This is a genomic window from Pedobacter suwonensis, assembly GCF_900111825.1.
Lineage (GTDB): Bacteria > Bacteroidota > Bacteroidia > Sphingobacteriales > Sphingobacteriaceae > Pedobacter > Pedobacter suwonensis.
The window spans coordinates 115344-171199 of sequence record NZ_FOJM01000009.1; the positions used below are offsets into that span (position 1 = coordinate 115344).

Sequence of the window (55856 nt, forward strand, 5' to 3'; positions counted from 1 at the left end):
AGAAAAAGAGAAACAGGAAGCTGAAGTGCAAAAAGAAAGCAAACCAAAACCTGGGGAAAAGAGTTTAGTAGAACAGGTAATGGGTGCTACCATAACCCGACAGATTGGTAAAGAAATTGTCCGTGGTATATTTGGCATGCTTACCGGTAAAAAAACACGTTCAAAAACCGGTGGCGGACTTTTTGGATTTTAAAAAACTTATTACACAACAAATTGCTCAAATAACTAATTTCGCAGGTTGAAACTGATGGTGTAATTAATTATCCCATATTAAGGTTTCCACCCATAAATAAAATAATAAACAATAAATGAAACCCACCCTATTGATATTGGCAGCTGGTATGGCCAGCCGTTATGGAAGCATGAAACAGATTGATGGTTTTGGTCCCAATGGCGAAACGATTATCGATTATTCAATATACGATGCAATAAATGCCGGTTTTGGTAAAATCGTATTCATCATTAAAGAAGAGTTTTTAGATAACTTTAAAGCCATTTTTGACCCCAAACTTGCCGGAAGAATTGAGGTAGATTACGTTTTCCAAAATTTCGATTTAAAACAGTTTGGTATAGAAGAAGAAATTTATAGAGAAAAGCCATGGGGTACTGCGCACGCAATCTTATCAGGCAGGAAAGTAGTTAAAGAGCCATTCTGCGTAATTAACGCTGACGATTATTATGGTTTCGATGCCTTTAAAAAAATGGTTGATTTCTTAACTACAGAAGTAACCGACAGCAACTACTCCATCATCGGTTACCAGATCGGAAAAACTTTATCTGAATTTGGTGCAGTTTCCCGTGGTGTGTGTAAGGTAGATGGGGCGGGAAATCTTGAGGAAATTGTAGAACGTACTAAGGTTTATCCCAAAGATGGCAAGATTTTTTATGAAGAAAATGGAGAAGAATTCCCATTAGCATACGAAACACCGGTTTCAATGAACTTTTGGGGCTTTACACCAGCTGTTTTTAAAATTACAGAAGAAATGTTTAAAGAGTTTGCAGAAGCCAATAAAGACAAACCTAAAGCAGAATTTTTCATTCCGTTAATCGGCGAAACTTTAGTTAAAAACAATACCGCAACCTTTAAAGTAATACCTACTTCGAACAAATGGTTCGGCGTAACTTATAAAGAGGATAAACCTTATGTTCAGGATAGTATTAACCAATTGGTTAATAACGGAACATACCCGGAAAAACTGTGGGATTAAATTCAGATTCCGAAGCTATACAAGCTTAGGTGTATATCTAAAGAAAATGCCTCAGGTTTTAAAAGCCTGAGGCATTTAAATAAAATAACATAGAAACAAGTCCTCCTCGAGAAGCAGATAGCAGTATTTTTTAGACTTAATTCAATTGGTTTTTACATCTTGCGATAATTCCAAATGGATTAAATCAACAACTCATTCTGTCAAGATTGCAAATCTTGCCTAACATGATAGCAATGGCAACCCCGTTAATTTAGCTCGATTCGTCATGCTGAATTTATTTCAGCATCTTTTTAGCATGAAAGACCCTGAAATGAATTCAGGGTGACGACTTTGAATTGAAAATATCTTACAGGGGCCTTTAAAACTGGATTTTCAATCGAATTCAGTTCTATAAGCCATATGAGAACATAGAAGTTAAACAAACGCCATTGATACCAAAAAAGCGTCCCTGAACTTAATCAGGAACGCTTTTATTTTATGCTCCCAAGACTAACGACTCGGGACTTCAGAATCAAGACTATTTCTTATCGTCTTCTTTTACTTCTTCAAAATCAACGTCAGTAACGTTATCGCCACCTTGAGCTTGTCCTTCCGCTTGTGGTTGTTCACCACCCTGAGGCTGCTCGCCAGCTTTGTACATTTCTTCCGATGCCACGTTCCAGGCAGCTTGTAATTCAGCCGAAGCTGCATCAATATCTGCAAAGTTACGTGATGAGTGTGCTGCTTTCAATTTCTCTAAACCAGCTTCAATTGGCGCTTTTTTATCAGCAGATAATTTATCACCAAACTCTTTCAATTGTTTCTCAGTAGAGAAAATTAAAGCATCAGCGCCGTTAATTTTATCAGCCTCTTCTTTTTGCTTCGCATCATCTGCAGCATTAGCTTCAGCTTCTTCTTTCATTTTTTTGATCTCAGCATCAGTTAAACCAGAAGATGCTTCGATGCGGATTTTTTGCTCTTTACCAGTCGCTTTATCTTTTGCACTTACGTGTAAGATACCATTGGCATCAATATCAAATGATACTTCTACCTGAGGCACACCACGAGGTGCTGGTGGAATACCATCTAAAATGAAACGACCAATTGTACGGTTTTGAGCAGCCATCGGACGCTCACCTTGCAAAATGTGGATTTCTACTGAAGGCTGGTTATCAGCTGCAGTGGAGAAAGTTTCCGATTTTTTAGTTGGGATTGTTGTATTAGACTCGATTAATTTAGTCATTACACCACCCATAGTCTCAATACCTAATGATAAAGGAGTAACGTCTAATAACAATACATCTTTAACATCACCAGTTAATACACCACCTTGAATAGCAGCACCGATTGCTACAACCTCATCAGGGTTAACACCTTTACTTGGCTCTTTACCGAAGAAAGCTTTAACCGCTTCCTGAATAGCAGGAATACGTGTAGAACCACCTACCAGGATAATTTCGTCGATATCGCCTGTACTTAAACCAGCATTTTTCAAAGCAGATTTACAAGGGTCAATCGTACGTTTGATTAAGCTATCAGCCAATTGCTCAAACTTAGCACGGGATAAGGTACGTACCAAGTGTTTAGGACCGCTGGCGTCAGCAGTAATATACGGTAAGTTAATTTCAGTAGAAGTTGTGCTAGATAACTCAATTTTAGCTTTTTCAGCAGCTTCTTTTAAACGTTGTAACGCCATTGGATCTTTAGAAAGGTCCATGCTGTTTTCTGATTTAAATTCCTGAGTTAACCAATCGATAATGATATGGTCAAAGTCATCACCACCTAAGTGAGTATCACCATCAGTAGATTTTACCTCGAAAACGCCATCACCCAATTCCAATACAGACACGTCATGAGTACCACCACCACAGTCAAACACCACAATTTTCATGTCTTTGTGTGCTTTATCCAAGCCATAAGCTAAAGCAGCTGCAGTTGGCTCGTTAATGATACGTTTTACAGATAAACCTGCAATCTCACCAGCTTCTTTAGTCGCCTGGCGCTGTGCATCATTAAAATAAGCAGGTACTGTAATTACTGCTTCTGTAACTTCTTGTCCTAAGAAATCTTCAGCAGTTTTTTTCATTTTCTGCAAAATCATTGCAGAAATCTCTTGTGGAGTGTATTTTCTGTCGTCGATTTCAACACGTGGAGTGTTGTTATCACCTTTTACAACTTTATAAGGTACGCGTCCAGCCTCTTTCGCACTTTCGTCGTAGCTGCTACCCATAAAGCGTTTAATTGAATATATCGTTTTTGTTGGGTTGGTTATAGCCTGACGTTTAGCAGGCTCGCCAACTTTACGCTCACCGTTTTCTGCAAAAGCAACAATAGACGGTGTAGTACGTTTACCCTCACTATTTGCGATAACTACAGGCTCATTGCCCTCCATTACGCTCACGCAAGAGTTTGTTGTTCCTAAGTCTATTCCAATAATTTTTCCCATTGTATTTTTATTTTCTCTTTTTAAAGTATTATAATTTCTACTGCTATTAAACAATGCTTGTGCCAATTGGTTTTTGGCAGATAATATGGACAAAAGACTGATAAAATGTAAAAAACGATCCTATTTGATACTGACAGCATGACAGAAAACGATGGAATATGCGGGATGGAAGATGGATTTAAGCGAGGCTAAAGACCAAAGGTGAAGCAGAAAAACTAAAGCTTAAATAGAAGATATTTTAAGTGATTTGAAAATGAGCGTTTGAATCTTGTCGGGAGCACCTGCCCCGCTAACCGCTTTACTTCGTTTCACTCGTGTTCGCTATTATCGGGTTTATTGAACAGCGTTTTTAGGCTTCGGTCATAAAAACACAGCAGAAATAGTAAGTGATCATATAAAAGCCCTCAAAGTTTTATATCTTTAAATTACAATCAATCGGTACACTCATTTAAATCTGTGTAATCACCTAAAATCCTTTTAATCACCAAAAAAATGCAAATAGCAGCTCAAATCGTAATTGGCTTAGTCGCCTTCATCCACGTTTATATTCTTTGGTTAGAAATGTTTGCGTGGACAACCAAAGCACCACAGGTATTTAAAACCATTCCTAAAGACTTATTCGTACCAACAAAAACATTGGCTGCTAATCAGGGCTTATATAATGGCTTTTTAGCAGCGGGTTTAATCTGGTCGTTATGCATAAATGATCATCAATGGAAAATGTACGTAGCTATATTTTTTCTATGCTGCGTAATTATTGCGGGTATTTATGGTGCCGCAACGGCGAGCAAGAAAATTTTGTATGTGCAATCAATCCCGGCATTGGTGGCGCTTATCTTATTACATCTATAATTACGAATTAAATATATCGGTCGGCGTCGTACCGACCGAAAACCAATATAGGTAATTAGATTTAGAAATAAGTTACCGTTGACAAACTCTCCATAGAATGGCTTCATTCGGAATATCATCAGAGCTCTTGCCTGAAAAATCGCGATGACGCTCTAAACCTGTATGCGCTCGTATGTCTTATATGGTAAAAAATATTTTGATTATCTGTTTTTACACAAACATCGTCTGGTACAACTATGAAAAAATTAGTTGAGCTTCTTAAAAACAGGAAAAGAGCCTGTTTTTACTTTGGGAATATGTTTAATCACTTTTTATACATACTCTTTGTGGAAATCTCTTCAGTTCTACATCATTTCACAAACCAAAAATCAAAATGAAGAAATATTTTATCGCAATCGCATTCTTTGGGATCATTCATGTAGCAAAATCTCAGGACACCAAACCTGCCGAAAGTTTTGAAAAAATAATCAGCGACAATAACTTAATGCTAGATCAACCTAAGGGTTTTGTAAAAACAGAACCTATCAAAAATTCAGCTATGCTATATGAATATGCAGTTATTGATACTTCAAAACACATAGAAATCAGATATGCTATACGTTCTTTAACCGAAAGGGTAAAAGAGTACAAAAAATGGTTGGAAACAAAAAAAGAAGGAGAAATTAGGATAAATCCAAATACTATGCTATCAGCTACACTTATGGCAATAGCAATGAACATAGCCGGCGGATCTAATAAACCGCCTTCTATCCAACAGTTTCCGAATCCAGCTGTAAAAAAGGATTTTAATGCCGACGCAGGATTTTTCACTATAGTTACGCCAACCAAAAATTTCGGCAAAGACTACAAATTCTGCATGGTAGTTGCCATACATAAAGAAGACATTGCTGATGCCTATACGTTTATCTTAACCGATGAAATGGAAAATCTTAAAAAATATATCACCCCTAATATTTTTAACGCTTTAAGATTTAAATAATTCCAGCTGCTACGTATACCAAAGATGGCTCGTATTCTTTATGAGCCATTCAATAAAAAATCCGTGTCCTTGCGATTAAACTACAATGCCAGCAAGCGTTCCAAATGATGATAACCAATTCCAAAGTATTCTTTACTCGCTTTAATTTTCCCTAAAACTTCCGCTTTCCGCTCTGCGCTTAGCGCTTTGCCCTTCACCCCAACCACGAGCACATTTTTAGGCGTATGCGCATCAGAAATAAATTCAAATACCTTCGTTTTATAGCCAAAATATTCTAAAATCAGCGCACGTATGCCATCAGTAACCATTTCGGCCTGACGCTCTAAAAAAATACCGTATTTGGTCAAAAAAGAAATATCATTCTTCACTTTGTGTTGTTCAATTTCCCTGCGGATCTGTTTATGGCAACAGGGTGCAGCCACAATCAGGTCGGCATTGGCTTTAATTCCTTTATAGATGGCATCGTCTGTTGCGGTATCACAGGCATGTAATGCAATTAAGAGGTTTACATCCTCTGCATGATAATCTTCAATAGTGCCTTGTACAAAATTCAATTTATTGAAAGCAGATTTTACCGCAACCTGGTTACATAAGTCAACCATATCCTGCCTATACTCTACTCCAATCACGTCGCTTTCTAATTTTAAAACAGAATGTAAATAATCATACAGCGCAAAGGTTAAATAACCCTTACCCGAGCCCATATCAGCAACCTTTTTGATGGCTCCTTCCGGCAGCTCTTTTATCAGCGTGCTTAAAATTTCAATGTAATGGTTAATTTGCCTGAATTTATCCTGTGCATTTTTAAAAACCTTACCTTCTGCATCGGTAATCTTTAGTTCAGCTAAGTATGATTTTGAATCCGGTTTGATCAACCTGGCTTTTTCTTTGTCATGACTGGCAGACGGCACTCCCACACTCGAAGCTTTACCTTTACGTAATACCAATTTTCCATTGTTCAGCTCTTCCAAGATCAGGTCGTTTTCGGTGGTAAACAGGGTAGCTATTTTAAATCCGGTCGTCAGGTAACCCTTAATTAAATCAATAGCCTCATCGATAGCATAGTTTTTTACCACGTCGCGTGTTTTGTAACGATAGGTAACAGCCAATTTATCTTCACGCTTGATGATCACCTTACGGATCAGCAATTGTTTTAAGGCTTCCTCTTCCCCTTTATAGTTCCCTAAAGAAATTTTCACAAAACTTTCTTCTTCTAAGCTGGCTTTTAAAGCGGCAATAAATGAGTTGATATTTGCTAACACTTAAATGGATTTGAGATGCAAAGATAATCAAGTTTATCCGGAGCTGAACACATAATGAACAATGTAACAATAGAGCGACCATATTAAAAAGATGGAAGAGGCAAAATGTAATATGGACTGTTATCTTCAACCATAAAATCGTTAATATTGATTTAAATAAAACGAATCACATAATACGATTTAGGAACAAGCCACAACACCATTATCTATATTGATTCCAAAGTAGCGGAACACTTTTTTTTCAAAAAATTAAACTTTAGATTAGGGTATTTAAATAGCAAATCACAATACATGAGTGACTTTCAGATAAAAAAATCGCCAACCGTGTACGATGCCATTATTGTTGGATCAGGTGCCGGTGGCGGGATGGCGGCCTATGTGCTGGCGCATGCCGGTCAAAAGGTTTTAATGCTCGAGGCTGGTCAAAATTTTGATCCGCGATTAGATTCACATCAATTAAAATGGCCATGGGAATCACCACGTCGTGGTGCAGGAACCGTTCGTCCATTTGGTGATTTTGATGCATCATATGGTGGTTGGGAATTAGAAGGCGAGCCTTATACCCAAAAGAACAAAAGTGAATTCGAATGGTTCCGTTCGCGCATGCTCGGTGGCCGTACCAACCACTGGGGCAGGATTTCTTTACGGATGGGTCCCGACGATTTTAAGCCTAAAGATGGCTTAACTGATGCATGGCCGATAACCTATGCTGATGTAAAACCCTTTTATGATAAAGTTGACCGAATGATCGGTATTTATGGAACAGCAGAAGGCTTAGAAAATGAACCTGACGGCATTTTTATGAAACCGCCTAAACCAAGGTTAAACGAACTTTTTATCAAAAAAGGAGCAGAAAAAGCCGGTGTCAGGGTAATTACCGGTCGCGGGTCTGTATTAACAGAAGCTTTACCCAACAACAATGATCGCGCACCTTGTTTTTACTGTGGGCAGTGTGGCAGAAGCTGTAAAGTTTACGGCGATTTTTCATCCTCATCATGCTTGGTAAACCCAGCGGTGAAAACCGGAAACCTGACCGTGATTACCGATGCAATGGTACGTGAAGTGATTACGGACAAGGATGGTACCGCAAAAGGTGTTTCTTATGTAAACCGTAAGGATTTACAGGAATATCAGGTAAACGGCAAACTGGTTATTTTAGGTGCCAGCGCCTGTGAGTCAGCCCGTATATTATTAAATTCCAAGTCAACTTCACACCCAAATGGCCTGGCCAACAGCAGTGGTGTAGTGGGCAAATACCTGCACGATTCTACAGGGGCGAGTGTTTCGGGCTTTTTGCCGCAGTTAATGGATCGGAAACGTTATAATGAAGATGGTGTAGGGAGTGTACACATTTATTCGCCATGGTGGTTGGATAATCGTAAACTTAACTTCCCACGTGGTTATCACATTGAATATTGGGGAGGAATGGGCATGCCTGCATATGGTTTTGGTGGCGGTGTGGCTCAAATGAATGGCATGGTACCTGGCAGAGATGGTAAAATGAAAGAAGCCGGAGGTTACGGAAAATCATTAAAAGATGATTATCGCAGGTTTTATGGCACTGGTGTTGGAATGGCCGGCCGTGGTACCGCAATTGCCAGAGAAAGCAACTACTGCGAAATAGACCCCAATACGGTAGATAAATATGGAATTCCGGTTTTAAGGTTTAACTACAAATGGGATAAAGATGAAATTCTACAGGCAAAACACATGCAGGAAACCTTTCTTTCGATTATGAAAGAAATGGGTGCAGTGGTAACCTCCGAGATCCAGGGTGCAGATACCAATTATGGTTTACTCAATCCCGGAAAAATCATCCACGAGGTAGGTACCATACGCATGGGCGATGATCCTAAAAAATCGGCACTGAACAAATATTGCCAGGCCCATGATTGTAAAAATTTGTTTGTGGTAGATGCCGGACCGTTTGTACAGCAAGGTGATAAAAATGCCACCTGGACCATCTTAGCACTATCTATGCGTACAGCAGAATATATTTTAGCTCAAAAGAAAAAACAGAACATTTAGCCTTATCATATGAACAGACGTGATTCACTAAAAGCACTAGGTTTAACCGCCATTAGTACTACTGTATTGCTTGAGGCTTGTAAACAGCCCGAAGCAAAAACAGACGTTGCTGCACCTGAGGAAAGTACGAAAGAAGCAGGCAGGGAACAATGGGAGTTGGACCGTGATAAAAATCTGAAATCAGAGACTTTTTTCACTAAACATGAAATGGCTACAATCACCGTTCTGGCCGATATCATTATTCCCAAAGATGAAGTTTCGGGCAGCGCTTCTGATGCCAAAGTACCAGAGTTTATCGAATTTATCGTAAAAGATATTCCTGAACATAAAACACCTATGCGTGGCGGCCTGAAATGGCTGGATGTGTACAGCTTTAATAAGTTTCAAAAACCTTTTATTGAAGCCTCTGCAGATCAGCAGATCTCTATTGTTGATGAAATTGCCTACCCTAAAAAAGCCAGGCCAGAAATGCAGGCAGGCGTAGCCTTTTTCAACAGAATGAGAAATTTAACGGCCTCCGGTTTTTACACAACGGAAATGGGCGTAAAAGACATTGGTTATGTAGGCAATGCACCAAACCAATGGGCTGGTGTTCCTGCCGATGTACTCAAACAGTATGGGATGGAGAATGTAAAGATTTGAATTAAAGGAGCGAATAGATCGCTCCTTTTTATTTTGTATGCAGATCTAAATATAATAACTGCTTAAATTTCTTCTTTGAATTAACCGGTAGTTTCAGATTACCGCGTTCAGAAATTACGATAGTATAATTGAAAGTTAGTTTTTGTCCTGAAGCTAACGCGATACTGCCGGTAGTAAAATCCGAAAGCATCGAACTCCCTTTAACATTAATCTGAAAACCCTCGCTTTTCTCATTTGACCAACCATTTACAAAATTATTATTGTTGCTATTAGGCTGATCATCCAATCTTAAATAAAGTCCGCGCCACTCATTGCCTACCCAAAAGGCTGGTTTTATCTTCGAATAATTACGTAAATTCCATTTTACCGTATCTGGACGTATATTGCTCTTTTGACCTAATCCACCAAGATATTTCGAATTGGCAATATTGAAAGGAATATGAAAATTGATATTATTAAATTTGACCTGAGCGCCCGAAACAAGCACTTTAAACCGAATAACACCATTCGCATAGGCCTTGCCAAAAACATCCTGCTTCAGGCCCTCAGTTATACTTTGCGCCCACCAGGTAACAGAGTCTTTTCCGACAGTTAAGAACCTGAATGCAGTTGGAGAAAATTTAAGTTGTTTTTTCGCATCAATATAATAATGAAAATGAATAGGCTCATAAAGTATTTGATGGAGTTTAGCGGTACTATCAGTCAAATAACCTGCGCCACCTACTTGTTTTAAAAAACCATCTGCATTGATTTCTATTTTATGTCCTCTGAGCAATAAGGCCTGACCAGTAACTGTAATAGAATTATAACTGTTAGAATCCTGCGCATAAAGGGACGATAAACAAGTAAAGAAAATAAGTATTAGGCTGTAAAATAGCTTCATAAGTGTTACTAAAATTTTCACTCAAGATAACAAAAAAAAGTCCTGCTCTTTCGAACAAGACTTTAATATCCTTAAGTTGAATAAAATTATTCTCCTTTTGGTTCTTCAGTAGCAGGAGCTTCTTCAGCAGGAGCAACTTCTTCAGCAGTTTCAGCTTTAGCTTCAGCAGCTTTAGGCGCAGCAGCTTTACTTCTACCACGACGAGTCGTTTTCTTCTCTTCTTTAACTTCTACATCTTTACCGTAAACTGTATTGTAATCTACCAATTCAATTAAAGCCATCTCAGCGTTATCACCTTGACGATTGTTTAATTTAATGATACGAGTATAACCACCTGGACGGTTAGCTACTTTCTCAGCCACTTCGCGGAACAAAATAGTGATTACTTCTTTATCTTGTAGATAAGAGAAAACTGTACGACGTGAGTGAGTAGTGTCATTTTTCGCTTTCGTGATTAATGGCTCAACATAAGTACGTAACGCTTTAGCTTTAGCTAAAGTTGTAGTAATTCTTTTTGCTTTAATTAGTGATGTAGCCATGTTAGCTAACATCGCTTTTCTGTGGCTGTCGGTTCTACCTAAGTGGTTTACTTTTTTACCGTGTCTCATTGTTTTTTGATTAAGTGTATACCGTCTCTGTCTCAGAGGGAATTATACACTGTGAACTAATAGTTAATTCAACGCTTTGCGCTAAGCGCATGGCGCCATGCGTATTACTCTTCGTCTAATTTAAATTTAGACAGGTTCATACCAAATGATAAACCTTTTGATTTTACTAATTCCTGGATCTCAGTTAAAGATTTCTTACCGAAGTTCCTGAATTTCAACATATCAGCAACGTCATAAGAAACTAAATCAGCCAAAGTACGGATATCAGCAGCTTTTAAGCAGTTTAATGCCCTAACTGAAAGATCCATATCTACTAATTCAGTTTTAAGGATTTTACGCATGTGTAAAATTTCCTCGTCAACTTCTTTGGTTTCTTCTTTTGCCTGAGATTCTAATACCAAATTCTCATCTGAGAATAACATAAAGTGTTGGATAAGGATCTTAGCCGCTTCCTTTAATGCTTCTTCCGGATGAATTGAACCGTCAGTAGAGATATCTAAAACCAATTTTTCATAATCCGTTTTTTGCTCAACACGAAAGTTTTCGATCGTGTATTTTACATTTTTCATCGGAGTATAAATCGAATCGATTGCGATTACACCTACAACAGCATCAGCAACTTTATTTTCTTCAGCAGGTACATAACCACGTCCTTTATTGATGGTTAATTCCACCTCCAAAGTAACAGATTTATCCATATTGCAAATAACATGCTCAGGGTTTAAAACTGTAAAGTTGTTAGAGAATTTAGTGATATCACCAGCTTTAAACTGATCTTGACCATTAACGATGATGAAAACTTTTTCAGAATCACCTGAATCACCTGTTTTCTTAAAACGAACTTGTTTTAAGTTTAAGATGATATCAGTTAAATCTTCTACAACACCTTTTATGGTAGAAAACTCGTGAGAAACGCCTGAAAAACGAATAGTAGTAATAGCATAACCTTCTAATGAAGAAAGTAAAATTCTTCTTAAGGCATTACCAATTGTTACACCGAAACCGGGCTCTAAAGGACGAAATTCAAATGTGCCATCGAAATCGGTTGATTTCTGCATGATCACTTTGTCTGGTTTCTGAAATGCTAAAATTGCCATTTATATTTTTTTAAATTCGTTATTGAATATATAGTAACATGAAAAAAGTTAATTACCCTTTTGAGGTAATTAACTAGCTCATTGATTACTTTGAGTACAACTCGATGATTAAGTTTTCCTTGATGTTTTCAGGAATTTCATCACGTTGAGGGTAGGTTAAGAATTTACCAGTTAATTCACTGGCGTTCCACTCTAACCATGCGAACTTGTTAATTGTTCTGCCTGCAACTGAGTTACTAATTGATTCTAAAGATTTAGATTTTTCACGAACAGCAACCACATCACCAGCTTTTAACTGATATGAAGGAATATTTACAACTTCACCATTCACGGTTACGTGTTTATGGCTAACTAACTGGCGTGCACCAGAACGGGTTGTTGAAATACCTAAACGGTAAACTGTATTATCTAAACGTGCTTCTAACAATTGAAGTAAGTTATCACCGGTGATACCTGCACGTGAAGATGCTTTTTTAAACAAGTTACTGAATTGTTTTTCTAATACACCGTAAGTGTATTTTACTTTTTGTTTCTCCATTAACTGGATAGCATATTCAGATTGTTTTCCTCTTCTTTTTGAAACGCCATGTTGGCCAGGAGGATAATTTTTTCTGTCTAACACTTTATCAGGACCGAAAATTGGTTCTCTGAATTTACGTGCGATTTTTGATTTTGGGCCTGTATATCTTGCCATTTTTTTCTGTTTTTAAAGTATCATCCAACCTGTAGCTGGAGATTCTTAGCTTTAAAATTAATTAAACTCTTCTCTTTTTAGGAGGACGACATCCGTTGTGAGGAAGTGGAGTAATATCTTTGATAGATGTTACTTCAAGACCTGCTACCTGTAAAGTTCTGATTGCAGATTCGCGACCTGAACCCGGACCTTTTACAAATACTTCAACTTTACGTAAACCTAAATCAAATGCAACCTTACCGCAATCTGAAGCTGCTTGACCAGCTGCATAAGGCGTGTTCTTTTTAGAACCTTTGAAGCCCATTTTACCTGCAGAAGACCATGAAATAGTCTGTCCGTTGTTGTTTGTTAAGGTAACGATGATGTTGTTAAAAGTAGCATTGATATGCGCCTGACCAACAGGCTCAATTACAACGATACGTTTTTTTGTTACTTTTTTACTTTTAGCCATTTTATCTTTTAGATATGAGATGTGAGAATTGGGATGTGAGATATTAACACAAGCCCGGCACTCGCCACCCTATTTTTTAATCCTGATATTCCAAATTTGAGTGCAGATGAAGTTTATCTCACATCTATTATCTCAAATCTATCAATTATTATTTAGTAGCTTTTTTCTTGTTAGCAACTGTTTTTCTCTTACCCTTACGAGTACGTGAGTTGTTTTTAGTACGCTGACCACGAGAAGGTAAACCTTTTCTGTGACGTAAACCACGGTAACAACCAATATCCATTAAACGTTTGATGTTTAACTGAACTTCTGAGCGTAAAGCACCTTCTACTTTAATCTCATCGTTGATCATTGTACGGATTGCTGATAGCTCATCATCAGACCAGTCTTGTACTTTTTTGTTTAAATCGATACCTGCCGTAGTTAAAATACGTTGAGCAGTTGTTCTACCGATACCATAGATATAGGTTAAACCGATCTCTCCTCTTTTGTTTCTTGGTAAATCAATACCTGAAATCCTTGCCATATTTATTATTGTTTTGCTGTAATTCCGAACGGCGGGCCACCGTTGTACGGTAAATTACACTATTTTCTAATTACCCTTGACGTTGCTTGTATTTAGGATTCTTCTTGTTGATAACGTAAAGTTTTCCTTTACGGCGAATAATCTTGCAATCAGCGCTACGTTTTTTAATTGATGATCTAACTTTCATTTTATTTGTATCTATAAGTAATGCGTCCTTTTGTTAAATCATAAGGAGACATTTCCAATTTAACTTTATCCCCAGGAAGAATTTTGATGTAGTGCATCCGCATCTTTCCTGAAATGTGCGCAATAATCTCATGCCCGTTCTCGAGTTCTACCCGGAACATCGCATTAGATAATGCTTCTCTTATTACTCCGTCTTGTTCAATTGAGGCTTGTTTAGCCATATTTTATTGATTGTTACTTAATTAGCTGCTTCTAAACAGGGTTGCAAAATTAAATAAAAAATTTTAATAATTTATTTTTTTTTATTGTAAAACTTCTTCTATTATAGAAAACGTCGATAAAACATCTGCTTTGCCCTTTTTGATGGCTACTGTGTGTTCAAAATGTGCCGATGGTTTATTGTCTTTACTGGTTACCGTCCATCCATCGTTATGGAATTTAACACCGGCTACGCCTGCATTGATCATGGGTTCTATCGCAATAACCATCCCTTCTTCCAGTTTTGGTCCTGCACCACGTTTCCCATAATTCGGAACCTCTGGTTTCTCATGAAGTTTTACACCTACACCATGCCCTACAAGTTCTCTTACTATACCAAATCCATTGGCTTCTGCGTATTGCTGAACAGCAAAACCGATATCACCGGTACGCATTCCAACAACAGCTTTTTCTATACCCAGTTCCAGGCAGCGTTGAGTAACCGTAAGCAACTTCTGTTTTTCGGTGTCTATCTCCCCTATCGGAAAAGTATAAGCCGAATCACCAAAATAATTGTTTTTAATCACTCCACAATCAACCGAAATAAGATCACCTTCTTGAATTACATATTCGCCCGGGAAACCATGAACAACTTGTTCATTTGGCGAAATACACAATGAGTAAGGAAAACCATTATAGTTTAAAAATGCAGGAATCGCTCCGTGGTCACTAATAAACTCATAGGCTAACTTATCTAACTGGATAGTAGTCATGCCTGCTTTTATTACCTTGGCCACCTCGGCCAGCGTTTTAGAAACAAGCATGGAACTTTCTCTTATTAACTCGATCTCCTCAAGAGACTTGTAATAAATTTTAGACATCCTTTACACTACAGTGCTGCGTTGCTACTTGCAGCAGGAACACCTGTTCTGCCGGTAACTCTACCTGTTTTCATCAGACCATCATAATGGCGCATCAATAAATAACTTTCGATCTGTTGCAATGTATCCAATACAACACCAACTAAAATCAATAAAGAAGTACCACCAAAGAAGTGTGCAAATTCTTGTTTAATACCAAACTTAACCGCAATTGAAGGCAGGATAGCAATAATCGCTAAAAATACCGCACCTGGGAAAGTGATTTTTGATATCACATCATCAATAAAAGTTGATGTTGCAAAGCCAGGTTTAATACCTGGAATAAAACCACCATTTTTCTTCATATCATCGCTCATTTGGGTTGGATTAACCGTAATGGCAGTATAGAAGAAAGTAAATGCGATAATTAAAAATGCGAATGTTAAGCTATAAGCCAACGAAGTGGTATTGCTGAACTGGATTAACCAGGAACCTTGTAACGAGGGAACAAACTGCATTAAAGCACCTGGAATAAACATTAACGCCTGGGCAAAAATGATTGGCATAACACCAGCAGCATTAACCTTTAAAGGAATGTACTGACGAACACCACCAAACTGGCGGTTACCAACAATTTTTTTCGCGTATTGTACAGGTACTTTACGTACACCTTGAACAATTAAAATGGTAAACATCACCACTGCAAATAAGGCAACGATCTCCAAAACCAATGCAACTGGGCCTCCACCTTCACTGGCCGAACCCACACGTGCACTAAACTCTTGAGAAATTGCTACCGGTAAACGGGCTATAATACCAACCATAATGATTAGTGATGTACCGTTACCAATACCTTTATCTGTAATTTTTTCACCTAACCACATTACGAATAACGTACCTGCCGTTAATACAAACGTAGATAACACTAAAAATAAAGTATTTGGCAATAAAATAGCTTCTGCAGGAACTTGCGTTTTAACGTAACCAACAGACTGAACGATTGTGATCGCTACCGTTAGGTAACGGGTAATCTGGTTCATTTTCTTTCTACCACTTTCGCCCTCTTTCTGCATTTTTTGGAAAGAAGGAACAGCAATACCCAATAGCTGCACCACAATCGATGCAGAAATGTAAGGCATTACCCCCAACGCCAAAATAGACACACGAGAGAAAGAACCGCCGGCAAACATATCTAGTAAGCCTAAAATTCCCGATTTTTCGTTGTTGCCTAAAGCAGTTGGATCTACACCTGGTAAAACCACGTGAGATACGAAACGGTATACCAAAAGAATTAAGAGCGTAAACAATATACGCTCTTTTAATTCCTGAATTTTCCAGATATTACTTAAAGTAGTAAATAGCTTCTTCATTTAATAATTACAATTTTACAATAGAACCACCTGCAGCCTCAATAGCTTTTTGTGCGGTTGCAGAGAACGCATGTGCTGTAATTTCTAGCTTTGCTTTAACTTCACCACGACCTAAAATTTTAACCAAGTCGTTTTTTGAAGCCAAACCATGTGCTTGTAAAGCAGCAAAATCGATAGTTGTTAAGCTATGTTTTTCAGCTAATGCTTGTAAAACGTCTAAGTTTACGCCAACATACTCAGTACGGTTGATTGGTTTGAAACCAACTTTAGGCACACGACGTTGTAAAGGCATTTGACCACCTTCGAAACCGATTTTGGTTTTGTGACCTGAACGAGAACCCGCACCTTTGTGACCACGGGTTGAAGTACCGCCACGACCAGAACCTGTACCACGACCAATTCTCTTACTGTTTTTTGTAGAACCTACTGCAGGTTTTAAATTACTTAAATTCATTTTTTTGAATTTGTGTTGCCCTTCGCTTTCACTAAACAGGTACAACGATTAAACATATATAAAGGTAGTACCGGATTTTTCCAATACTACCTTTAAAACTTTTACTAGATTGCTTCGATTGCTACCAAATGGTTCACTTTACGAACCATACCGATAATCTGTGGAGTAGCTTCAACCTCTACACTTTGGTTCAATTTAGATAAACCCAAAGCCTGAACGGTTCTCTTTTGGCGCTCGCTTCTGTCGATAACGCTTTTTACTTGTGTTATTTTGATCTTAGCCATGATATTATCCGTTAAATACTTTGTTTAAATCAATACCACGGGTTTGAGCTACTGTATAAGCATCACGCATTTTAGTTAATGCATCAACAGTTGCTTTTACCACGTTGTGTGGGTTAGATGAACCTTTAGATTTTGCCAATACGTTATGTACACCGGCACTCTCTAATACAGCACGCATCGCACCACCGGCAATTACTCCTGTACCTACTGCAGCTGGTTTGATTAAAACAAAACCACCTGAGAATTTACCGATTTGCTCATGAGGAACAGTACCGTTTAAAATCGGAACTTTTACCAGGTTCTTTTTGGCATCATCCACACCTTTAGCAATTGCTTCAGTTACCTCTTTCGCTTTACCTAAACCGAAACCAACAACACCGTTCTCATCGCCTACAACAACAATTGCTGAGAAGCTGAAAGTACGGCCACCTTTGGTTACTTTGGCAACACGTTGTATACTAACCAAACGATCCTTTAATTCGATATCGGTGGTTTTTACTCTTTTTATATTAATAGTTGACATCTTACTTTTTCTTCAGATTAAAATACTAAACCAGCTTCGCGGGCACCCTCTGCCAACGATTTTACGCGACCGTGGTATAAATAGCCATTTCTATCGAAAACAACTTCTTTAACACCTGCAGCAATTGCTTTTTCGGCTACTAATTTGCCTACTGCAACTGACTGATCGCTTTTGTTTCCAGTACCAGTAAAATCTTTCGATAATGATGATGCTGACGCTATTGTTGTACCGGTTACATCGTTAATTACCTGCGCATAAATCCCTTTATTGCTTCTATATACAGATAACCTTGGACGTTCTTCCGAACCGGTAAGTCTTTTTCTGATCCCTTTTTTAATACGATCTCTTCTTGATAATTTTTTACCTGCCATGATTACTATTTTTTAGATGCTGATTTACCTGCTTTTCTTCTTAACACTTCACCTACAAACTTGATACCTTTACCTTTATATGGTTCCGGTGCACGTAACGAACGGATTTTCGCTGCTACCTGGCCAATCAATTGTTTGTCAATACTCTCTAAAATAATTTTAGGAGTCTGACCTTTTTCTGATTGTGTAGTTACTTTAATCTCTGCTGGCAACTGGAATACATAGTGGTGAGAATAACCCAAAACAAGGTCTAATGTGTTGCCTTGGTTTGTAGCACGGTAACCAACACCTACCAACTCTTGAGTTAATGTATAACCTTCTGTAACTCCAACAACCATGTTGTTAAGCAAAGAGCGGTATAAACCGTGTAATGCTTTGTGTTTCTTTTGATCTGATGGACGTTGAACTGTTAAAATTTCATCTTCCTGACTTACAGTGATATCTTTATCAACTGTTTGTGATAATTCACCTTTAGGGCCTTTTACAGTTACCACGTTATCGTTAGATACGGTAATGGTTACACCTGAAGGGATTGTAATTGGGGCTTTTCCTATTCTTGACATTGTGTAGTTCTCCTAAATATTAATAAACGTGACACAATACCTCACCACCAATGTTTAATTTGGCTGCTTCTTTATCGGTCATTACACCTTTAGAAGTAGATAAGATTGCGATACCTAAACCGTTTAATACTCTTGGCATATTTTCAACGCCTGCATACTGTCTCAAACCTGGTTTACTTACTCGCACTAATGTACGAATAGCAGGAACTTTAGTAATCGGATTGTATTTCAAAGCAATTTTAATAGTGCCTTGAACTGTAGTATCTTCAAACTTATAGTTCGCGATGTAACCTTTATCAAAAAGTACTTTAGTGATTTCCTTTTTAAGGTTTGATGCAGGAATTTCTACAACTCTGTGGTTGGCCTTAATGGCATTCCTTACTCTTGTTAAATAATCTGCTATTGGATCTGTATTCATTATTTATTGTTTTTGATAGTGGTTTCCTTTCCCGATTTCACATCGGGACGGGACCTGCTATCGGTTAAAATTCTTTTTCTAGTAAATAGACATAAGTATCAAGTATCAAGAAACCAAATGGTCTCGATACTTGACACTCAGTACTAGCTACTTATATTACCAAGATGCTTTTTTAACACCTGGTATTTTACCGTCTAGTGCCATTTCGCGGAATGTTACCCTTGAAATGCCAAAGGTACGCATATATCCACGAGGACGACCAGTTAATTTACAACGGTTGTGTAAACGTACCGGAGATGAGTTTTTAGGTAATTTATCTAAACCCTCGAAATCTCCTGCAGCTTTTAATGCTGCACGTTTTTCAGCGTATCTAGCTACCAATTTTTGGCGCTTAACTTCGCGTGCTTTTACACCTTCTTTTGCCATTATTCTGCTGTTTTTTGATTTTTAAATGGTAATCCGAATTGTTTCAATAACTCAAGTGCTTCAACGTCAGATTTTGCCGAAGTTACGAAAGTTATATCCATCCCTAAAATTTTATTGATTTTATCTATATTAATCTCTGGGAAGATGATTTGCTCAGTAACACCTAATGTGTAGTTACCTTTTCCATCGAAACCTTTATCGTTAATACCTTTGAAATCACGGATACGTGGTAAAGCTACTGAAATCAAACGATCCAAGAACTCATACATGTTGTTATCACGTAATGTTACACGCACACCTACCGGCATACCTTTACGTAATTTAAAGTTAGAGATATCTTTTTTAGATTGTGCTGCAACCGCCTGCTGACCAGTAATGGTAGTCAATTCTACGATTGTAGTATCCATAATCTTTTTATCAGTAACAGAAAAACGACCTACACCCTGATTGATACAGATTTTTTCCAATTTAGGAACCTGCATTACAGTTTTATACTGAAATTTTTCTTTTAATGCATTTACAACTTCTTCTTTGTATTTGCTTTTTAATCTAGGTGTAGCCATTATTTAATTTCCTCCCCTGAAATTTTAGCAACTCTAACGATTTTACCATCTGCGTTTACTTTACGGCCAACGCGGGTAGCTTTACCTGATTTTGGATCAACCAACATCAGGTTAGAAACGTGAAGAGCAGCTTCTTTTTTAATAATACCACCGTTCGGATTTGCAGCATTTGGCTTAGTATGTTTAGATACTAAATTGATGCCTTCTACAATGGCTCTGTTTTTATCTTTTTGTACTGAAAGTACTTTTCCTTGTTGACCTTTTGAATCGCCAGCAATTACTTTAACTAAATCTCCTGTACGGATTTTAAGTTTTGGTGTATTTACTTTGTTTCCCATTTTATAATACCTCCGGTGCTAATGATACGATTTTCATGAATTGTTTTTCACGTAGTTCTCTCGCAACCGGGCCAAAGATACGTGTACCTCTTGGCTCATCCTGTGCGTTCAATAATACAGCAGCATTATCGTCAAAACGGATATAAGAACCATCTTTACGACGGATTTCTTTTTTAGTTCTTACAACAACTGCTTTTGAAACTGTACCTTTTTTAACATTACCTGATGGTAATGCGCTTTTAACGGTAACAACTACCTTATCACCAATTGAAGCATAACGTTTGCCGGTCCCACCTAACACACGAATTACCAATACTTCTTTTGCGCCGCTGTTATCAGCAACGTTTAATCTCGATTCCTGTTGTACCATCTTATTTAGCTCTTTCTAAAATTTGTACCAATCTCCAGTTCTTGTTTTTACTCAAAGGACGAGTTTCCATAATTAATACAGTATCACCAATACCGCACTCATTTTTCTCGTCGTGAGCCATAAATTTGGTAGTTTTCTTTACGAACTTACCATAAATCGGGTGTTTTACTTTACGCTCCACGCTCACTACAACAGATTTATCCATCTTGTTGCTTACCACTAACCCGGTTCTTGTTTTTCTTAATTGTCTTTCCATGTCGACTCTCAAATTATTTAGTTTCAGTAGCTGACTCCGTGTTTTTCACTTTAGTCAACTGAGTGTTTAAACGGGCTATGTCTTTCCTTACTTTTGCAATACGCGAAGGATTTTCGATAGCTGAAATAGTGTGAGCGAACTTTAATTTTGATAAGTTCTCTTTTTCTTCCGCAATCTTAGCTACTAATTCTTCTTTTGAAAGCCCTGTGATTTCTGAATTTTTCATTTTTCTTTTTCTTTTACGTTGAGTGTAGCGGTTATAATAAACAAGTATTTACAACATTCATCTCAACACTTTACTATGCTTCTACGTAATCTCTACGTACTACGAATTTGGTTTGGATCGGTAATTTCTGAGCAGCTAAACGCAATGCTTCTTTAGCAACTTCCAAAGGCACACCTTCAGCTTCGAAAATTACACGTCCAGGTCTTACAACTGCTACCCAATACTCAGGAGCACCTTTACCTTTACCCATACGTACCTCAGCAGGTTTTTTAGTTACCGGTTTGTCCGGGAAAATTCTGATCCATACTTGGCCTTCACGTTTCATGAAACGGGTTACGGCGATACGGGCAGCCTCTATCTGGCGACTTGTGATCCAAGTAGCTTCTAAAGATTTGATACCGAAAGATCCGAATGCTAATTCAGCTCCACGTGAAGCTAAACCTTTCATTCTGCCTTTTTGCATCTTCCTGAACTTCGTTCTTTTTGGCTGTAACATTTTATTTTGTTCTAATCGTTAAACGATGTTAATAAATCAATTATTTACGAGGACCTCTGTTAGCGCCTGCGCCACCACCTCTGTTTGCACCACCCTGGCCTGGACCACGACCACCGCCTTGGTTTCCACCACGTCTGTCGTTACCACCGCCACGGTTATCTCTTCCACCACCACGGTTATCTCTTCCACCGAAAGCTGGTTTATCTGAAGCGCCTTTTGGACCGTTGTTTGTTGCACCAATGTTTGGAGACAAATCACGTTTTCCATAAACCTCACCTTTACAGATCCAAACTTTAACACCTATTTTACCATAAGTAGTTAAGGCTTCAGCTAAAGCGTAGTCGATATCAGCACGGAATGTATGCAAAGGCACTCTTCCTTCTTTGTACTGCTCGGTACGTGCCATCTCAGCACCACCTAAACGACCAGAAGTCATGATTTTAATACCTTCAGCACCCATACGCATGGTTGATGCGATAGAAGATTTCATTGCTCTACGGAATGAGATCCTTGCTTCTAATTGTTTTGCAACACCTTCTGCAACTAATTGTGCATCAAGTTCCGGGCGTTTAATTTCAAAGATGTTAATTTGAATTTCCTTTTTAGTCAATTTCTTTAACTCTTCTTTGATTTTATCAACCTCAGCACCTGCTTTACCGATTACGATACCTGGACGAGCTGTGTGGATAGTTACCGTGATACGTTTTAATGTACGCTCGATTACTACTTTTGCAACACCGCCTTTAGCGATACGGGCAGAAAGATATTTTCTTATTTTCTCATCTTCAACTAATTTATCGGAGTAGTTGTTGCCACCGAACCAGTTAGAATCCCATCCTTTGATAATTCCTAACCTGGCACCTATTGGATTTGCTTTTTGTCCCATTTCCTAATTAGTTTTGAGTTGTTTCTGTGTTTTTACTATCTACAATCAGCGTTACGTGGTTAGAACGTTTACGAATTCTATATCCACGGCCTTGAGGAGCTGGACGTAAGCGTTTTAACTGACGGCCACCATCAACCATTACTGTTTTAACAAAAAGTTGGTTTTCTTCAGGGCGGGCACCTTCATTCTTAGTTTCCCAATTTTTGATAGCAGATAATAATAATTTCTCAACTTTTATTGCTGCTTCTTTATTGGTAAACTTTAAAATGCTTAATGCTTTTTCTACACGTTCACCTCTGATAAGATCTACAACCAAACGCATCTTACGCGGTGAGGTTGGACAATTGTTTAATTTTGCTACTGCTTCCATTGTCTAATTATTTTTTCTTTTCAGCGTGTCCTCTGAATGTTCTGGTTGGAGCAAATTCTCCCAACTTGTGACCAACCATGTTTTCTGTAACGTACACAGGGATGAATTTATTTCCATTGTGTACAGCAAATGTATGATTCACGAAGTCTGGTGATATCATTGATCTGCGAGACCAAGTTTTGATTACAGACTTTTTGCCTGAATCATTCATAGAGTTTACTTTTTTCTCTACGTTATGGTCAATATAAGGTCCTTTTTTTATCGAACGAGCCATTATTTCTTCCTTCTCTCTATGATGTAACGATTAGAATATTTTTTAAGTTCTCTGGTTTTGTAGCCTTTAGCTAAAACACCTTTTCTTGAACGTGGGTGACCACCTGATGATCTACCTTCACCACCACCCATTGGGTGATCTACCGGGTTCATCGCTACCGGTCTGGTTCTCGGACGACGACCCAACCAACGTTTACGACCTGCTTTACCCAATACTTCGTTTGCGTGATCTGAGTTAGATACTGCACCGATCGTAGCCAGACAAGTAGTCAGAATTAAACGGGTTTCACCTGAAGGCATTTTTAAAGTAGCATATTTACCATCGCGGGCAGCTAATTGTGCATAAGCACCTGCACTACGAGCCAATTGTGCTCCTTTTCCAGGGTGGATCTCCACGTTGTGGATGATAGAACCTAATGGAATGTTCGATAATTTTAAAGTGTTACCTACTTCTGGTGCTGCTTTATCGCCCGATAATAATACCGAACCAACTTGCAATCCTTCAGGAGCGATGATATAACGCTTCTCGCCATCTGCATAATGTAATAATGCGATGCGGGCAGTACGGTTTGGATCGTATTCAACAGTAGCTACTGTTGCAGGAATATCGAATTTATCGCGTTTGAAGTCGATTAAACGATACGATTTTTTATGACCACCACCCATGTAGCGCATAGTCATTTTACCTGTATTGTTACGTCCACCAGACTTTTTTGATGATACAACCAATGATTTTTCGGGCTTGGTTGCTGTAATCTCCGTAAAACTAGCACCAACTCTGAAGCGGGTACCTGGAGTAACTGGTTTAAATTTTCTTAAGCCCATAGTTATAATGAATGATTAAATTAAAGGGTTGCGTAATAATCTATTGTTTCGCCGTCTTTTAACGTTACGATTGCTTTTTTGTATTTCGGGCTACGGCCTGATACAAAACCTGCTTTAGTGTAACGAGATTTAGCTTTTCCATCAACAACCATTGTGTTAACTGCAACGATGGTTACACCGTACAATTTCTCAATAGCAGCTTTGATTTGGATTTTGTTAGCCTTGTGGTTAACACTGAACGTGAAACGGTTAGATTTCTCAGATAAAGCTGAAGCTTTTTCGGTTAATATTGGTTTTTTTAAAATTTCCATATTACTTGGCAAACGCCTCCTCCAAAGTTTTAACAGAATCAGCAGTTAACACAAGTACACCAGCGTTTAATACATCATAAGTGTTTAAATCTGCTGCAGAGATTACTTTTGTTTTCTGAACGTTTCTGCTTGATAAATAGATATTATTATTTTGTGCAGGTAAAACCAACAAAGTTTTTTGATCATCTACTTTTAAAGCAGCTAATAAACTTGTGTAGTTTTTAGTTTTAATTGTATCGAAGTTGAAATCTTCTAAAACTACCACGTTGTTATCTTTTGCTTTATAAGCTAAAGCCGATTTACGTGCTAATGATTTTAATTTCTTATTCAATTTAAAACTGTAATCACGCGGCTGAGGACCGAAAACACGACCACCACCGTTAAATAACGGAGATTTAATGCTACCGGCACGGGCACCACCTGTACCTTTTTGTTTGTATAGTTTACGGGTTGAACCAGCAATCTCGTTACGTTGTTTAGATTTGTGAGTACCCTGACGTTGGTTAGCCAAATACTGCTTAACATCTAAATAAATCGCGTGGTCGTTAGGCTCGATACCAAATACCGATTCAGGAAGTTGCACCTTGGCACCTGTTTCTTTACCTGAAATGTTTAATACTTTAACTTCCATCTGATTATTTGTCTAAGATTACGTAAGAACCTTTAGCTCCTGGAATGGAACCACTAACTACTAATAAGTTTTGCTCAGCATAAACTTTCAAAACCTGTAAGTTTTGAATTTTTACCCTGTCTCCACCTGTTCTTCCTGCCATGCGCATTCCTTTGAATACACGTGAAGGAAATGACGATGCTCCCAATGAACCCGGGGCACGTAAACGGTTATGCTGACCGTGAGTCTGCATACCAACACCGGCAAATCCGTGGCGTTTTACAACACCCTGAAAACCTTTACCTTTTGAGGTACCTACAACATCAACAAAATCGCCTTCTGCAAATGCATCTACAGTTACCACATCACCTAAATTAAGTTCAGTTGTAAATGAGTTGAATTCTACCAGCTTGCGTTTTGGAGTTGTGTTTGCTTTCGCGAAATGGCCTTTTAACGGTTGAGATGTGTTTTTCTCTTTTTTCTCATCGTATCCTAGCTGAACAGCTGAATACCCGTCTTTTTCTTCGGTCTTTACTTGTGTAACTACACAAGGCCCAGCTTCGATTACAGTACAAGGAATGTTTCTTCCTTCTGCATCGAAAATACTGGTCATTCCTACTTTTTTTCCAATAATTCCTGACATTTTATCTTTTCTTTTTAACACCCATCGAAGCAGTAGGGCTTCGTTCAAGGTGGTTGTACATCCCCCGAAAGGGACGGCAAAGATAGGCAAGAATTATTAATTTTCAAATAGTTAGCTAAATATTTTTTCAAATAAATTGCTGATATGATGGGATTTAACTGAAAAATGCATGTTAATAGGCAATTAGCGTGTTTAAATCATTATTTATAGCTTTGACTTAAAGCACTTTAGCGCGTAATTTTAAGTTTAAAAATCCTTTTATTTCATCAATATTTTCCTTTTAACAGATCTCTCCGGGTTTGGCTTTTATCGGGCTCTCTAATTGCAATTCCGTAGCAAGGATTTTGATAAAATTTTCCATTTTTTGGAACCACTATTGGCGGTGGTCTTATAATTCTTTAAATAAGAATTTTAGAGGTTTAATTTTAATTTCTGATAAAATTAATGCGCAATTCCGCCGTTTAAGCTAATGGTTATAATAGCCAAAATAATAAATCCTATCAGCACATATAAGTAATCGCGCTCAATCAAAAAGCTAAAAATTGCGAATACGATTCGTGCAATTGGCGTAAAAATAAGCATCAGTATGCCAAACTGTACAATAGCATCGCCCTGAAAACTGGCTACTCCCCTAAATATGCCTGTAATGGAAGAAAACTTGCTGAGTTCTGGCGTAAAAACTTTATAATTGGTAATGGCTCCTTTGTTGTGGATGAGGAAAATAGCACCGCCAATTAATACAATTGACATCGAAATGATTACGCCTGCACGTAAAAGTGTTCCAAGAATTAACTGAATATCCTTATCGTTCAGATTTTCTTTTTTTCCTGTATCCATTATAACCCACTTATTCCTTTATAAATCATCTGCAATGCCAAAAAAGCAACTACAATGGCAAACACAATTTTAAGTTTATCGGTTTTGCCCTTTACCAATACTTTCGAACCCACGGTTGCCCCTGTTAAAACACCAATGCAAACGGGCATGGCAATACCAGGATCAATCTGGCCACGGTGCAGATAAACTACAGCACTGGCTGCTGCTGTAACACCCATCATAAAATTACTGGTTGTTGTTGATACCTTAAAGGGCAAACGCATAATATTATCCATTGCAATTACCTTTAGGGCCCCACTCCCAATACCCAGCAAACCAGATAAGGTTCCGGCAAAAAGCATCATTAAAAAACCTCCCGGTACATTTTTCACCGCATATGGCTGGCTTATACCTTTATCAGGGTAAGAGCCGTTGAGTTTAAAAAACCTGGCCCATTTATCTGTGTTTTCCGAAATAGTATGATCTACTTTTTTCTTTAAAGTCATAATTGCCGAAAAGATTAAAATACAACCAAATAGGATAGCAATATAATTTGCATTGAGGTAAACGGCTACGATTGCACCGCAAATGGCACCTATGGTGGTGGCAATTTCTAAAAACATCCCGATCCGGATATTCGTGATGCCCTCTTTTACATAAGCAGCAGCAGAGCCTGAAGAAGTAGCGATAACCGAAACAATGGATGCACCAATAGCATAATGGATATCAACACCTAAAGCCAGTGTAAGCAACGGAATAATAATTACTCCTCCACCTAAGCCAGTTAACGAGCCCAATAATCCAGCTAAAAAAGCGCCTAATAAAACGATAATGGTAAACAGCAATACCGACATGCAGGCAAATATAAAACACTTGTTTTGGCGAAACGAAGGTTTTAGGGAATAAAATAAAGTCTATATGTTATATGGAATAGGTAAAATGGATGAGGGAAAAATGGATATACATCACAGCTCATCATATGCACTTTCGAGTTCTGTTAAAATAAATTGAGGTTTAGTAACAGCATATTTGATTTTTATGGAATCGCCTACCTGTAAACCCTTCGGATTTATATCCCAGCTTCCATCAAATGAATAATCAACATGATTTACCTGATATTTTACTTTAATGGAATGCCCTTTATAATGTTTAATCCTTACAATCAATCCCTTTCCATAATCATATCCGCCCTTAACAAAATTAATACGCTCTTGATGATCTTTCTTTGAAGATCTGTTTATCATCAATAAACCTAAAAGTACCAGGATTGCTATAACAGCGAGCGTTGTGGCTGCTTTAAGCTTATCACTCATCTGTTTTGCTCATAAACTTTAAACCATCATCCATTTTACATTACACATCTTACATCATTTCCCAAGCCTTTTAATCATTTCCGCACTTAAATCCCTGCCATCATTCAGCCGGTTGGCAAAAAATGATTTGGCTGCTTCGAAATGTTCTTTATACCCCTTTAAGTCGCCATAACCAATAATGGATGCCCATTCATGCACCGCAGTATGGAATTCCAGATCATCCCCACGGATTGATTTATCATATAATGCCGTGTTGATCGACTCTTCCAACATGACTTCGTTTTTAAAAAGGTATTCTGCAATACCCAGCCTCAATTTAAAGGGGGGTGTTTGGCAGATCAGATTATCGTAAGGATTTACCCCCATTTTATACCAGGCGTATACCATACTCAATAAACTAAGATGCGAATTGGGTTTCTGCTTATGGTCCGCATCAGATAGGCTAAATTCTTTCATAATGTTATCATCCAGCAATAAAAGCGAGCGGCTCTCATGAAAAACGAAATCTCGGGCCGCGTAAATTTTCTCCCTAAACTCCGTTTCATTTTCACAGATCATCAGCTTAAAAAGTTCAGACTCTGCCTGGGCATAATATTTAACCTGTTTTTGCGCATAGGGATTTAGGATAGCCAGACCTGCGTAGATGTGTGATTTATAACTAAAAATCCTCAGCGTGGTCAAAATCTTTACATTATCGATTCCACCTGCATAAGCAGGATTATCCCAGGGGAAAAAACCGGCATTTTTCCAGGCAGAACCCATGCTCTCAAAACCCATGTGCGTAACCGCTTGAGTATCGGCCACAATGCGGTCGTGCTCGCGGTAATCGTCCATTTCGATAATGTTCGATTTTAAAGATTGGTAAACTTCCAATGCCTGTGCATAAACCTCGTCGGTAGCCCGGTGACGAACCACTACAAGCGTTTGCCCTTCAGGACTAAAAGCCGGACCATGCAAAGAATGGCAGGTTACAATCTGGGTATCTATCGGAAGGTGTTTTTCAAAAGCAGCAATTTCAGGATGTTTTACTGAGGTTTGGCCTGAAACAATTGCTCCATATTTGGTTGAGCGTGCAAAAGTAGCCACCACTTCATCAATTTTCTCGGCTTCAACGCAGTAAATAATAAAATCAGATTTACGCGCCACTTCATGGCCATCAGTTAAAACCTCTACTCCTTTAGATTCAAGCTCATTTTTTAACTCCGTAAAACGTAAGGGCATATCTGCCCCACATACCTTATAACCTGCATTTACAAACGACAAAGCGTACAATTTGCCCATATCGCCCATCCCAATAATTCCTATTTGCATGAAACAAATTTAACCTATCGTAAACAATTTTATAATAAAACTTAAATAAAATTGTTATTTAGAATGTTAAACCAAAATAATTTTATCGATTTGCCAAAACCCGAAACAATTTTATTAAACACAAATCAGATAAAATGCAGTTTTACACACTAATACCTATATTTAAACTATGCAGAAAATTAAACTAACCTTATTGTTTTTAAGCGCGATGCTATTTTTAAACGTTGCATTTGCCCAAACCGCTCCTGATACCACTAAAAACACTGATCCATCTTTAAACGGTCAGTATCAGTTTATGCTGAAAAAATCTAAAAGTTTGTATGGTGCCAGACTGATCAATCCAAGCCGATTATCCGCTTTATGGAAAAGCGTTAACGACACATTGAAAAAGGAACGCAAACAATTGCAGGAAGCCAGGCAGGAAATTAAGGCACAAGCCGACAATATTTCGAGTTTAAAAGGAGAGGTTACCGGAAAAGAAAGTTCGCTTGCTACTGCCAATGCATCTGTTAACGAAATTAAATTTTTAGGAATTCCCTTTAATAAGGGCACTTATAATACCATCGTTTGGACGATCATTATTGTGCTGGGCATTGGTTTGGCTTTTGTTATTTTCCAATCTGGCAAATTAAGGCATGAGGCTAAATACAGGACTGAACTTTACCAGGAAGTGGCCGATGAATTTCAGGCACATAAGGTAAAGGCAAAAGATAAGGAAATGAAACTTGCGCGCGAATTGCAGGATGAGCGTAATAAATGGGATGAAGGCAGGGGAAGATAAACTCTAGCCACAAATCAATCCGGATTTTTTTATTTTCGGAACCATACTAAGAAGATTTAAATTAGTGTCAGATGGTAACATCTGACACCACAGATATTTCAACCGGCAAATTTTAAGCGGTTTATTTTCACCTAAAAGCTTTAGGTTTCTGAAGGAAAAGATATACCCTTGATATTCCTGTATAAATCTACCGCATACAAGTCTGTCATGCCAGAAACAAAGTCCAGCACACTCTGTATTATAGAATAAATATCGGTCAGATCGGTGTGATACTGCTTTGGAATGAGTTTAACCAGTTTTTTATAATAATGTGTATTGTTATGAATAAGCGCAGGAACAAACTCTTCTAATAAACCAGCCATAATTTTATAACCTGCCACCTCTTTCTGTATAACAGATGAGAAATTGTATATACGCTCTACAGAAATCTTTTCAACAGCTTTCCAGGCAGAGATATACGGTTCAGGAAGTAAATCGGTTAAGCTATGGTTAAGCTCACCCTTTAATAGTTTTTCCTGCTCTCTAAAAAATATGGCCGCGCATTGGTTTGTTAAAGTGTTAATGGCTTTAGCGCGAAGCAGACCAATTTTTGCATCATCATCTTCATAATCGTTTTTTAAGCGTTCTTCAATTGTTGTTGAATTGGCAAAAGGCAGTAGGTAAGCCTTCACCTCTTCGTAAGAAAGTATCTTAAGGCGGTGCGCATCTTCCAGATCGATAATGCTGTAACAGATATCATCTGCAGCTTCTACCAGGTAAACCAAAGGATGGCGTTTGTAAATAAGGTACTCATTATCTTCTTGTGCCAGGTGAAGTTCGGCAGCAATCTTTCTAAAACTTTCCTCTTCTGATTGGAAGAAACCGTATTTTTTGCGGTGCAGCAGGCCTTTCTGTTTACCTGCAATGGAAGCACATGGATATTTGGCTATAGAAGCCAAAGTAGAATAGGTGAGCGCATAAGCATCATTTCCCTTTCCCTTTAGTGGATGGGTGAGTATACGAATGGCATTGGCATTTCCTTCGAAATTAATTAAATCGTGCCATTGCGATTCGCTCATTTCTTTCTGGTAAACTTTACCATCGCCATCGGTAAAATAACGCGAAATAGCTGCTTCGCCCGAATGTCCAAATGCCGGGTTGCCCAAATCATGTGCCAGCGCGGCGGCGGCAACAATATTGCCAACCTCATTAATTAAAGGAACTTCTTTAACAAGTTGTGACTGGTATTCTTCTACACTTTTTAAGAATATATTGGCCATGGAACGGGCTACACTCGCCACTTCTAAACTATGCGTTAAACGATTGTGCACAAAAACACTTCCGGGCAATGGAAAAACCTGGGTTTTATTCTGAAGCCTTCTAAATGGAGACGAAAAAATCAACCGGTCGTAGTCACGCTGAAAATCTGAACGCGCCCGATCTGTGCTGGCACCATATTGTTCTTGTCCGTATCTTTTATTCGAAAGTAAATATTTCCACTCCATTTATCCCGTTGGGCTTTAAAATTTGGCGCAAGTTAAACAAAACGCGAAAATGGTAAAGCATAAAGCTTGAGGTAAAATTTATAAAACAAACTTACTGTTCTTGATTTATCCTGATTCAAACTATTTGAATTCCTACCTGTTTATTGATAAAACGATACAACATGAAAACAAGCATATATAACAAAAAAGAACATATTGAGGGCTATGTAGGATCAGGTGATGAGGAATCAGAAAAATCAGATGTAGAAAAAGCTTTTGAAAAGGGCAATGATACTAATGTGGTAACCAGTTATGGAAAGGAACCCGACGAGTTGATTAAAGGAAATCCTTTAGCAAAAGACGGTAGAGATAACTCTGGCACACAGGGCAAAGATTCACTTAGTGACGATACCTTCAACAGCAAGGATAAAAATCCTACGTTAAAAAGTGCAGAAAGTCATACCGGAAGTTCTTCTGAAGATTTTAAATCGAATGCTGATATTAATGAAGAAGATGAAAACCGTGCATTAAATACGGGTATATAAGGAAATATTAAGTTTGCCGATCTCCACAAAAAGCGCCTTTATGATATAAATAACAATTATAGGCCAAACCTTTAACGGCACACTATCACATCAACGAATACGTTATTCAAAGTACAACTGAGCAAAAAATTGACATATATCAATGTATTAAAACCATAATTTTTGTGAATTGATTTTTAGTTTTCGAGATTTGCATTGTTGTAGGATTCGCGACAAAAATTAAACAAAATCATTGACTAAATATTTAAGGGCATTCGCTGCTTAATTAGCGTATTACAGTTGTCGAATCCTAAATAATTTGCATCTACCGGAAAATGCATAAGCATTATAAAGGGATTATTCTGTGGGGATAATCTCTTTATAATAAATCATAAGTCCTCACCTCTCAACCCCTTATCATCATTCTTATTCCTGCTTCCTATATCTTCACCCTGGCTTAAATTTGCATTATTCAAATTTTCATTAATATTTTGGGAATTATCATTTTCAGCTGCTGCCAATCGGGAAGCCTCCGGTTCATCCTTACGTTTAAAATCAGCTCTCTTATGTCCGTACGTAGCTTCTCCGTTATCCCAATCTATCTGATCATCATTACGATTAATGTCTTCGTTAGAATCGCTATTTTTATTATCATTATTTTCCATGGTGATTTATTTTGGTAGATACTCCCTATAAGAACAACAGATTAAGGAAAAAAGTTTAACCTCGAAGTAATTATGTATGATCAGGCGTTTCGCCAGATGCTATCCTGTTAACCGACCAATTAATTTACGCCTTTACTTTGGTCTATCTTTGTGCTACTATCCACGTCATCTTTAGTTGAACCATTCTCATCACGGTGTTGTGGTGGATTTTCCATCCTGCTTTCTTCCAGGTCAGAGAAATCACTGCCTTGTTGATTAGCTACTTCGCCATGTGAAGAAGGTTTATCTTTCCCTTCTTCTTTAGGATCAGCAAAATCCTGCCCTTCAACAGATGCTGCCTTTTGTTCTTTATCATTACTTATCATATCAATATAACCAGCCGGCTCAGGTTTTGTTTTTGAAACTGAGCTATACAAAAAAAGGCCCCGATTTGTATCGGGACCTTTTTTGTTCTTTTAAAATCAGTTATACTTTGATTTCAACTTCAACACCGCTAGGCAATTCAAGTTTCATTAAAGCATCAACTGTTTTAGAGTTAGAGCTATAAATATCCAATAAACGTTTGTAAGCGCATAACTGGAATTGCTCTCTAGCTTTTTTGTTTACGTGTGGAGAACGCAAAACAGTAAAGATTTTTTTCTCTGTAGGAAGTGGAATCGGACCACTTACCACTGCACCCGTAGGTTTAACAGTTTTTACGATTTTCTCAGCAGATTTATCTACCAAGTTGTAATCGTAAGATTTTAATTTAATTCTGATTCTTTGGCTCATCTTATTTTAATTATGGCTTCCTGTTAGAGCTATTAACAACAGAAACCGGATTTATCTTTCAAGGTTGAGGGTGGAAGGTGTAAGGCTGAGGGTTCGAAAACCTTAAACCTTATGCCTTTAGCCTTTTACCTTATTAGTCTTCAGATTTAATTCTTCCTTTAGATTTAGCTACTACTTCGTCCTGAACGTTTTTAGGCGCTGGCTCATAGTGGTCAAATTCCATTGTAGAAGTTGCACGGCCTGAAGTGATGGTACGTAACTGTGTTACATAACCGAACATTTCTGAAAGTGGTACCAATGCTTTAATTACCTGAGATCCGTTACGGGTATCCATACCTTGTAACTGACCACGACGACGGTTCATATCACCGATCACATCACCCATGTTTTCTTCAGGGGTTAAGATTTCGATTTTCATGATTGGTTCCATCAAAGCAGGTTTACATTTAGGTAAAGCCTCACGGTATGCCATACGGGCAGCAAGCTCGAATGATAAAGCATCTGAATCGACTGCGTGGAATGAACCATCAATCAAACGTACTTTCATATCAGGAAGCGGGTAACCAGCTAATACACCATTTGACATTGCAGATGCAAATCCTTTCTCAACTGAAGGGATAAATTCACGAGGAATTGAACCACCTACAATTTCGTTTACGAATTGCAAACCACCTTTTTCAAAATCGGCATCAATTGGAGAAATCACCACTTTAATATCGGCGAATTTACCACGACCACCTGACTGTTTTTTGTAAACCTCACGGTGTTCAGTTGTACCGAAAATAGCCTCTTTATAAGCTACTTGCGGCGCACCCTGGTTAACCTCTACTTTAAATTCACGTTTTAAACGGTCAATTAAGATATCTAAGTGTAACTCACCCATACCAGAAATTACAGTCTGACCAGTTTCCTGATCTGTCTGAACTCTGAACGTAGGATCTTCTTCAGCTAATTTAGATAAACCCATACCTAATCTGTCAACGTCAGCCTGAGTTTTAGGCTCAATAGCTAAACCGATAACCGGCTCAGGGAATACCATTGATTCCAGAACGATCGGGTGTTTCTCATCACAAAGCGTATCACCTGTTTTAATATCTTTAAATCCAACAACCGCAGCAATATCACCGGCCCCTACGTTAGGGATTGGATTTTGCTTGTTAGCATGCATTTGGAAGATACGCGAAATACGCTCTTTATTATTTGAACGGGTATTATATACATATGAACCCGCTTCTAAGTTACCTGAATAAACACGGATAAAGCATAAACGGCCTACAAAAGGATCGGTTGCAATTTTAAAAGCTAATGCTGCAAACGGCTCTTGTTCAGATGGCTTTAATAAAACTTCCTGATCTGTATTTGGGTTAGTACCTACAACACCTTCAGAATCTAAAGGTGAAGGCAATAATTCCATCACATAATCCAACATGGTCTGTACACCTTTGTTTTTGAAAGATGAACCACAAACCATAGGAACAATTTTAGCATCTAATACAGCTGCACGTAAAGCGTCTAAAATTTCGCGTTCAGTAATTGAGTTTGGATCTTCGAAGAATTTCTCCATCAAAGTCTCATCATAATCAGCAACTGATTCTAACAATTTTTCTCTCCACTCTGCAACTTCATCTAACATATCATCAGGAATTGGCACTTCAGTAAAGGTCATACCTTTATCGTGCTCATTCCAAACAATACCACGGTTGTTGATCAAATCAACCACACCTTTGAAAGCATCTTCAGAACCGATAGGTAATTGCAAAGGAACTGCATTGCTACCTAACATATCTTTCACTTGCTTAACAACTTTTAAGAAGTCAGCACCAGAACGGTCCATTTTGTTAACGAAACCGATACGGGCAACATTGTAATTATTAGCTAAGCGCCAGTTAGTTTCTGATTGTGGCTCAACACCATCAACTGCAGAAAACAAGAATACCAAACCATCTAATACACGTAATGAACGGTTTACCTCTACGGTAAAATCCACGTGTCCCGGTGTATCGATAATGTTGATGTGGTATTTGCTACCACGGTAGTTCCAGTTTACTGTTGTAGCAGCAGAGGTAATGGTAATACCACGCTCTTGCTCTTGTGCCATCCAGTCCATTGTTGCAGCACCTTCGTGCACTTCACCAATTTTATGACTAACACCAGCATAATAAAGGATACGCTCGGTAGTGGTAGTTTTACCAGCATCAATGTGAGCTGCAATTCCAATATTTCTTGTAAATTTTAAATCTCTTGCCATGTTATGTTTTTGATTTATCTGATTTTAAATGATTGCACCGATTATGTGAGACAAATCGGTGCAAATTATCTAATCAGTATAATCTTCTAATTAAATCTGTGTAATCTTACTGACCTGTTAATCCTAAATTAGAATCTGAAGTGAGAGAACGCTTTGTTAGCCTCAGCCATTTTGTGCGTATCTTCTTTCTTTTTAACAGCAGCACCTTCGCCTTTAGCAGCAGCTACGATTTCACCAGCTAATTTCTCTTTCATCGTTTTTTCACCACGACGACGAGCATATAAAATTAACCATTTCATACCTAAAGCTGTTTTACGCTCTGGTCTAACCTCAGTTGGAACCTGGAAGTTAGCACCACCAACACGACGAGATTTAACCTCTACAGCCGGCATAATATTAGTTAATGCACGTTTGAACACCTCTAAGCCGTTTTCACCTGCTTTTTTCTCAGCAATTTCAACAGCATCGTAAAAAATTGAGTAAGCGATAGATTTTTTTCCATCGTACATCATGTTATTTACAAAACGGGTTACCTGAACATCATTGAATTTTGGATCAGGAAGAATAATTCTCTTTTTTGGTTTTGACTTTCTCATTTCTTATTTCCTCCCGATTATTTTTTCTTTCCTTTTGCAGGTGCAGCAGCTGCCTGACCTGGTTTAGGACGTTTAGTACCATATTTAGAACGACGTTGGTTACGACCAGCAACGCCTGATGTATCTAGCGCACCACGGATGATGTGGTAACGTACACCTGGTAAATCTTTAACACGACCACCACGGATCAATACGATGGAGTGCTCCTGTAAGTTGTGACCTTCTCCAGGGATGTAAGCATTCACCTCTTTACCGTTCGTTAAACGAACACGGGCTACTTTACGCATTGCTGAGTTTGGTTTTTTAGGGGTAGTGGTGTACACACGTGTACATACACCTCTTCGCTGTGGACAGCTGTCCAACGCTGGAGACTTACTCTTGAACTCCAGTGCTACTCTACCTTTTCTAACTAATTGTTGAATGGTTGGCATTGTGCTTTTTTATGTTTTTTATTTAAAAAATTTACCGCTCCCCCGGCATCTTTGCAGATAGCCCATAAAACGGACTGCAAAAGTAGAACAATTCTTTTTAAAAATCAAGGGGTTAGCGCAAAAAGTTTTCAGTTGGCAATTGTTGGTTTTCAGTTGAGGGTTAAGGTTTTGCCGTCAAGTCTGCAGTTAAGCCTTTTTAGTCAACGGCTCACGCTTCAAGTCCTCTATGAGAAATACTTAATTGTTTTATATGCCGTTATGTAAAACTCATTATCTTTATTAAAACCAATCTAAAAAATGAAACTAAGCGTCATCACGATCATGCTTTGCAACCTTGCAATTCTATGTAATGCACAAACCACACCTCTTAAAAGAAAGGCTAACGTAGATTTTGAGGCTTATGAAAAACTTATACCAAAGGTTAAAGCACACCGTAAAAATAAGCTGGTTGATCTACCAACATTTCTAAAAATGGCGGAAGAGAAAGGAACGGTTATTTTAGATACCCGTTCAGATAGCCTTTTTAAAAGAAAGCATATAAAAGAGGCGATACATTTAAATTTTGCTGATTTCACACAGCAAAACCTGTTAAAGATTATTCCCAATGCAGATGCCAGAATACTAATCTACTGCAATAATAATTTTATTGATGATCATGTAAATTTCGCCAGCAAAGAAGTTGTGCCTGATTTGATAAAGAAAAAAATAGCACCCATTTCATTGGCCTTAAATATCCCTACATATATTAATCTATATGGTTATGGCTATAGAAATGTATACGAGCTTTCTGAATTGGTAAGCACAAATGATAAAAGAGTTATCTTTGAAGGAACGAATAGCCGATAATGGTCAATACTTGTTAAAAGAGACTGATTCCGAGACTGAAACACATAACCTAAGTCAATTCATTATTGTCCAGACGATATAAAAAAAGTCTTTCAGTTTTACCTGAAAGACTTTCCTTATTAAACTTTGGCTACTTTGTGTGTGTGTTTATGATGATGATGTTTTGGATGACTTTTTTTAGTCTGTGATTTTTCTGTCGTTGGTTTTACAGGCGCTACAGTTTTTGCATTAACGGTTGCGAAGGCAAACATGGCTAATAAAGCGATGCTTAAAACTTTAATTGCTTTCATTTTCAAGTGATTTAATAATGAATAAACCTTGTTATTTTGTTGATTTAAATCTCGAAAATCAAAATGAAGATTTTATGAACTAGGGTAAGTCGAATTCAACCGTATAATTGAGCCTTTTTTCTCTCAAAACATATTCAGAAACAACTTTCCCATCCACCAGGATTTTATATTCACCTTTAGCTTCTTTTTTGGCAATAGCCAGTGTTTTAAGCTGAACATGAGTACCCGACTTTAATGTCACGGTCTTATCCCATGCCCCATTTACTTCTTTTAATTCTGTCTGTTTGCCACGTTCATTGGTGTAAGCTACATCAGCTGTTAAATGCTCATCAAAACCGGCCCGGTAAACTACAGTGTAAGTTTCTTTCTGAGGGATATCCAGTTTACCCTTCGACATGGAATAATTTGTTGTGATAACGCCGAGCGCACAGCTGCTTAACGCAACTATTAGTAAAAAACAGCAGACAATATTTTTCATTTGATAAGGTTTAGATCAAGATGACGACGGCTTTAATGAAAAGGTTGCAAAGGAGTGAGAAATGCTTGAATGAGAGAATGACAGAAGAACCTGAATCATTCTAAACTCACTGATCCCATCATTTATTAAAAGTATCAAGATATAAATCTTCTACCTTTTTTCTTGCCCAGGGCATTCTTCTTAAAAACTTCAGGCTCGATTTGATCGACTGGTTATTATTAAAACAATCGATCCTGATCAATGAACCCAGTTTTTCCCAGCCATAATGTGCGTGAAGATCAGTTACTATCTTTTCTAAGGTGATACCGTGTAAGGGATTGTTTTTTTGCTGTTCGGCCATGAAGCAAAGTTAAGTCAAAATTATCGGGGTTTGTACTGCGCCATCCAAACATTTGCGCCGCCGCAATCAGGATCATTTATTTTATGCCTGAGTAACTTAAATTCATTTTCCAGAAGTAGTGTTTGATATTCCGCAGTAGCTAAAGAAGCATGAAAAAGATTTTCGCCCCCGTTCATGCTCCATACCTCTCCCCGCTCTGTTCCTGATGTGAATAACAAAATACCATCGGGTTTTAAGTGACGCTTAAAAATGGCAAACATGTTAGGCTGGTCACCAGCCGGAAGATGAAAAAAGCTATGCCAGGCAATAATTGCATCAAATTCCTCCTCCAGATCCAGCTCCCGCATATCCTTTAACAAAAACCCTGTAGTTGGGAAGTTGGCCTTAGCCAATTCGATCATTTGCGTACTGGCATCAACGCCTAAAACATTTATGCCATGCTTAATGAAATATTCCAATATCGGTTTCCCGTCACCGCAACCCAGGTCTAAAACCTTTGCACCTGCCGGAAGGTGTTCGAGGATATCATTTAAGTAAGCCTTTTCTACCAAATCGGCAGCACGATTTTCGGCAAACCAACTCCCTATTTTATTGTAAACCTTATAAACGTTTTTGCACTCTCCTTTTTCCATCCTTAAATTTCTATTTTTATTAATGTTATTTTAGAGATTTTAAATATCTGGCAAATCCAATGACGATTTATCAAGCCAAATTAATCATATTTTGCTTTTTTGGAAACCAGAAAACCGTTAAAAGAAGGGGACTGCTCATTTCCTTACCCTAAGTATAAATGTTTTTAATTTGGAAACGGACGTGCAGTAATTCATGGCATTTGCAGCCCTGCCATCCGCTTTACTCCGTTGCACTACGTGTTCGCTACTGTCAGGTTTATGATTAATGGCCTGCTCCCCACATGTAGCCAAAAGAACTTAACCACTGTACATAAACCCGGTCGGAGCGGGATGCGACCGGTTTTTCATCGGGTGCAGAAGCGGGAGCGGGACTGAAGACCGCCAAAAGAGTCGGACTGCTCATTTCCTTGCCCTAAGCGTTAATGTTTTTAATTTGGAAACGGACGTACAGTAATTCATGGTATTTGCAGCCCTGCCATCCGCTTTACTCCGTTGCACTACGTGTTCGCTACTGTCAGGTTTATGATGAATGGCCTGCTCCCCACATGTAGCCAAAAGAACTTAACCACTGTACATAAACCCGATCAGAGCGGGATGCGACAGATTTTTCATCGGGTGCAGAAACGCGAGCGGGACTGAAGACCGCCAAAAGCATCTGACCATCCATTTCCTAAGCCTAAACATTATTTTTGAAAACGAACAGCTGCTGGTGCTTGGCTATCATAGCCAACATCCGCTTTACTAGTTTAGAAATTAACCAATAGCCGTAGCATCAATTTCGATCAGCATGCCATCCAGGGCCAATCTCGGTACAGGAATAAGTGTATTTACCGGGAATTTCTGATCAGGCCAGATCTTATTCGATTCTTCAATCAAGATCTGGTGTTTATCCTCATCGTAATCGACCACTAAAGTGGTTAATTTGGCAATATTTTCCATTCTTAACCCTTTGCTGGCTAAAGCAATGGCAATGTTTTCGAATACGATGGCTACCTGGGTTCTAAAATCGCTACTTAAAACACCATCGGTTTTGCTCCCTCCCTGACCGGCAACAAATACCAGCTGACTCCAGGCCGGAACGGCAGCAACATGCGAATAGCCGTGCATGCGGGGATCGTAAATTCCTTCAGGATTGCTTATTTCTACTAAAGAAGTGCTCATATTGTATAATTTTATCGCTAAACTAATTGATATCCGAAATTAAATCGTCGGTGCTTTGCAATAAAAAACCTCCTGATCTTTAAAATCAGGAGGTTTGTAAAACAATTAAAGTAACAACCGCAGCGCTTAACTTAATAACATCAGCTTAGTTGCCCGCAGCAGTCCACGTGTCATTATCCGGATTCGAATCTGGCAATACTTTATCCGGATCTAAAGTAACTGATTCAATTTCTTCAGTTGATGGGAAACGAACCAACCAACTGGTATTTTTCATCCAAACGTCAACCGGAACTTTTAGGGTCTCCGTTTTTCCGCTTTTGGTTTTGATCTGAAGGATGATCGGCATTGGCATTTTTTCCAGGTTTACAATTCTGATGTTGTATCCTGCCAGTTTATCGCCCTGTTTAACAGCTTCAACACCAGCAATACCCTGATCCATTTTCCAGCTATTTAACCACCAGCTTCTCCAGAACCAGGCTAAATCTTCTCCTGCCCCATTCTCCATCGAACGGAAGAAATCAAATGGTGTTGGATGTTTGAATGCCCAGTTTTTGATGTATTGGCGGAAAGCATAATCAAAACGGTCTTCACCTAAAATCTGGTTTCTTAAAATATCAAGGCCCCACCCTGGTTTGCTGTATAGGTTAACGCCGATGTTTCTTTCAGCCATACCATCAGGCATCTGCATAATATTTTCGTAAATCGGATTACCGATCACACTTTTACCAATCTTGTGAAAATCAGCAGGAGGACCTGCATATTCGCCATTATTAAAGTTTTTCTTAGAAATGCCATTAATAAAAGTATTAAAACCTTCGTCCATCCAACCATATTTACGCTCATTAGAACCTACAATCATCGGAAACCAGGTGTGACCAAATTCATGATCGATTACCCCCCAGGCACTGGCTTTTTTTGCTTTCCAACCACAGAAAACAATACCTGGATATTCCATACCACCAATATTTGTAGCTACGTTAACCGCCATTGGATATGGATATTCGAACCATTTTGATGAATAATGCTCAATAGTTGATTTTACATATTCTACACCACGGCCATAAGAATCAACACCGTTGCTTTCTACCGGTTGTGCAGAAACGGCCAACCCCGTTTTACCGCTTGGCAGTTTATACCTTGCAGCATCCAATACGAATGCTTTTGACGAAGCCCAGGCCGCATCGCGCGCATTAACAATTTTAAACTTCCAGGTTAATTTATCTTTGGCCGGGCGCGATTTTGGATCAGTTACTTCCGCCTCGCTACGGATGTGCACAGTAGCATCGCTCAATTTAGCTGCGTTCCATCTTTTTAATTGCTCCGGTGTAAAAACTTCTGCAGGGTTTAACAACTCGCCTGAGCCCATTACAATATGGCTGGCCGGCGCAGTAATGGCAAAGTTAATATCACCATATTCACAATAAAACTCCCCACCGCCCCAATAAGGTAACGTATTCCAGCCAATTACATCATCATACACACACATGCGTGGAAACCACTGGGCAATGGCAAAAATCTCACCGTTTTTGGTCGTTAAATGTCCGGTTCTATCCGATCCTTCTTTAGGCACGGTATAAGAATAATCCATTTTGATGGTTATCAAATCTCCGTTTGGAGCCAGAGGCTGATCTAAACGGATCTGCATCCGGGTATCTTCAACTATAGAAGTGAATTTTACGGCACCTGCTTTTTGAGCTACACTGATGTTTTGGATTTTATATCCCCCATCAAACTTTTCACCCTGTGCACCATAACGGCTACGCGACGGCGTGATGGCATAACCGCGCGAAGTCTCTTTAAATGTATTTTGATCTAATTGTAACCATAGATAGGGCAATTTATCCGGACTGTTATTTTTATAGGTAATGGTAACTGTTCCGTTAACCATGTTTTTGTTTTCATCCAGATTGGCAGTAATGTTATAATCCACACGATTTTGCCAGTACTTAGGCCCCGGGGCACCGTTGGCAGAACGGAACTCATTCCCGTTTTGTGTATAAAAAAGTGGTCCAAAGGCTTCAGCAGTATTATAGTTCGTTGCTGGCGCAGGGGTTGTGGCCTGTTGAGCAGATGCTGAAAAAGCAAAAACACAACAAACCAAACCAAAATTAATCAGTTTAGTCAATTTCATGATCATAATAAGGTTGTAATATGCAGTAAATATAAAAAATAACCACATATCGATTGATATGTGGTTATAATGTTACTAATAGTAGTTTTATATTAATTCGCTTTTAACTTTGGCAGATCCTGCAATTTTCTTTCCTGCGGTGTTAATTTGTTCCACGCTGCAAAGGCACGTGAGATGTAAAAAGCATAACGGAATGGTCGTTCGCCCTTAACAGCCTCAATTGAAGGCCGATAAATGATCATAAAGTTTTTAAGCTCCTCGCCTTCCAGCTTTGTCAGTTCAGTAATGGCCCTCGGGGTAAAATTTTCATCAATTTCATCCTGATACATTTCCTTTTCTTCTAAATCTGCCTCTTTACGCTGTTGTCTTTTATATTTACCATAGCCCAGATTCAAGCTCAAACCGCCAACTTTATCGGTCATGCGTTTACGGTTAAGGTTTCCACCCGTACTTAATAGTGTATACTTTTCGGCCAATGGATCTTTAGCGTCTGTAATCTGACTATTCATCCTCACCGCTTTAATATCTACATCTTTTAAACTATTTGTTTTAACGGGTAGATATATGGTTCTGTTCAAAAGATTGGTTAAGTACAACGTATCGGTATGATACCCCACAGCAGAAAACTCTAAAAGGTCGCCAATATTGGCACTAATGGTATACTTTCCATCTTTATTGGTACTGGTTGATTTTTTACTGTTCAGGTTTCTGATGCTAACACCAGGAAGGGATAGGTTTTTTTTCGAAAAATCGAAAACTGTACCCGTAGTTACGGTTTGGGCAAAAACACCTATGGGCAAAGCCAGTAATAGCAAAATGATCAGTTTGTACATACTCAAAAGTAACTTAGTTGAACCATTAAAAGCTGCATTTAACAATCTTTAACATTAGAACAACTGAACTAGCCTAGTGTTTTTAAATAATTATCCTCATCAAATCCAATTAATACAGCCTTGCTATTTTGCTCAATAACCGGACGTTTTATTGCACTGGTGTTTTCTTTTAGATAAGCAACTGCTAAATCCTGGTTATCAATTTTGGCCTGTTCTTCTTTAGTTAGTTTTTTCCAGGTTAAACCTTTACGGTTCAATACCGTTTCCCAGCCGAAAATGTTACACCACTCGTTCAGTTTTTCAGCGGTAATACCTTTTTTCTTAAAATCATGAAATTCATACTCAACCTGATGTGTTTTTAACCAATCGAGTGCCTTTTTAACTGTATTGCAATTTGGAATTCCGTAAACGGTCATATTGGATAATGTAAGATGGAAAATGTTATATGGATGATGGAGATACGAATCCAGCTATCCGTTTCAAAGATAACAAAATTGTTTATCCGGAGTGTTGGATTTTGCTATCCGGCGCGAAGTGGAGATTCGAGAGTTGTCAACTTTCTAACTCGCCCGCTGGAAAGTTGACAACTCTATTCCGAAATCGTATTTATTCGTCACATTTTTAATGCCTTCCATCACATTTTACTTATCGGTATAAATTCTCTTTGTAAAATTGTACTATAAATTTAAAATTCAATGGAAATTATTTCGGGTCGTCCAGCTGCTATCAAATCCAAAAACATCAACCAGCTAGAGTTTTGGATTTCTACAACTTTATATATCCTCTCCCTGATCAGTATTTGTACAAAAATCAATTACGGACCTGGCCGCTCATACTATTACTCAGATAATGGTGTAAGTTATAATGTTCTTCAAAATTATTTCATTCCTGAGCTATTTAAAGTCAGCATGCTCTACTTCAGTTTTCTGCTGTTCAATTTTGTGTCAATGCCTCAACTGGCAAGAAAGCAAAATATCATCATGAACCTGATCATAACGGTTGCGGTTACTGCTTTTTCTATTGTTGCCTGGATGGTTGCCAATACATATACCCAGGCATACAGATTGATAGAATATGACGATATAGACCAGGCTTACGGTGTATTTTTTGGCGAAGCATTCAGTTATATATTTTTCCTTTACCTGCTCATCAATGCTTACTCATATTTTAATGAACGTGGATTAACTCTACTCAAAAGAATTCCATTTTTGAACCATTATAATAACAACATCATTCCGGAAATTTTCACTGTTACTAAAATCTGGTTGATTTTACTTATGGTGTTTGCTGCTGTACTTTCGTTCAGGATCGATTACGAATTATTGATTATCTGGCTAGTGGTACCGCCTGTAAATATCTTCTTTGCCTTTCTTGCTATCTATTACATCATCCCGAATCTTCGAAAAAATTTTAAAGGTTTTGGCCGTTATTTCTGGGGGAATGCAGGTTTAACCATACTCATCTCGATTCTCCTGCTTATTATCCTTATTCCTTTTATGCGCAATGGCGAAATTATACCGATTACCTTAATTTTAAATGCGATATGTTTAATATGTGTTACCACGCCATCTGCCTGGTACATTTACAAACATAAATTTGAAAAACTCAGCGAAATACAGATGCTAAAAACTGAGTTGGGCAAATCGGATGCAAACCTGAATTTTTTAAAATCGCAGATCAATCCACACTTTTTATTCAATGCGTTAAATACCCTATATGGAACGGCCTTACAGGAAAATGCAGAAAGAACCGGCGAAGGGATTCAGAAGTTGGGCGATATGATGCGCTTTATGCTGCATGAGAATACCCAGGATAAAATTTCACTTACCCGTGAGGTAGAATACCTGAATAATTATATCGATTTACAAAAACTCCGCATCTCACGTGCTGCAGATATCAAAATTGATGCGCGGATTGAAGAACAGTTGAACAACCTTCAGATTACACCAATGTTATTGATCCCATTTATCGAAAACGCATTTAAACATGGAATTAGTTTACAACAACCTTCGTACATAAAAATTACCCTTCAAACTAAAGAAAGCACCTTATATTTTGATGTAAGCAACAGCATATATGTTAAAGCTGATAATGATCCTGAAAAGCTAAAAAGCGGCATTGGGCTTGAAAATGTTAAACAACGTTTATCGTTACTTTATTATGGAAAACATGAACTGATTATCCGCGAGACTGCCAATGAGTTTTTTGTGCATTTGACTTTGCAGCTGGATTAGTCTTTCGAATACACTCAGATAACGATCACTGCATAAATTTGGGGCAAAGTTGATAGGTGTCACGCTGAGCGGAGTATAAGCGCCAAACAGATAGATTATAGTATTAATCCAAATATCCTTCGACTCCGCTACCATTGACGTTATTTTGTAATCATCTATTAATGAGCAGAATGCGGCATCATGCATTTCCGTATAGCTAGGCCATAGCACCGTATCACCGTTCTACTTAAAACCGGCCTAATAAATTTTTCGGACTGCACTGTTCTAACCATAGCACTGGCTTTGAAAGAAAAATTTTCAGCCGGCATTTTTTGATACTTTTTGATGCCAAAAAGTAAGAGCCCTTCGGCGGCGGTGAGCCGAGGCAAGAATTGTGCGAAGAAAAAAACGTCAATCATATTGATTTTTATATCATAAATTATCCCTCAGGATGACATTACTACTTAGTAAGCTAAGGACGACCAATTTCTACTTAGTCTGGACAAATCTCAAAAGATATGTCACGCTGAGCGGAGTCGAAGCGCAATTGACAAATTTATTACAATTTGATATTTTTAATGATCTTTATATATTTATTAGATTTAAATATCCTTCTACTTCGATCAGGATGAATTACACACTATAAATAGTGGCTTCAAAGAGGAATAATTAAATGGAAACATACACCGTCTATATTTTAAAATGTGCAGATAACTCCTATTATACTGGGGTTACCAACGATATAGATAGAAGATTTTATGAACACCAAAATGCTGTAAACCCAACTTGTTATACCGCCAGAAAAAGACCTGTAATCTTACTATTTTGCGAACACTTTGAAGACATTAACGAAGCAATAAGTTTTGAAAAACAAATTAAAGGCTGGACAAGAAAAAAGAAAGAGGCCATTATAAATGATAACTGGAACAAACTTAAAGAATTAGCCGTTTGTAAAAACACTACTAGCCATACGAATTTTACAAAAAAACTGACTTCGCTCAGCCTAACATCCCAAAAAACAAACCAAAAATGACTGCCATTGCTATAGATGATGAACCGATTGCATTAGACATTATAAAATCGCATGCCTCAAAAGTTCCGTTTATTACTTTGCAGGAAACCTTTACAGATGCATTTGCGGCCATTACTTATCTCCAGCATAATAAGATTGACCTGATTTTTCTCGATATTAAAATGCCTGATATCAGCGGAATCGATTTTTTAAAGAGCCTGAGCAAACCGCCCATGGTTGTTTTTACTACGGCCTATACCGAACATGCAGTACAAAGTTTTGAACTTGACGCGATTGATTACCTGCTCAAACCCTTTTCGCTTTCGCGATTTTTAAAAGCCTGTAATAAAGCACTCGAACTGCTCAACCTGCGAAGCGGAAAACAAGCGATAAAAGCCAGTCACATCTTTATAAAAGATGGCTATGAGCAGGTAAAAGTGGCCCTTGATGAAATTCTTTACATCGAAGCTTCGGGTAATTACACCCAGATACAGCTTAAAAGCAAGCTACTCAGCTCACGCATTACCATTAACGACCTGGCTGATTTATTACCAAAAACAGACTTTATCCGCTGCCACCGGGCTTTTATTGTAGCAAAAAATAAAATATCCAAATTCGACCGCAGCCAAATTTGGATTGGAGAAAAAATTGTTCCTATTGGGGCCACTTATGGCGGAATACAACTCACCTAATATAATTTAAACTTCGCAGGTTCTCAAAACTGATAAGTATTGACTGGCGATATAAAATGCAGAACTCCCGTTAAATAAACCTGATAGCAGCGGAAAACCCGCAGGTGAGGCACGAACCAAGGCTTTGAAGCGGATAGCAGGGCTATTACAACCCAAGTGCGCCCAACCCTGCTTTTCCAAAACATCTGCCGTTTAAACCATTGATACATCTAATGAGTATATTAGGTTTAACTTCCCATTTTCAAAACCTGTCGGACTTGTACTTCATAGGTTAGACCCTGAAATAAATTCAGGGTGACGGTCAAAATGTTAAGGTTTTACACTTATCCGGATTCCAGCCGAATGGGTAGTAAACTCTGGCGCATACATGCTTTGTAAACTGGTAACCCCATTCGAAAAATTGCCGGCGTGGGTAACCCTTAACGGATATTCGAAAACATAGGTCCCTTTTGGCATGTAACTGATAAAGAAATTGGTTGATGCATCTTTTGTACTTTCATAATAACCCAGACCGTCCTGATATTTATAGCTGGAAATTACATTAACAGGTTCAAAGCCCGAAGAACGCATATCTTTCAGATGGATGTATTCCATATCGCGATCACAATAAATTTCTATGCGCACCTTTAATAAATCGCCGGGCATTAAAACATTTGTGGTAGCTAAGGGCGTCAGGATATCGCCTTTGGCACTGGCTTTTTGAATGAACAATTGTTTTTTGATTTTAACACCTGTGCTGGCAGATGTGATTTTATCCAGTTGCTCAAAATATTGCCAGTATAATGCACCCCAGGCAATGGTCTGGTTATTGTTTTTAACTGTAACACGGCCCATTTCCGGTTGAACATCCTCACCTGCAATGCTTATTTTCTGATAACCGGTCCCGGCCTCCTTTGTGGCATTGGCTTGTTGCAGCGATGCTAATTTCCGGCCACCAATGGTAATTTCTGGTTCATTATTTTCAGCCAATAAATCGGCACCTCTCATTAACAGCGCATAACAGGCTGCAGCAGTGGCTTTAGTCGTTTTCCAATCGTTGGTTTGTTTGTTTTTGAGCAGCCAAATCTTCATTTCCTCTACAGCCTTTGTATCGTTGGCAACTTCATCGAAAGCTTCAATCAATAAAGCCTGCGTTTCAACCGGACTTTGGTACCACCACCAACCTGCTTTATTGGTAGCCCAGTACATCCCCATTTCATCATTTTGTTGTGCGGTTTGCCTTAACAGCGTAATTATTTTTTTTGCTTCTATACTATGGCCGTTTCTGTTGAGCACCAATGCTGCTTGCGCCAATTGATAGGTATCGAAAGTTTTCCAGTTGGATGCCAGTTTTTTGAGGTAAAAATCTTTGGCCTTTAAAAAATCGGCACCGGTATTTTTCTGACCGGTATAACTTCTGGCAAACAGGTAGTGCAGCGGCAGGTAGGCAAATTGTTTTCCCTTCAGTTCCTCTTTATAATCCTTAACAAGTGCCGCATCCAAATAAATAATGGCTTTGTTGAGCATGGCATTAAATTTTGGATAAGCCTTTTCATCAACCATTTTCAGTTTTTTTAACTGCCCCATGCCCAAAACAATATGCTGTGTAATATAACGATCTTCTCGCATACCACTAAACCATGGGAAAGCCCCATTGCTGAACTGCATTTTTTCCAGCTTATCGAAATTGTTTTTCAGTTCATAAGTCATTCTATTTAAATCGAAAAGCACTGCTAAACGCTTCTTACGTTCCGTTTCGTTATCGGCATTGCGCACCCAAGGCGTTTCTTCCAATAAAATTGATTTCAATTCCTGGTTTTTCTCCAGGCTGGACAACAATGCTTCGCCGTTATTGGTGTTTTTCCATTGCTCAAAAACCGTTTTAATTTTTGGTGTCGAATTGATGATGCCCGTTGCGAAACTATTGGCATAAAAGCGGCTAAAAGTTTGCTCGGCACATTCGTAAGGATATTCCATCAGGTAAGGTAGGGCCTGCACCGCATACCAAACCGGGTTTGAAGTAAACTCAAAAGTTAGGCCTTGGTTACGCATGGTTTTAGAACTGCCCGATTTTTCGAGTTTTTCAAAATCAAATGTTTTGGTGGTATTACCACGTACATTTATAGGCATACTTTCAGTAACCAGCATGGCATTGGCCAAAACCGGAATGGTATTTTCTTCACCATCACTGAACTTGCCACTTTGGGCCAAAACTTTATAGGTAATGGCATTAATGCCCGATGGGATAATTAAGGTCCACTTTAAAACGGTATTGCCCTCGTTATCTACTTCAAAAGTTTTATCAGATTGTTCATTTGCTTCAAAAATTTGGATCTGTTTTCCTGTCAAAGCATCTGTAAGTGCTAAACTGGCATTGCCCGCAAGTTTTTTACCGGCTAAGTTATTCAGTTTGGCACTTAATAAAATGGTATCACCTTCCCTAAAAAAGCGCGGTGCGTTTACACTTATGGCCAATTGTTTTTGTGTAACCAGTTCATTGGTAATGGAGGCTGTTTTTAAATCTTTGGTGTGTGCAAAACCCATCATTTTATAGCGGGTTAAACTTTGCGGTATGGTAAATTCAATCTTGATTTCACCTTTGGCATCAGTCAACAACTGAGGATAAAAAAATGCAAGTTCGTTGAAGTTGGTTCGGGCGGCAATATTTGTATTTTTGATAACAGGCTTGCCATCTACGATTTCTAAACCTGTTTTAGGGTCGTAATGGTTAATACTTGCGAAATCGTATGTACCAGTATCATCTACTGCAACTGCTTTCCCCTTTAATTTTTCAACGGTTGGTGGTTCAACACTTAGTCCAGCTAACTTCCCCTGTAAGGTCGACACTCCCCGAATCTGAACGGCTGCTGCCGTCGTGTTCTGCTTTTTTTGCGCCGCATAACCCACAACCACTACCTCATTCAAAGCCTGTCCATCCTCCTTCAAATTTACATCAATCCGTTTTTTATTACCTATTTTTATAGCGTAACGCTTAAAGCCGATAAAAGAGAAGTTCAGTGTCTCTCCAGCTTTGGCATCGATCGTATAAATACCAAAAACATTGGTTGTGGTTACTTTTTTACCTATACTAACCTGCACGCCCGGCAGTATTTCACCCTGACTATCGAACACCACCCCATAAATTAATTTACCGTTTTCTAATTCCGCCAGCTTTTTTACCGCTTCGGGAGACAAGCCTTTTCGTTTAGCCCTTTGTAAATTACTGATGTAGTTCCGGTAGCCATAATTGTATCCGCCATAATAGTTATACCCAAACAGGTTAAGATTTTCATAGCTCCGGGTAATTAAGCTATAATTTTTTTCCTGCCTTAAAAACCATAGGTAGCCTGGGTTAGCCACATTGTTTACATTGAAATTCCAGTTATAAAAACTATAATTAAAGCCGGTTTGCAGATTCGTGTTCCAGTCCATTTGCCTAAGGTCTTCTAAACTTGCATCGTAAAGTGTGGCTACCATTTCGGCCATTTGTTTTTCTCCCATGTTATTACTGATCTGCAGTTTCCAGCTTTCCTTTTCGCCTGGCTGTAATTTATTTCGAAAGGTCAAAAAACGGACGTTCAGTTCTTTCTTTGGATCAACAATTTGAACCAGCTGCATGGAGTTATAAAGGGTCCCCTGATGTACCATCGTAAACTGTACGGCAAAACCATCTTCAGCATTAACTTTTGGTTGTATTTTAACAATGGTCTGTTTTGGCGATAAATTAATCCACACTTTTTCGGCTATGCTATCGCGATAATAAACTTCGTAATAAGCCTTGCTGTTTTCTGTTAAACCGGCCAAACGGAAAATGGCACTTTCATTGGGTTTGATCACCGTAACCTCCGGTGTAACCCATTCGATGTTTGATTGTATTACAGCTGGCATATCATGATAAACGACAAGATATCTATCTAGTTTAACCGTATCATTTTGTCCGTTTACTGCCGTTAAACTTATTTTATAATAACCTGGCTTCAGGTCTTTCTGGCTGAAACTCAAATTTCCGGTTCCATTTTTGGCACTGAGGTATTGTGTAAATTCTACTGATTTTACCGGCCATTTGGTTACTTCAAGTTCATTATTATAATCATCATCAGGGAAGTTTTTAATAAAATTTTCCTTGCTCATAGCATAGTTTTCGGCATAAAACGGACTTTTGTTCATCAACCTGGATGGTGCCTGGAGTAAACTCCATTCTGCTTTCACATCAGCTTTAATGGCCTGATGATTTAAATTGGTAACCGAAAAAGAGAGGCTATCTGCTTTATTGCTCAAATACACCACTTGTGCTGTACTGATGTTAAGCATAATGTCTTTCTTCCCTACAGTAAGGTTGATCGTCTTTGAACGGGTTTCCCCATTTAAATCGGTTATATCGGCTACGATTTCGTAGACATAATTTTTACTGGTATCCGTAGCATTTGCAAAAAAGGTAATCTCAAATTTACCGTCCGCTTTCGTATTTGTTTTACCAATGGCTACCTGTTTTCTTGCAACATTTATCCCCGAACCATAAACTGTACTCGGTTGCCCATAGCTAAGTCTGTAATCATACATCAGGTTTCTAAAAACTTTATAAGCCACCTTCGCGTTGCTTACCGAATAGCCCGAAAATGAACTGGCTTTACCCTCAACTCTGATGCTATCGTTCAATTTATAATGTTTGTTGGGTTTATCAAATACTACTTCAAAAGTAGGACGCTTATACTCTTCAACCTGTACAGCAATGCGGCCATAATCGGTTTCAATTTCCATGCTCCCGTTTAATATGCCCATCGGGATGGTAAAAGAGCCCTGGAATGTGCCATAATCATTACTCATCAGTTTCGTCGTGGTAATCTCTTTTCCATTGGCATCATTAAAAGAAACATCAACATCTTTATTTATTTGGATTTTATTTTCTCCGTTCAGGATTTTTAAACACAATCCTTTATAATAAACGGTTTGCCCGGGGCGGTAAATAGGCCTATCGGTGAAAAGAATCACCCGTTCATCATCTTCATCATCCCGGTAGCCGTTATAGTTGTTGATGTATAATTTCAATTCATCTTTTCCGAGCGTAACTACCGCGTAAGCCATATTTCTGTCGGTTTCATATGTACTGGCATAACCTTTATCATTGGTTGTAATTAAGGCGCCATCAATAAACTTCCGGGTATTATAATCATATCTCCGTTGCTGAATCTTTACGTTTTTTAACGGTGTACCATTGTTCAGCTGACTGACAAAAAATTCGTGTTTTTCGATATTACGCCTATTAATCACTGCCATAGCCGTAACCTTGAAATTGATGTTGCTATAAACGGTATCGTTCTGGTTGCGGTTAATGGTTTGTGCAATTAAAGTATAACTGCCAAAAGGCAATCCCTCCATTTTATCTACTAAACTGTGGGTTTGATAATCGTTAGTCCGGGGGACAGCTATTATCCAATGCCTCAAAGCTTTATTATTTTTCAAAAAAGCTAAGAAACCGGCTTTATTGTTAAACTGTTCATATTCATTTTTAAATTCGGGCGAATGGTATAGCCTCAGCTGTACACTATCAGTGTTTTTATATGATAAATATAATTGGCCTGGCCGATCGGGCTGTATAAATTCTTTTACCTGAACCGATAAACTACTGCTTTTAATATCTTCAATTAAATTTCTGGCGTTCTCAGCCCCAATGCTCTTTGGAAAGGTATTTACCGCTTTTTCGGCCAAAGCAACCGCCGTAATCAGGTTCTGCTTATTGGTATCAATAGGTAACTGTGCATTTTTATGTAAAACGGCCTGCTCAAACAAAATATCAGCAAAAACCTCGCTTTTAATACTTTGCTCAGCCAACCGGCTTAAGGCATTATTATATAATTCCTGACCGTCGCCAACAAAATGCTGGTATACAAATTTTAACCGTTTTAAATCCACATCTGCCAGTGCTGAAAAATTATTACTTTTCTGATGAAATGCGATCAGGTTTTTAAACAGCTGCAAAGCCTGCGTTTTAAAAGAGGTACTATCGATAGGTATTTCAGTAGTTAAGAATACCTGTCTGCTTCCCAACCAATCAACATTGCTCATATCAATTGATTCATCATCATGTAGTGTGAGGCCTATTTGAGTGTTGCTGAAAACATCAATGGCACGGTGGGCCAGCAGATCGTATATTGTAGGCCTGAAGCTTCTGTATGTTTTATCGCCGACCAAAACGGCATCTAAAGTATCTACTTTTGTCTGTTGTAAAATCTGGCTGTCTTTTAAAGATAAAAGGTAATATTTTACGGTTTCATCATTCAGTTTTTTGATGTCCCAGGTTTTAATATCCTCTCCAATATCACCCTGTACCCGCGTACGCTCATTAATCTGCCAACGGTTTTGTTTAAGATAGTTCCAATAGGTTTCTGCTAAAAGTGATTGTAAAATGCTTTTAGCAGGCTGTTTGGCATTGCCAATATCTTTACGCAAATCCATCAAAATTTTATCAAAGGCATTTTCTTCCAGGTAACTTTGAAACATCATCCGATAAATAACTGATTTAATAAGCAAAGGCATATTGTCCGTTTGCCTGGCCTGCTTATATATCTTGTCAATCAATGCAAGCGCATCTTTAGGTTTCGCCTGGGTTGCAATGGAATCTACCCTGTAAAAATCGATCAGCGTAAATTTATGCTGTGCAGAAACATTAAAGGAAAACAAAAGGATAAAAAGAAATAATGTGGAGATACGTAATAATATTTTCATAAGTATGGATTGCGTTTTTAATATTGATGGAATGAAGGCTTAAATTCCATAAGCAATTTAGATTTTATCTGATTTTTATACGAATCTAAGTGTTGATGAACCAAATGTTACAAGCCACAAACATTAAGGTTTTTAACATTCAATGCATAACATTATCTTTGCTTGATGTCAACACAATTAAAAAATCTATCTGATTTCTCTCACACTACGGTTCCTAGTGGTGAAAATTATAAATTCGGAATTATTGTAGCCGAGTGGAATGCCGAAATTACGGGTGCATTATACAACGGCGCATTGAAAACCCTGCTGGCAAATGGCGTTGCTGAAGAAAATATAATTTCTTTACCCGTACCGGGCAGTTTTGAATTAACGAGCGGCGCAGAAATTTTATTGAGCAAAAGAAGCGATATAGATGCCGTAATCTGCCTGGGTTGCGTCATCCAAGGAGACACGAAACATTTCGATTTTATTTGCGATGCGGTAGCACAAGGAATAACCAACGTTGGTATTAAATATAGTAAACCGGTTATTTTTGGCGTTTTAACGACCAACAACCTGGAGCAGGCTCAAGACCGTGCAGGCGGCAAACACGGTAACAAAGGCGATGAAGCTGCAATTACCGCTATTAAAATGGCTGATTTTTCTGCGCAAATTTAAACTTGTCTTTTAATAATTATTTGTAACTTAGGCGTTTAAAATTTATCAGATCAGATGATGCCATCAGGACCAGTTCGTGATCGCTTCATTACCATTGAAACAAAATTAAACAGATGAAAAAAGTAGCCATCTTATTATTGGCGGTGTTCTGCACCATTACCATTTTAGAATCTTGTTCTTCTAAACTTTGCCCGGCCTATGGATCTTATCCTGAAGGAAGACGCAGAAGAAACTAACCCAACTATTTCTAATCTTCATATTCAGGTCATTTGCAGAACTTTATTAAGCTGCAATTGTTATTCTGTAAATCATATCATAAATATCATGACTTGGGTTAACTTAACTTCAATGGAGCAGCTTGACGAGATCAAGAATGCAAGCGGTTTTAGTCTTATTTTTAAACACAGCACACGTTGTTCAATTAGTTTAATGGCTAAAAAGAATTTCGAATTTGACTGGGATGTTATTCCGTCGGAAACAAAACTTTATTTTTTAGATTTAATCAGCTATCGCGATATTTCTAACCAGATTGCAGAAGTATTTCAGGTAGCACATCAATCACCGCAGATTTTATTGATTAAAAATGGTGATTGTGTATTAGAAGCATCGCATAGCGATATTTCTGCTGATGAAGTTGCAGAAGTGATCGCGGCATAACGATAGAAAAATTCAGACAAAGGGTATTCAAGCAATTGGATACCTTTTTTTTGCGGTTGTTTTTTTAAAAAAGCGACGTTCAGCGTCTGACAAGTTATCGAAGACTTGTTATCCTTTCACCAAACGTTCCTACGGAACGAAAAAGCTACTTCCTTTTTAGGTTACCCATAACACGTCCTTACGGGACGCACCTAACTCTCCCAGGTCTCCGGAGTATTCTGAAACGATATGGATGAACAACGAAAAGAGAATCTCAGCTGCGCCTATTATTGAGTTTGTAAACTCAATTCCATTTGTAAATCCGTAGGAGACGCTACGCTTAACTCTACGAACAGATATGTGCTCACAGACCAAGGGTACTTTCAAAAAAAAGGTCCCGATTTATACCGAGACCTAAATAATATTTGATTTATTATAGCTTAAGCTACTACCGTGTTTTCTATTTTCAACACCCTTGATGTTCTTGTTCTGGTTTCTCTGCACAATTCAGGATCCTGAGCAAGTGGTTTTCCATAAGTAGGAATCATCTCTTTGATTTTTGCCTGCCATTCATCAGTGGCCAAATCATCGGCAAAACAACGATTTAACAAGTCGAGCATAATAGAAACCGCTGTTGATGCTCCGGGAGATGCGCCCAACAAGGCCGCGATAGAACCATCGGCAGCACTAACCACCTCTGTACCAAACTCTAAAATCCCACCTTTTTTCTCATCCTTTTTAATCACCTGAACGCGCTGACCAGCATATTCCAATTCCCAATCTTTTAGCTCAGCAGTTGGTAGATATTCTTTTAATGCTTCCAATCTATCTTCTGGCGA

The 55856-nt window shown here is 38.4% G+C and carries 68 protein-coding genes (2 of these 68 cut by a window edge); 15 read left to right on the forward strand and 53 right to left on the reverse strand.

The window, feature by feature from the left end; genetic code table 11:
- Both BM107_RS13045 and BM107_RS13050 read left to right on the forward strand, forming a co-directional pair.
- Nucleotides 1-193, forward strand: partial view of a helicase HerA-like domain-containing protein gene (locus tag BM107_RS13045; protein WP_090984013.1) — the 3' end only. Its footprint begins 1370 nt before the window's first position; 193 of the gene's 1563 nt are visible here — the last part of the coding sequence; its start codon lies beyond the left edge, outside the window; its stop codon occupies nucleotides 191-193.
- Between the two features lie 115 nt (nucleotides 194-308).
- A complete protein-coding gene (locus BM107_RS13050; protein WP_090984015.1) occupies nucleotides 309-1208 on the forward strand; it encodes a nucleotidyltransferase family protein in 900 nt (299 codons plus the stop codon).
- Nucleotides 1209-1725: 517 nt separating this feature from the next.
- On the opposite strand, the gene dnaK is transcribed toward BM107_RS13050, so the two are convergent.
- Nucleotides 1726-3633 (reverse strand): molecular chaperone DnaK, encoded by a 1908-nt coding sequence (gene dnaK, locus BM107_RS13055; RefSeq protein WP_090984225.1) that lies wholly within the window; start codon nucleotides 3631-3633, stop codon nucleotides 1726-1728.
- Between the two features lie 492 nt (nucleotides 3634-4125).
- On the opposite strand from dnaK, the gene BM107_RS13060 reads away from it, so the two are divergent.
- Nucleotides 4126-4485, forward strand: coding sequence for a DUF1304 domain-containing protein (locus BM107_RS13060; protein WP_090984017.1), 360 nt, complete (start codon nucleotides 4126-4128; stop codon nucleotides 4483-4485).
- 373 nt (nucleotides 4486-4858) lie between these two features.
- On the forward strand, nucleotides 4859-5464 hold the full coding sequence (locus tag BM107_RS13065; protein WP_090984019.1) for a hypothetical protein: 606 nt from the start codon (nucleotides 4859-4861) through the stop codon (nucleotides 5462-5464).
- 80 nt (nucleotides 5465-5544) lie between these two features.
- Here BM107_RS13065 and BM107_RS13070 read toward each other — a convergent pair whose 3' ends face one another.
- The gene (locus BM107_RS13070) at nucleotides 5545-6726 is read right to left on the reverse strand and encodes a class I SAM-dependent methyltransferase (RefSeq protein ID WP_090984021.1); all 1182 of its coding nucleotides are present in this window, start codon (nucleotides 6724-6726) and stop codon (nucleotides 5545-5547) included.
- Nucleotides 6727-7017: 291 nt separating this feature from the next.
- Here BM107_RS13070 and BM107_RS13075 point away from each other — a divergent pair, with 291 nt between their 5' ends.
- A complete protein-coding gene (locus BM107_RS13075) occupies nucleotides 7018-8754 on the forward strand; it encodes a GMC family oxidoreductase (protein WP_090984023.1) in 1737 nt (578 codons plus the stop codon).
- A 9-nt stretch (nucleotides 8755-8763) separates the two neighbouring features.
- A complete protein-coding gene (locus BM107_RS13080; RefSeq protein ID WP_090984025.1) occupies nucleotides 8764-9396 on the forward strand; it encodes a gluconate 2-dehydrogenase subunit 3 family protein in 633 nt (210 codons plus the stop codon).
- Nucleotides 9397-9424: 28 nt separating this feature from the next.
- Here the strand turns inward: BM107_RS13080 and BM107_RS13085 are convergent, their stop codons facing one another.
- From BM107_RS13085 to BM107_RS13250, 34 genes are all read right to left on the reverse strand, one after another.
- Nucleotides 9425-10279 carry a glycoside hydrolase domain-containing protein gene (locus BM107_RS13085; RefSeq protein ID WP_090984027.1) on the reverse strand — a complete coding sequence of 285 codons (855 nt, stop codon included), beginning with the start codon at nucleotides 10277-10279 and terminating at the stop codon, nucleotides 9425-9427.
- A gap of 86 nt (nucleotides 10280-10365) precedes the next feature.
- The gene (gene rplQ / locus BM107_RS13090; RefSeq protein WP_090984029.1) at nucleotides 10366-10887 is read right to left on the reverse strand and encodes a 50S ribosomal protein L17; all 522 of its coding nucleotides are present in this window, start codon (nucleotides 10885-10887) and stop codon (nucleotides 10366-10368) included.
- A 104-nt stretch (nucleotides 10888-10991) separates the two neighbouring features.
- On the reverse strand, nucleotides 10992-11984 hold the full coding sequence (locus tag BM107_RS13095; protein ID WP_090984031.1) for a DNA-directed RNA polymerase subunit alpha: 993 nt from the start codon (nucleotides 11982-11984) through the stop codon (nucleotides 10992-10994).
- 85 nt (nucleotides 11985-12069) lie between these two features.
- Nucleotides 12070-12678, reverse strand: a complete 609-nt coding sequence (rpsD, locus tag BM107_RS13100; protein ID WP_090984033.1) for a 30S ribosomal protein S4 — start codon at nucleotides 12676-12678, stop codon at nucleotides 12070-12072.
- 61 nt (nucleotides 12679-12739) lie between these two features.
- Complete coding sequence (gene rpsK, locus BM107_RS13105; protein WP_039475175.1) at nucleotides 12740-13129, reverse strand: 30S ribosomal protein S11; 390 nt, start codon at nucleotides 13127-13129, stop codon at nucleotides 12740-12742.
- Between the two features lie 148 nt (nucleotides 13130-13277).
- Nucleotides 13278-13655 carry a 30S ribosomal protein S13 gene (rpsM, locus tag BM107_RS13110; protein ID WP_010599886.1) on the reverse strand — a complete coding sequence of 126 codons (378 nt, stop codon included), beginning with the start codon at nucleotides 13653-13655 and terminating at the stop codon, nucleotides 13278-13280.
- A gap of 70 nt (nucleotides 13656-13725) precedes the next feature.
- Complete coding sequence (gene rpmJ / locus BM107_RS13115; RefSeq protein WP_010599887.1) at nucleotides 13726-13842, reverse strand: 50S ribosomal protein L36; 117 nt, start codon at nucleotides 13840-13842, stop codon at nucleotides 13726-13728.
- A gap of 1 nt (nucleotide 13843) precedes the next feature.
- The gene (gene infA / locus BM107_RS13120) at nucleotides 13844-14062 is read right to left on the reverse strand and encodes a translation initiation factor IF-1 (RefSeq protein ID WP_010599888.1); all 219 of its coding nucleotides are present in this window, start codon (nucleotides 14060-14062) and stop codon (nucleotides 13844-13846) included.
- A gap of 81 nt (nucleotides 14063-14143) precedes the next feature.
- Nucleotides 14144-14920 carry a type I methionyl aminopeptidase gene (gene map, locus BM107_RS13125; protein ID WP_090984035.1) on the reverse strand — a complete coding sequence of 259 codons (777 nt, stop codon included), beginning with the start codon at nucleotides 14918-14920 and terminating at the stop codon, nucleotides 14144-14146.
- A gap of 8 nt (nucleotides 14921-14928) precedes the next feature.
- Entirely contained in the window at nucleotides 14929-16269 is a 1341-nt protein-coding gene (gene secY / locus BM107_RS13130) for a preprotein translocase subunit SecY (RefSeq protein ID WP_090501111.1), read from the reverse strand.
- A 7-nt stretch (nucleotides 16270-16276) separates the two neighbouring features.
- Complete coding sequence (gene rplO, locus BM107_RS13135) at nucleotides 16277-16723, reverse strand: 50S ribosomal protein L15 (RefSeq protein ID WP_025145210.1); 447 nt, start codon at nucleotides 16721-16723, stop codon at nucleotides 16277-16279.
- 104 nt (nucleotides 16724-16827) lie between these two features.
- Entirely contained in the window at nucleotides 16828-17007 is a 180-nt protein-coding gene (gene rpmD, locus BM107_RS13140; RefSeq protein WP_090984037.1) for a 50S ribosomal protein L30, read from the reverse strand.
- 4 nt (nucleotides 17008-17011) lie between these two features.
- Nucleotides 17012-17530: a 30S ribosomal protein S5 gene (gene rpsE, locus BM107_RS13145; RefSeq protein ID WP_010599893.1), complete on the reverse strand. Its 519-nt coding sequence runs from the start codon at nucleotides 17528-17530 to the stop codon at nucleotides 17012-17014.
- Nucleotides 17531-17547: 17 nt separating this feature from the next.
- Complete coding sequence (rplR, locus tag BM107_RS13150; protein WP_090501109.1) at nucleotides 17548-17901, reverse strand: 50S ribosomal protein L18; 354 nt, start codon at nucleotides 17899-17901, stop codon at nucleotides 17548-17550.
- Nucleotides 17902-17906: 5 nt separating this feature from the next.
- Nucleotides 17907-18464, reverse strand: coding sequence for a 50S ribosomal protein L6 (gene rplF / locus BM107_RS13155; protein ID WP_090984039.1), 558 nt, complete (start codon nucleotides 18462-18464; stop codon nucleotides 17907-17909).
- Between the two features lie 19 nt (nucleotides 18465-18483).
- Nucleotides 18484-18882 (reverse strand): 30S ribosomal protein S8, encoded by a 399-nt coding sequence (rpsH, locus tag BM107_RS13160; RefSeq protein ID WP_039475190.1) that lies wholly within the window; start codon nucleotides 18880-18882, stop codon nucleotides 18484-18486.
- Nucleotides 18883-19038: 156 nt separating this feature from the next.
- Nucleotides 19039-19308 carry a 30S ribosomal protein S14 gene (rpsN, locus tag BM107_RS13165; protein ID WP_039475193.1) on the reverse strand — a complete coding sequence of 90 codons (270 nt, stop codon included), beginning with the start codon at nucleotides 19306-19308 and terminating at the stop codon, nucleotides 19039-19041.
- Nucleotides 19308-19874 (reverse strand): 50S ribosomal protein L5, encoded by a 567-nt coding sequence (rplE, locus tag BM107_RS13170; protein WP_090984040.1) that lies wholly within the window; start codon nucleotides 19872-19874, stop codon nucleotides 19308-19310. The genes rpsN and rplE overlap by 1 nt, the downstream gene beginning before the upstream one ends.
- Nucleotides 19871-20209, reverse strand: coding sequence for a 50S ribosomal protein L24 (gene rplX, locus BM107_RS13175; RefSeq protein WP_090984042.1), 339 nt, complete (start codon nucleotides 20207-20209; stop codon nucleotides 19871-19873). Before rplX ends, rplE begins: the two co-directional genes overlap by 4 nt.
- 1 nt (nucleotide 20210) lies before the next feature.
- The gene (rplN, locus tag BM107_RS13180; protein WP_090886529.1) at nucleotides 20211-20579 is read right to left on the reverse strand and encodes a 50S ribosomal protein L14; all 369 of its coding nucleotides are present in this window, start codon (nucleotides 20577-20579) and stop codon (nucleotides 20211-20213) included.
- Between the two features lies 1 nt (nucleotide 20580).
- The gene (rpsQ, locus tag BM107_RS13185; RefSeq protein WP_010599901.1) at nucleotides 20581-20835 is read right to left on the reverse strand and encodes a 30S ribosomal protein S17; all 255 of its coding nucleotides are present in this window, start codon (nucleotides 20833-20835) and stop codon (nucleotides 20581-20583) included.
- A 13-nt stretch (nucleotides 20836-20848) separates the two neighbouring features.
- The gene (gene rpmC, locus BM107_RS13190; protein ID WP_090984044.1) at nucleotides 20849-21061 is read right to left on the reverse strand and encodes a 50S ribosomal protein L29; all 213 of its coding nucleotides are present in this window, start codon (nucleotides 21059-21061) and stop codon (nucleotides 20849-20851) included.
- Between the two features lie 73 nt (nucleotides 21062-21134).
- The gene (gene rplP, locus BM107_RS13195) at nucleotides 21135-21557 is read right to left on the reverse strand and encodes a 50S ribosomal protein L16 (RefSeq protein WP_010599903.1); all 423 of its coding nucleotides are present in this window, start codon (nucleotides 21555-21557) and stop codon (nucleotides 21135-21137) included.
- Between the two features lie 40 nt (nucleotides 21558-21597).
- Nucleotides 21598-22443, reverse strand: coding sequence for a 30S ribosomal protein S3 (gene rpsC / locus BM107_RS13200; RefSeq protein WP_090501104.1), 846 nt, complete (start codon nucleotides 22441-22443; stop codon nucleotides 21598-21600).
- Between the two features lie 7 nt (nucleotides 22444-22450).
- Entirely contained in the window at nucleotides 22451-22813 is a 363-nt protein-coding gene (rplV, locus tag BM107_RS13205) for a 50S ribosomal protein L22 (RefSeq protein WP_090984046.1), read from the reverse strand.
- A 7-nt stretch (nucleotides 22814-22820) separates the two neighbouring features.
- Nucleotides 22821-23087 (reverse strand): 30S ribosomal protein S19, encoded by a 267-nt coding sequence (gene rpsS, locus BM107_RS13210; RefSeq protein WP_010599906.1) that lies wholly within the window; start codon nucleotides 23085-23087, stop codon nucleotides 22821-22823.
- Entirely contained in the window at nucleotides 23087-23911 is an 825-nt protein-coding gene (gene rplB / locus BM107_RS13215; RefSeq protein ID WP_090984048.1) for a 50S ribosomal protein L2, read from the reverse strand. The genes rpsS and rplB overlap by 1 nt, the downstream gene beginning before the upstream one ends.
- A 20-nt stretch (nucleotides 23912-23931) precedes the next feature.
- Complete coding sequence (gene rplW, locus BM107_RS13220; RefSeq protein WP_090501098.1) at nucleotides 23932-24222, reverse strand: 50S ribosomal protein L23; 291 nt, start codon at nucleotides 24220-24222, stop codon at nucleotides 23932-23934.
- A gap of 1 nt (nucleotide 24223) precedes the next feature.
- The gene (gene rplD / locus BM107_RS13225) at nucleotides 24224-24853 is read right to left on the reverse strand and encodes a 50S ribosomal protein L4 (protein ID WP_090501096.1); all 630 of its coding nucleotides are present in this window, start codon (nucleotides 24851-24853) and stop codon (nucleotides 24224-24226) included.
- Nucleotides 24854-24857: 4 nt separating this feature from the next.
- Entirely contained in the window at nucleotides 24858-25475 is a 618-nt protein-coding gene (gene rplC, locus BM107_RS13230; RefSeq protein WP_090984227.1) for a 50S ribosomal protein L3, read from the reverse strand.
- 441 nt (nucleotides 25476-25916) lie between these two features.
- Nucleotides 25917-26312: a DUF1634 domain-containing protein gene (locus tag BM107_RS13235; RefSeq protein WP_090984049.1), complete on the reverse strand. Its 396-nt coding sequence runs from the start codon at nucleotides 26310-26312 to the stop codon at nucleotides 25917-25919.
- On the reverse strand, nucleotides 26312-27145 hold the full coding sequence (locus BM107_RS13240) for a sulfite exporter TauE/SafE family protein (protein ID WP_090984051.1): 834 nt from the start codon (nucleotides 27143-27145) through the stop codon (nucleotides 26312-26314). Before BM107_RS13240 ends, BM107_RS13235 begins: the two co-directional genes overlap by 1 nt.
- A gap of 111 nt (nucleotides 27146-27256) precedes the next feature.
- Nucleotides 27257-27604, reverse strand: coding sequence for a hypothetical protein (locus BM107_RS13245; RefSeq protein WP_090984053.1), 348 nt, complete (start codon nucleotides 27602-27604; stop codon nucleotides 27257-27259).
- 54 nt (nucleotides 27605-27658) lie between these two features.
- Complete coding sequence (locus BM107_RS13250) at nucleotides 27659-28915, reverse strand: prephenate dehydrogenase (protein ID WP_090984055.1); 1257 nt, start codon at nucleotides 28913-28915, stop codon at nucleotides 27659-27661.
- A gap of 169 nt (nucleotides 28916-29084) precedes the next feature.
- On the opposite strand from BM107_RS13250, the gene BM107_RS13255 reads away from it, so the two are divergent.
- The gene (locus BM107_RS13255) at nucleotides 29085-29696 is read left to right on the forward strand and encodes a hypothetical protein (RefSeq protein ID WP_090984057.1); all 612 of its coding nucleotides are present in this window, start codon (nucleotides 29085-29087) and stop codon (nucleotides 29694-29696) included.
- Nucleotides 29697-29836: 140 nt separating this feature from the next.
- On the opposite strand, the gene BM107_RS13260 is transcribed toward BM107_RS13255, so the two are convergent.
- A complete protein-coding gene (locus BM107_RS13260; RefSeq protein WP_090984059.1) occupies nucleotides 29837-31180 on the reverse strand; it encodes a deoxyguanosinetriphosphate triphosphohydrolase in 1344 nt (447 codons plus the stop codon).
- A gap of 161 nt (nucleotides 31181-31341) precedes the next feature.
- Here BM107_RS13260 and BM107_RS13265 point away from each other — a divergent pair, with 161 nt between their 5' ends.
- Nucleotides 31342-31704 (forward strand): hypothetical protein, encoded by a 363-nt coding sequence (locus BM107_RS13265; protein WP_090984061.1) that lies wholly within the window; start codon nucleotides 31342-31344, stop codon nucleotides 31702-31704.
- Nucleotides 31705-32072: 368 nt separating this feature from the next.
- Here the strand turns inward: BM107_RS13265 and BM107_RS13270 are convergent, their stop codons facing one another.
- The 6 genes from BM107_RS13270 to rpsL form a co-directional block, all read right to left on the reverse strand.
- Nucleotides 32073-32348, reverse strand: coding sequence for a hypothetical protein (locus BM107_RS13270; protein WP_090984063.1), 276 nt, complete (start codon nucleotides 32346-32348; stop codon nucleotides 32073-32075).
- Nucleotides 32349-32467: 119 nt separating this feature from the next.
- Nucleotides 32468-32713: a hypothetical protein gene (locus BM107_RS13275; RefSeq protein ID WP_134204181.1), complete on the reverse strand. Its 246-nt coding sequence runs from the start codon at nucleotides 32711-32713 to the stop codon at nucleotides 32468-32470.
- Nucleotides 32714-32813: 100 nt separating this feature from the next.
- Nucleotides 32814-33119, reverse strand: a complete 306-nt coding sequence (rpsJ, locus tag BM107_RS13280) for a 30S ribosomal protein S10 (protein WP_008244591.1) — start codon at nucleotides 33117-33119, stop codon at nucleotides 32814-32816.
- A 133-nt stretch (nucleotides 33120-33252) separates the two neighbouring features.
- Nucleotides 33253-35367, reverse strand: coding sequence for an elongation factor G (fusA, locus tag BM107_RS13285; RefSeq protein ID WP_090984067.1), 2115 nt, complete (start codon nucleotides 35365-35367; stop codon nucleotides 33253-33255).
- Between the two features lie 128 nt (nucleotides 35368-35495).
- On the reverse strand, nucleotides 35496-35963 hold the full coding sequence (gene rpsG, locus BM107_RS13290; RefSeq protein WP_025145241.1) for a 30S ribosomal protein S7: 468 nt from the start codon (nucleotides 35961-35963) through the stop codon (nucleotides 35496-35498).
- Between the two features lie 17 nt (nucleotides 35964-35980).
- Entirely contained in the window at nucleotides 35981-36394 is a 414-nt protein-coding gene (gene rpsL, locus BM107_RS13295; protein WP_010599925.1) for a 30S ribosomal protein S12, read from the reverse strand.
- 297 nt (nucleotides 36395-36691) lie between these two features.
- Between rpsL and BM107_RS13300 the strand changes: the two genes are divergently transcribed.
- Nucleotides 36692-37240 carry a rhodanese-like domain-containing protein gene (locus BM107_RS13300; protein ID WP_090984069.1) on the forward strand — a complete coding sequence of 183 codons (549 nt, stop codon included), beginning with the start codon at nucleotides 36692-36694 and terminating at the stop codon, nucleotides 37238-37240.
- 119 nt (nucleotides 37241-37359) lie between these two features.
- Here the strand turns inward: BM107_RS13300 and BM107_RS24705 are convergent, their stop codons facing one another.
- From BM107_RS24705 to BM107_RS13335, 8 genes are all read right to left on the reverse strand, one after another.
- On the reverse strand, nucleotides 37360-37530 hold the full coding sequence (locus tag BM107_RS24705) for a hypothetical protein (protein WP_159435241.1): 171 nt from the start codon (nucleotides 37528-37530) through the stop codon (nucleotides 37360-37362).
- 79 nt (nucleotides 37531-37609) lie between these two features.
- A complete protein-coding gene (locus BM107_RS13305; RefSeq protein WP_090984071.1) occupies nucleotides 37610-37927 on the reverse strand; it encodes a hypothetical protein in 318 nt (105 codons plus the stop codon).
- A gap of 199 nt (nucleotides 37928-38126) precedes the next feature.
- A complete protein-coding gene (locus BM107_RS13310; RefSeq protein ID WP_090984073.1) occupies nucleotides 38127-38348 on the reverse strand; it encodes a VF530 family protein in 222 nt (73 codons plus the stop codon).
- Between the two features lie 20 nt (nucleotides 38349-38368).
- Nucleotides 38369-38980: a class I SAM-dependent methyltransferase gene (locus tag BM107_RS13315; RefSeq protein ID WP_090984075.1), complete on the reverse strand. Its 612-nt coding sequence runs from the start codon at nucleotides 38978-38980 to the stop codon at nucleotides 38369-38371.
- Between the two features lie 753 nt (nucleotides 38981-39733).
- Complete coding sequence (locus BM107_RS13320) at nucleotides 39734-40141, reverse strand: RidA family protein (RefSeq protein ID WP_090984077.1); 408 nt, start codon at nucleotides 40139-40141, stop codon at nucleotides 39734-39736.
- A 145-nt stretch (nucleotides 40142-40286) separates the two neighbouring features.
- Nucleotides 40287-42272 (reverse strand): M1 family metallopeptidase, encoded by a 1986-nt coding sequence (locus BM107_RS13325; protein ID WP_090984229.1) that lies wholly within the window; start codon nucleotides 42270-42272, stop codon nucleotides 40287-40289.
- A gap of 92 nt (nucleotides 42273-42364) precedes the next feature.
- Nucleotides 42365-43105, reverse strand: a complete 741-nt coding sequence (locus tag BM107_RS13330; RefSeq protein ID WP_090984079.1) for a carboxypeptidase-like regulatory domain-containing protein — start codon at nucleotides 43103-43105, stop codon at nucleotides 42365-42367.
- 68 nt (nucleotides 43106-43173) lie between these two features.
- Nucleotides 43174-43521: a Spx/MgsR family RNA polymerase-binding regulatory protein gene (locus tag BM107_RS13335; RefSeq protein ID WP_090984081.1), complete on the reverse strand. Its 348-nt coding sequence runs from the start codon at nucleotides 43519-43521 to the stop codon at nucleotides 43174-43176.
- Nucleotides 43522-43800: 279 nt separating this feature from the next.
- Between BM107_RS13335 and BM107_RS13340 the strand changes: the two genes are divergently transcribed.
- The 3 genes from BM107_RS13340 to BM107_RS13355 all read left to right on the forward strand — a co-directional run bounded on the left by BM107_RS13340 (nucleotide 43801) and on the right by BM107_RS13355 (nucleotide 47022).
- Nucleotides 43801-45339, forward strand: coding sequence for a sensor histidine kinase (locus tag BM107_RS13340; RefSeq protein WP_208864382.1), 1539 nt, complete (start codon nucleotides 43801-43803; stop codon nucleotides 45337-45339).
- Between the two features lie 652 nt (nucleotides 45340-45991).
- Nucleotides 45992-46351: a GIY-YIG nuclease family protein gene (locus tag BM107_RS13350; protein ID WP_090984087.1), complete on the forward strand. Its 360-nt coding sequence runs from the start codon at nucleotides 45992-45994 to the stop codon at nucleotides 46349-46351.
- Nucleotides 46348-47022 carry a LytR/AlgR family response regulator transcription factor gene (locus BM107_RS13355; RefSeq protein WP_090984089.1) on the forward strand — a complete coding sequence of 225 codons (675 nt, stop codon included), beginning with the start codon at nucleotides 46348-46350 and terminating at the stop codon, nucleotides 47020-47022. The genes BM107_RS13350 and BM107_RS13355 overlap by 4 nt, the downstream gene beginning before the upstream one ends.
- A 309-nt stretch (nucleotides 47023-47331) precedes the next feature.
- Here BM107_RS13355 and BM107_RS13360 read toward each other — a convergent pair whose 3' ends face one another.
- Nucleotides 47332-53724: an alpha-2-macroglobulin family protein gene (locus BM107_RS13360; protein ID WP_090984091.1), complete on the reverse strand. Its 6393-nt coding sequence runs from the start codon at nucleotides 53722-53724 to the stop codon at nucleotides 47332-47334.
- 165 nt (nucleotides 53725-53889) lie between these two features.
- Between BM107_RS13360 and ribH the strand changes: the two genes are divergently transcribed.
- The 3 genes from ribH (at nucleotide 53890) to ytxJ (ending at nucleotide 55038) form a co-directional block, all read left to right on the forward strand.
- On the forward strand, nucleotides 53890-54381 hold the full coding sequence (gene ribH / locus BM107_RS13365) for a 6,7-dimethyl-8-ribityllumazine synthase (RefSeq protein ID WP_090984093.1): 492 nt from the start codon (nucleotides 53890-53892) through the stop codon (nucleotides 54379-54381).
- Nucleotides 54382-54494: 113 nt separating this feature from the next.
- Entirely contained in the window at nucleotides 54495-54617 is a 123-nt protein-coding gene (locus BM107_RS25205; RefSeq protein WP_262503181.1) for a hypothetical protein, read from the forward strand.
- 88 nt (nucleotides 54618-54705) lie between these two features.
- Entirely contained in the window at nucleotides 54706-55038 is a 333-nt protein-coding gene (gene ytxJ / locus BM107_RS13370) for a bacillithiol system redox-active protein YtxJ (protein ID WP_090984233.1), read from the forward strand.
- Between the two features lie 419 nt (nucleotides 55039-55457).
- On the opposite strand, the gene BM107_RS13375 is transcribed toward ytxJ, so the two are convergent.
- Nucleotides 55458-55856 carry the 3' end of a malate:quinone oxidoreductase gene (locus BM107_RS13375; RefSeq protein ID WP_090984095.1) on the reverse strand. It continues 1119 nt past the right edge of the window, so the window shows 399 of its 1518 coding nt (coding positions 1120-1518); its start codon lies beyond the right edge, outside the window — the gene reads right to left on this strand; the stop codon is at nucleotides 55458-55460.

Excerpts from the sequence above, each read along its gene's own strand:
- BM107_RS13050 (WP_090984015.1), top strand. The coding sequence starts at position 309 with ATGAAACCCACCCTATTGATATTGGCAGCTGGTATGGCCAGCCGTTAT.
- dnaK (WP_090984225.1), bottom strand. The coding sequence starts at position 3,633 with ATGGGAAAAATTATTGGAATAGACTTAGGAACAACAAACTCTTGCGTG.
- BM107_RS13060 (WP_090984017.1), top strand. The coding sequence starts at position 4,126 with ATGCAAATAGCAGCTCAAATCGTAATTGGCTTAGTCGCCTTCATCCAC.
- BM107_RS13065 (WP_090984019.1), top strand. The coding sequence starts at position 4,859 with ATGAAGAAATATTTTATCGCAATCGCATTCTTTGGGATCATTCATGTA.
- BM107_RS13075 (WP_090984023.1), top strand. The coding sequence starts at position 7,018 with ATGAGTGACTTTCAGATAAAAAAATCGCCAACCGTGTACGATGCCATT.
- BM107_RS13080 (WP_090984025.1), top strand. The coding sequence starts at position 8,764 with ATGAACAGACGTGATTCACTAAAAGCACTAGGTTTAACCGCCATTAGT.
- BM107_RS13085 (WP_090984027.1), bottom strand. The coding sequence starts at position 10,279 with ATGAAGCTATTTTACAGCCTAATACTTATTTTCTTTACTTGTTTATCG.
- rplQ (WP_090984029.1), bottom strand. The coding sequence starts at position 10,887 with ATGAGACACGGTAAAAAAGTAAACCACTTAGGTAGAACCGACAGCCAC.
- BM107_RS13095 (WP_090984031.1), bottom strand. The coding sequence starts at position 11,984 with ATGGCAATTTTAGCATTTCAGAAACCAGACAAAGTGATCATGCAGAAA.
- rpsD (WP_090984033.1), bottom strand. The coding sequence starts at position 12,678 with ATGGCAAGATATACAGGCCCAAAATCAAAAATCGCACGTAAATTCAGA.
- rpsK (WP_039475175.1), bottom strand. The coding sequence starts at position 13,129 with ATGGCTAAAAGTAAAAAAGTAACAAAAAAACGTATCGTTGTAATTGAG.
- rpsM (WP_010599886.1), bottom strand. The coding sequence starts at position 13,655 with ATGGCAAGGATTTCAGGTATTGATTTACCAAGAAACAAAAGAGGAGAG.
- rpmJ (WP_010599887.1), bottom strand. The coding sequence starts at position 13,842 with ATGAAAGTTAGATCATCAATTAAAAAACGTAGCGCTGATTGCAAGATT.
- infA (WP_010599888.1), bottom strand. The coding sequence starts at position 14,062 with ATGGCTAAACAAGCCTCAATTGAACAAGACGGAGTAATAAGAGAAGCA.
- map (WP_090984035.1), bottom strand. The coding sequence starts at position 14,920 with ATGTCTAAAATTTATTACAAGTCTCTTGAGGAGATCGAGTTAATAAGA.
- secY (WP_090501111.1), bottom strand. The coding sequence starts at position 16,269 with ATGAAGAAGCTATTTACTACTTTAAGTAATATCTGGAAAATTCAGGAA.
- rplO (WP_025145210.1), bottom strand. The coding sequence starts at position 16,723 with ATGAATTTAAGTAATTTAAAACCTGCAGTAGGTTCTACAAAAAACAGT.
- rpmD (WP_090984037.1), bottom strand. The coding sequence starts at position 17,007 with ATGGCTAAGATCAAAATAACACAAGTAAAAAGCGTTATCGACAGAAGC.
- rpsE (WP_010599893.1), bottom strand. The coding sequence starts at position 17,530 with ATGTCAACTATTAATATAAAAAGAGTAAAAACCACCGATATCGAATTA.
- rplR (WP_090501109.1), bottom strand. The coding sequence starts at position 17,901 with ATGGCAGGTAAAAAATTATCAAGAAGAGATCGTATTAAAAAAGGGATC.
- rplF (WP_090984039.1), bottom strand. The coding sequence starts at position 18,464 with ATGTCAAGAATAGGAAAAGCCCCAATTACAATCCCTTCAGGTGTAACC.
- rpsH (WP_039475190.1), bottom strand. The coding sequence starts at position 18,882 with ATGAATACAGATCCAATAGCAGATTATTTAACAAGAGTAAGGAATGCC.
- rpsN (WP_039475193.1), bottom strand. The coding sequence starts at position 19,308 with ATGGCAAAAGAAGGTGTAAAAGCACGCGAAGTTAAGCGCCAAAAATTG.
- rplX (WP_090984042.1), bottom strand. The coding sequence starts at position 20,209 with ATGGGAAACAAAGTAAATACACCAAAACTTAAAATCCGTACAGGAGAT.
- rplN (WP_090886529.1), bottom strand. The coding sequence starts at position 20,579 with ATGGTACAACAGGAATCGAGATTAAACGTTGCTGATAACAGCGGCGCA.
- rpsQ (WP_010599901.1), bottom strand. The coding sequence starts at position 20,835 with ATGGAAAGACAATTAAGAAAAACAAGAACCGGGTTAGTGGTAAGCAAC.
- rpmC (WP_090984044.1), bottom strand. The coding sequence starts at position 21,061 with ATGAAAAATTCAGAAATCACAGGGCTTTCAAAAGAAGAATTAGTAGCT.
- rplP (WP_010599903.1), bottom strand. The coding sequence starts at position 21,557 with ATGTTACAGCCAAAAAGAACGAAGTTCAGGAAGATGCAAAAAGGCAGA.
- rpsC (WP_090501104.1), bottom strand. The coding sequence starts at position 22,443 with ATGGGACAAAAAGCAAATCCAATAGGTGCCAGGTTAGGAATTATCAAA.
- rplV (WP_090984046.1), bottom strand. The coding sequence starts at position 22,813 with ATGGAAGCAGTAGCAAAATTAAACAATTGTCCAACCTCACCGCGTAAG.
- rpsS (WP_010599906.1), bottom strand. The coding sequence starts at position 23,087 with ATGGCTCGTTCGATAAAAAAAGGACCTTATATTGACCATAACGTAGAG.
- rplB (WP_090984048.1), bottom strand. The coding sequence starts at position 23,911 with ATGGGCTTAAGAAAATTTAAACCAGTTACTCCAGGTACCCGCTTCAGA.
- rplW (WP_090501098.1), bottom strand. The coding sequence starts at position 24,222 with ATGGAAATTTTAAAAAAACCAATATTAACCGAAAAAGCTTCAGCTTTA.
- rplD (WP_090501096.1), bottom strand. The coding sequence starts at position 24,853 with ATGGAAGTTAAAGTATTAAACATTTCAGGTAAAGAAACAGGTGCCAAG.
- rplC (WP_090984227.1), bottom strand. The coding sequence starts at position 25,475 with ATGTCAGGAATTATTGGAAAAAAAGTAGGAATGACCAGTATTTTCGAT.
- BM107_RS13235 (WP_090984049.1), bottom strand. The coding sequence starts at position 26,312 with ATGGATACAGGAAAAAAAGAAAATCTGAACGATAAGGATATTCAGTTA.
- BM107_RS13240 (WP_090984051.1), bottom strand. The coding sequence starts at position 27,145 with ATGTCGGTATTGCTGTTTACCATTATCGTTTTATTAGGCGCTTTTTTA.
- BM107_RS13245 (WP_090984053.1), bottom strand. The coding sequence starts at position 27,604 with ATGAGTGATAAGCTTAAAGCAGCCACAACGCTCGCTGTTATAGCAATC.
- BM107_RS13250 (WP_090984055.1), bottom strand. The coding sequence starts at position 28,915 with ATGCAAATAGGAATTATTGGGATGGGCGATATGGGCAAATTGTACGCT.
- BM107_RS13255 (WP_090984057.1), top strand. The coding sequence starts at position 29,085 with ATGCAGAAAATTAAACTAACCTTATTGTTTTTAAGCGCGATGCTATTT.
- BM107_RS13260 (WP_090984059.1), bottom strand. The coding sequence starts at position 31,180 with ATGGAGTGGAAATATTTACTTTCGAATAAAAGATACGGACAAGAACAA.
- BM107_RS13265 (WP_090984061.1), top strand. The coding sequence starts at position 31,342 with ATGAAAACAAGCATATATAACAAAAAAGAACATATTGAGGGCTATGTA.
- BM107_RS13270 (WP_090984063.1), bottom strand. The coding sequence starts at position 32,348 with ATGGAAAATAATGATAATAAAAATAGCGATTCTAACGAAGACATTAAT.
- BM107_RS13275 (WP_134204181.1), bottom strand. The coding sequence starts at position 32,713 with ATGATAAGTAATGATAAAGAACAAAAGGCAGCATCTGTTGAAGGGCAG.
- rpsJ (WP_008244591.1), bottom strand. The coding sequence starts at position 33,119 with ATGAGCCAAAGAATCAGAATTAAATTAAAATCTTACGATTACAACTTG.
- fusA (WP_090984067.1), bottom strand. The coding sequence starts at position 35,367 with ATGGCAAGAGATTTAAAATTTACAAGAAATATTGGAATTGCAGCTCAC.
- rpsG (WP_025145241.1), bottom strand. The coding sequence starts at position 35,963 with ATGAGAAAGTCAAAACCAAAAAAGAGAATTATTCTTCCTGATCCAAAA.
- rpsL (WP_010599925.1), bottom strand. The coding sequence starts at position 36,394 with ATGCCAACCATTCAACAATTAGTTAGAAAAGGTAGAGTAGCACTGGAG.
- BM107_RS13300 (WP_090984069.1), top strand. The coding sequence starts at position 36,692 with ATGAAACTAAGCGTCATCACGATCATGCTTTGCAACCTTGCAATTCTA.
- BM107_RS24705 (WP_159435241.1), bottom strand. The coding sequence starts at position 37,530 with ATGAAAGCAATTAAAGTTTTAAGCATCGCTTTATTAGCCATGTTTGCC.
- BM107_RS13305 (WP_090984071.1), bottom strand. The coding sequence starts at position 37,927 with ATGTCGAAGGGTAAACTGGATATCCCTCAGAAAGAAACTTACACTGTA.
- BM107_RS13310 (WP_090984073.1), bottom strand. The coding sequence starts at position 38,348 with ATGGCCGAACAGCAAAAAAACAATCCCTTACACGGTATCACCTTAGAA.
- BM107_RS13315 (WP_090984075.1), bottom strand. The coding sequence starts at position 38,980 with ATGGAAAAAGGAGAGTGCAAAAACGTTTATAAGGTTTACAATAAAATA.
- BM107_RS13320 (WP_090984077.1), bottom strand. The coding sequence starts at position 40,141 with ATGAGCACTTCTTTAGTAGAAATAAGCAATCCTGAAGGAATTTACGAT.
- BM107_RS13325 (WP_090984229.1), bottom strand. The coding sequence starts at position 42,272 with ATGAAATTGACTAAACTGATTAATTTTGGTTTGGTTTGTTGTGTTTTT.
- BM107_RS13330 (WP_090984079.1), bottom strand. The coding sequence starts at position 43,105 with ATGTACAAACTGATCATTTTGCTATTACTGGCTTTGCCCATAGGTGTT.
- BM107_RS13335 (WP_090984081.1), bottom strand. The coding sequence starts at position 43,521 with ATGACCGTTTACGGAATTCCAAATTGCAATACAGTTAAAAAGGCACTC.
- BM107_RS13340 (WP_208864382.1), top strand. The coding sequence starts at position 43,801 with ATGGAAATTATTTCGGGTCGTCCAGCTGCTATCAAATCCAAAAACATC.
- BM107_RS13350 (WP_090984087.1), top strand. The coding sequence starts at position 45,992 with ATGGAAACATACACCGTCTATATTTTAAAATGTGCAGATAACTCCTAT.
- BM107_RS13355 (WP_090984089.1), top strand. The coding sequence starts at position 46,348 with ATGACTGCCATTGCTATAGATGATGAACCGATTGCATTAGACATTATA.
- BM107_RS13360 (WP_090984091.1), bottom strand. The coding sequence starts at position 53,724 with ATGAAAATATTATTACGTATCTCCACATTATTTCTTTTTATCCTTTTG.
- ribH (WP_090984093.1), top strand. The coding sequence starts at position 53,890 with ATGTCAACACAATTAAAAAATCTATCTGATTTCTCTCACACTACGGTT.
- BM107_RS25205 (WP_262503181.1), top strand. The coding sequence starts at position 54,495 with ATGAAAAAAGTAGCCATCTTATTATTGGCGGTGTTCTGCACCATTACC.
- ytxJ (WP_090984233.1), top strand. The coding sequence starts at position 54,706 with ATGACTTGGGTTAACTTAACTTCAATGGAGCAGCTTGACGAGATCAAG.